Source organism: Bradyrhizobium sp. HKCCYLS1011 (assembly GCF_051167795.1).
Lineage (GTDB): Bacteria > Pseudomonadota > Alphaproteobacteria > Rhizobiales > Xanthobacteraceae > Bradyrhizobium.
On sequence record NZ_JBNPTT010000004.1, the window covers coordinates 342,408 to 397,408 of the forward strand.

56 protein-coding genes (2 of these 56 cut by a window edge) are annotated in these 55,001 nt (G+C 63.9%); 35 read left to right on the forward strand and 21 right to left on the reverse strand.

Translation table 11 applies throughout. The annotated features are described in order from the left end of the window. Nucleotides 1-628: the 5' end (the start) of an excinuclease ABC subunit UvrB gene (uvrB, locus tag ACQR1W_RS14595; RefSeq protein WP_434851418.1), read on the reverse strand. It extends 2,744 nt beyond the left edge of the window; the window shows 628 of its 3,372 coding nt (coding positions 1-628); its start codon is at nt 626-628; the stop codon falls past the left edge of the window. Between the two features lie 84 nt (nt 629-712). On the opposite strand from uvrB, the gene ACQR1W_RS14600 reads away from it, so the two are divergent. Then, complete coding sequence (locus ACQR1W_RS14600) at nt 713-2,692, forward strand: alkyl/aryl-sulfatase (RefSeq protein WP_434851419.1); 1,980 nt, start codon at nt 713-715, stop codon at nt 2,690-2,692. Nucleotides 2,693-2,747: 55 nt separating this feature from the next. Here ACQR1W_RS14600 and ACQR1W_RS14605 read toward each other — a convergent pair. From ACQR1W_RS14605 to ACQR1W_RS14620, 4 genes are all read right to left on the reverse strand, one after another. Next, a protein-coding gene (locus ACQR1W_RS14605) for an IS3 family transposase (protein ID WP_434851420.1) occupies nt 2,748-3,934 on the reverse strand; the annotation gives its coding sequence in 2 pieces (ribosomal slippage) (nt 2,748-3,682 and nt 3,682-3,934; 1,188 coding nt in all). 226 nt (nt 3,935-4,160) lie between these two features. Continuing rightward, nucleotides 4,161-4,343 carry a hypothetical protein gene (locus ACQR1W_RS14610; protein WP_035981394.1) on the reverse strand — a complete coding sequence of 61 codons (183 nt, stop codon included), beginning with the start codon at nt 4,341-4,343 and terminating at the stop codon, nt 4,161-4,163. A 69-nt stretch (nt 4,344-4,412) separates the two neighbouring features. Then, the gene (locus ACQR1W_RS14615; protein ID WP_008968905.1) at nt 4,413-4,625 is read right to left on the reverse strand and encodes a hypothetical protein; all 213 of its coding nucleotides are present in this window, start codon (nt 4,623-4,625) and stop codon (nt 4,413-4,415) included. 190 nt (nt 4,626-4,815) lie between these two features. Continuing rightward, complete coding sequence (locus ACQR1W_RS14620; protein WP_434851421.1) at nt 4,816-5,772, reverse strand: LysR substrate-binding domain-containing protein; 957 nt, start codon at nt 5,770-5,772, stop codon at nt 4,816-4,818. A 90-nt stretch (nt 5,773-5,862) separates the two neighbouring features. Between ACQR1W_RS14620 and ACQR1W_RS14625 the strand changes: the two genes are divergently transcribed. The 4 genes from ACQR1W_RS14625 (at nt 5,863) to ACQR1W_RS14640 (ending at nt 8,522) form a co-directional block, all read left to right on the forward strand. Further along, on the forward strand, nt 5,863-6,627 hold the full coding sequence (locus ACQR1W_RS14625; protein ID WP_434851422.1) for a TSUP family transporter: 765 nt from the start codon (nt 5,863-5,865) through the stop codon (nt 6,625-6,627). Between the two features lie 12 nt (nt 6,628-6,639). Continuing rightward, the gene (locus ACQR1W_RS14630) at nt 6,640-6,876 is read left to right on the forward strand and encodes a hypothetical protein (RefSeq protein WP_434851423.1); all 237 of its coding nucleotides are present in this window, start codon (nt 6,640-6,642) and stop codon (nt 6,874-6,876) included. A gap of 108 nt (nt 6,877-6,984) precedes the next feature. Then, a complete protein-coding gene (locus tag ACQR1W_RS14635; RefSeq protein WP_434851424.1) occupies nt 6,985-7,692 on the forward strand; it encodes a glutathione S-transferase N-terminal domain-containing protein in 708 nt (235 codons plus the stop codon). Nucleotides 7,693-7,826: 134 nt separating this feature from the next. Then, complete coding sequence (locus tag ACQR1W_RS14640; RefSeq protein WP_434851425.1) at nt 7,827-8,522, forward strand: glutathione S-transferase family protein; 696 nt, start codon at nt 7,827-7,829, stop codon at nt 8,520-8,522. 3 nt (nt 8,523-8,525) lie between these two features. On the opposite strand, the gene ACQR1W_RS14645 is transcribed toward ACQR1W_RS14640, so the two are convergent. Then, the gene (locus ACQR1W_RS14645; RefSeq protein WP_434851426.1) at nt 8,526-9,308 is read right to left on the reverse strand and encodes a crotonase/enoyl-CoA hydratase family protein; all 783 of its coding nucleotides are present in this window, start codon (nt 9,306-9,308) and stop codon (nt 8,526-8,528) included. 82 nt (nt 9,309-9,390) lie between these two features. On the opposite strand from ACQR1W_RS14645, the gene ACQR1W_RS14650 reads away from it, so the two are divergent. Further along, nucleotides 9,391-9,996: a TetR/AcrR family transcriptional regulator gene (locus ACQR1W_RS14650; RefSeq protein WP_434851427.1), complete on the forward strand. Its 606-nt coding sequence runs from the start codon at nt 9,391-9,393 to the stop codon at nt 9,994-9,996. On the opposite strand, the gene ACQR1W_RS14655 is transcribed toward ACQR1W_RS14650, so the two are convergent. From ACQR1W_RS14655 to ACQR1W_RS14670, 4 genes are all read right to left on the reverse strand, one after another. Continuing rightward, entirely contained in the window at nt 9,971-10,456 is a 486-nt protein-coding gene (locus tag ACQR1W_RS14655) for a hypothetical protein (RefSeq protein ID WP_434851428.1), read from the reverse strand. The two genes, ACQR1W_RS14650 and ACQR1W_RS14655, sit on opposite strands and share 26 nt — an antisense overlap. Then, nucleotides 10,453-11,055 (reverse strand): hypothetical protein, encoded by a 603-nt coding sequence (locus ACQR1W_RS14660; protein WP_434851429.1) that lies wholly within the window; start codon nt 11,053-11,055, stop codon nt 10,453-10,455. Before ACQR1W_RS14660 ends, ACQR1W_RS14655 begins: the two co-directional genes overlap by 4 nt. Nucleotides 11,056-11,227: 172 nt before the next feature. Then, a complete protein-coding gene (locus ACQR1W_RS14665; protein WP_434851430.1) occupies nt 11,228-11,935 on the reverse strand; it encodes an HAD family hydrolase in 708 nt (235 codons plus the stop codon). After that, on the reverse strand, nt 11,935-12,144 hold the full coding sequence (locus ACQR1W_RS14670; RefSeq protein ID WP_434851431.1) for a cysteine-rich CWC family protein: 210 nt from the start codon (nt 12,142-12,144) through the stop codon (nt 11,935-11,937). The genes ACQR1W_RS14665 and ACQR1W_RS14670 overlap by 1 nt, the downstream gene beginning before the upstream one ends. Before the next feature lie 166 nt (nt 12,145-12,310). Between ACQR1W_RS14670 and ACQR1W_RS14675 the strand changes: the two genes are divergently transcribed. The 3 genes from ACQR1W_RS14675 (at nt 12,311) to ACQR1W_RS14685 (ending at nt 15,559) form a co-directional block, all read left to right on the forward strand. Continuing rightward, entirely contained in the window at nt 12,311-13,891 is a 1,581-nt protein-coding gene (locus ACQR1W_RS14675) for a DUF1800 domain-containing protein (protein WP_434851844.1), read from the forward strand. Nucleotides 13,892-13,893: 2 nt separating this feature from the next. Then, complete coding sequence (locus ACQR1W_RS14680; protein ID WP_434851432.1) at nt 13,894-15,111, forward strand: DUF1501 domain-containing protein; 1,218 nt, start codon at nt 13,894-13,896, stop codon at nt 15,109-15,111. 127 nt (nt 15,112-15,238) lie between these two features. Beyond that, nucleotides 15,239-15,559: an antibiotic biosynthesis monooxygenase family protein gene (locus ACQR1W_RS14685; RefSeq protein ID WP_434851433.1), complete on the forward strand. Its 321-nt coding sequence runs from the start codon at nt 15,239-15,241 to the stop codon at nt 15,557-15,559. Between the two features lie 217 nt (nt 15,560-15,776). Here ACQR1W_RS14685 and ACQR1W_RS14690 read toward each other — a convergent pair whose 3' ends face one another. From ACQR1W_RS14690 to ACQR1W_RS14705, 4 genes are all read right to left on the reverse strand, one after another. Beyond that, a complete protein-coding gene (locus tag ACQR1W_RS14690; protein ID WP_434851434.1) occupies nt 15,777-16,238 on the reverse strand; it encodes a GNAT family N-acetyltransferase in 462 nt (153 codons plus the stop codon). 316 nt (nt 16,239-16,554) lie between these two features. After that, nucleotides 16,555-16,809, reverse strand: coding sequence for a hypothetical protein (locus ACQR1W_RS14695; RefSeq protein WP_434851435.1), 255 nt, complete (start codon nt 16,807-16,809; stop codon nt 16,555-16,557). Nucleotides 16,810-17,050: 241 nt separating this feature from the next. Continuing rightward, a complete protein-coding gene (locus ACQR1W_RS14700) occupies nt 17,051-17,704 on the reverse strand; it encodes a glutathione S-transferase family protein (protein WP_008968924.1) in 654 nt (217 codons plus the stop codon). 202 nt (nt 17,705-17,906) lie between these two features. Continuing rightward, a complete protein-coding gene (locus ACQR1W_RS14705) occupies nt 17,907-19,136 on the reverse strand; it encodes a glycosyltransferase family 87 protein (protein ID WP_434851436.1) in 1,230 nt (409 codons plus the stop codon). A gap of 189 nt (nt 19,137-19,325) precedes the next feature. Between ACQR1W_RS14705 and ACQR1W_RS14710 the strand changes: the two genes are divergently transcribed. The 4 genes from ACQR1W_RS14710 (at nt 19,326) to ACQR1W_RS14725 (ending at nt 24,171) form a co-directional block, all read left to right on the forward strand. Further along, a complete protein-coding gene (locus ACQR1W_RS14710; protein ID WP_434851437.1) occupies nt 19,326-20,528 on the forward strand; it encodes a pyridoxal phosphate-dependent aminotransferase in 1,203 nt (400 codons plus the stop codon). A 119-nt stretch (nt 20,529-20,647) separates the two neighbouring features. Further along, a complete protein-coding gene (locus tag ACQR1W_RS14715) occupies nt 20,648-21,235 on the forward strand; it encodes a DUF992 domain-containing protein (protein ID WP_434851438.1) in 588 nt (195 codons plus the stop codon). Nucleotides 21,236-21,482: 247 nt separating this feature from the next. Then, nucleotides 21,483-21,962, forward strand: coding sequence for a DUF992 domain-containing protein (locus ACQR1W_RS14720; protein ID WP_008968929.1), 480 nt, complete (start codon nt 21,483-21,485; stop codon nt 21,960-21,962). A 160-nt stretch (nt 21,963-22,122) separates the two neighbouring features. Continuing rightward, on the forward strand, nt 22,123-24,171 hold the full coding sequence (locus tag ACQR1W_RS14725) for an elongation factor G (RefSeq protein WP_434851439.1): 2,049 nt from the start codon (nt 22,123-22,125) through the stop codon (nt 24,169-24,171). 165 nt (nt 24,172-24,336) lie between these two features. Here ACQR1W_RS14725 and ACQR1W_RS14730 read toward each other — a convergent pair whose 3' ends face one another. Continuing rightward, complete coding sequence (locus ACQR1W_RS14730) at nt 24,337-24,963, reverse strand: hypothetical protein (RefSeq protein ID WP_434851440.1); 627 nt, start codon at nt 24,961-24,963, stop codon at nt 24,337-24,339. Nucleotides 24,964-25,160: 197 nt separating this feature from the next. On the opposite strand from ACQR1W_RS14730, the gene ACQR1W_RS14735 reads away from it, so the two are divergent. From ACQR1W_RS14735 to ACQR1W_RS14765, 7 genes are all read left to right on the forward strand, one after another. Further along, entirely contained in the window at nt 25,161-25,460 is a 300-nt protein-coding gene (locus tag ACQR1W_RS14735) for a helix-turn-helix domain-containing protein (protein ID WP_035981403.1), read from the forward strand. A gap of 100 nt (nt 25,461-25,560) precedes the next feature. Further along, nucleotides 25,561-27,321 carry a SulP family inorganic anion transporter gene (locus ACQR1W_RS14740; RefSeq protein WP_434851441.1) on the forward strand — a complete coding sequence of 587 codons (1,761 nt, stop codon included), beginning with the start codon at nt 25,561-25,563 and terminating at the stop codon, nt 27,319-27,321. 68 nt (nt 27,322-27,389) lie between these two features. After that, on the forward strand, nt 27,390-28,184 hold the full coding sequence (locus ACQR1W_RS14745; protein WP_434851442.1) for a hypothetical protein: 795 nt from the start codon (nt 27,390-27,392) through the stop codon (nt 28,182-28,184). Nucleotides 28,185-28,276: 92 nt separating this feature from the next. Further along, on the forward strand, nt 28,277-28,918 hold the full coding sequence (locus ACQR1W_RS14750; protein WP_434851443.1) for a YoaK family protein: 642 nt from the start codon (nt 28,277-28,279) through the stop codon (nt 28,916-28,918). 31 nt (nt 28,919-28,949) lie between these two features. After that, nucleotides 28,950-29,795: a shikimate dehydrogenase gene (locus tag ACQR1W_RS14755; protein WP_434851444.1), complete on the forward strand. Its 846-nt coding sequence runs from the start codon at nt 28,950-28,952 to the stop codon at nt 29,793-29,795. A 104-nt stretch (nt 29,796-29,899) separates the two neighbouring features. Beyond that, nucleotides 29,900-30,523, forward strand: coding sequence for a hypothetical protein (locus ACQR1W_RS14760; RefSeq protein ID WP_434851445.1), 624 nt, complete (start codon nt 29,900-29,902; stop codon nt 30,521-30,523). Between the two features lie 114 nt (nt 30,524-30,637). Then, nucleotides 30,638-31,255: a hypothetical protein gene (locus ACQR1W_RS14765; protein ID WP_008968937.1), complete on the forward strand. Its 618-nt coding sequence runs from the start codon at nt 30,638-30,640 to the stop codon at nt 31,253-31,255. Nucleotides 31,256-31,936: 681 nt separating this feature from the next. Here the strand turns inward: ACQR1W_RS14765 and ACQR1W_RS14770 are convergent. Together ACQR1W_RS14770 and ACQR1W_RS14775 are read right to left on the reverse strand one after the other, a co-directional pair. Further along, complete coding sequence (locus tag ACQR1W_RS14770) at nt 31,937-32,371, reverse strand: hypothetical protein (protein ID WP_434851446.1); 435 nt, start codon at nt 32,369-32,371, stop codon at nt 31,937-31,939. Between the two features lie 146 nt (nt 32,372-32,517). Further along, complete coding sequence (locus ACQR1W_RS14775; RefSeq protein WP_434851447.1) at nt 32,518-32,757, reverse strand: hypothetical protein; 240 nt, start codon at nt 32,755-32,757, stop codon at nt 32,518-32,520. Nucleotides 32,758-33,027: 270 nt separating this feature from the next. Here ACQR1W_RS14775 and ACQR1W_RS14780 point away from each other — a divergent pair, with 270 nt between their 5' ends. Then, nucleotides 33,028-33,642 carry a response regulator transcription factor gene (locus ACQR1W_RS14780; protein WP_434851448.1) on the forward strand — a complete coding sequence of 205 codons (615 nt, stop codon included), beginning with the start codon at nt 33,028-33,030 and terminating at the stop codon, nt 33,640-33,642. Next, nucleotides 33,643-35,277, forward strand: coding sequence for an ATP-binding protein (locus tag ACQR1W_RS14785; protein WP_434851449.1), 1,635 nt, complete (start codon nt 33,643-33,645; stop codon nt 35,275-35,277). A 311-nt stretch (nt 35,278-35,588) separates the two neighbouring features. Here the strand turns inward: ACQR1W_RS14785 and ACQR1W_RS14790 are convergent, their stop codons facing one another. Next, a complete protein-coding gene (locus tag ACQR1W_RS14790) occupies nt 35,589-36,725 on the reverse strand; it encodes an alpha-hydroxy acid oxidase (protein WP_434851450.1) in 1,137 nt (378 codons plus the stop codon). Between the two features lie 135 nt (nt 36,726-36,860). Here ACQR1W_RS14790 and ACQR1W_RS14795 point away from each other — a divergent pair, with 135 nt between their 5' ends. The 6 genes from ACQR1W_RS14795 to ACQR1W_RS14820 all read left to right on the forward strand — a co-directional run bounded on the left by ACQR1W_RS14795 (nt 36,861) and on the right by ACQR1W_RS14820 (nt 41,945). Further along, nucleotides 36,861-37,019, forward strand: coding sequence for a hypothetical protein (locus tag ACQR1W_RS14795; RefSeq protein WP_008968944.1), 159 nt, complete (start codon nt 36,861-36,863; stop codon nt 37,017-37,019). 201 nt (nt 37,020-37,220) lie between these two features. Then, on the forward strand, nt 37,221-38,570 hold the full coding sequence (gene glmM, locus ACQR1W_RS14800) for a phosphoglucosamine mutase (RefSeq protein WP_434851451.1): 1,350 nt from the start codon (nt 37,221-37,223) through the stop codon (nt 38,568-38,570). Nucleotides 38,571-38,912: 342 nt separating this feature from the next. After that, a complete protein-coding gene (locus tag ACQR1W_RS14805; protein ID WP_434851452.1) occupies nt 38,913-39,749 on the forward strand; it encodes an outer membrane protein in 837 nt (278 codons plus the stop codon). Between the two features lie 183 nt (nt 39,750-39,932). Continuing rightward, entirely contained in the window at nt 39,933-40,784 is an 852-nt protein-coding gene (locus ACQR1W_RS14810; RefSeq protein ID WP_434851453.1) for an outer membrane protein, read from the forward strand. Nucleotides 40,785-40,869: 85 nt separating this feature from the next. Continuing rightward, entirely contained in the window at nt 40,870-41,460 is a 591-nt protein-coding gene (locus tag ACQR1W_RS14815) for a glutathione S-transferase family protein (RefSeq protein WP_434851454.1), read from the forward strand. 17 nt (nt 41,461-41,477) lie between these two features. Further along, a complete protein-coding gene (locus ACQR1W_RS14820) occupies nt 41,478-41,945 on the forward strand; it encodes a GNAT family N-acetyltransferase (protein WP_434851455.1) in 468 nt (155 codons plus the stop codon). Nucleotides 41,946-41,952: 7 nt separating this feature from the next. On the opposite strand, the gene ACQR1W_RS14825 is transcribed toward ACQR1W_RS14820, so the two are convergent. Continuing rightward, entirely contained in the window at nt 41,953-42,798 is an 846-nt protein-coding gene (locus tag ACQR1W_RS14825) for an amidohydrolase family protein (protein WP_434851456.1), read from the reverse strand. Beyond that, a complete protein-coding gene (locus tag ACQR1W_RS14830) occupies nt 42,795-43,781 on the reverse strand; it encodes an aldo/keto reductase (protein ID WP_434851457.1) in 987 nt (328 codons plus the stop codon). The genes ACQR1W_RS14825 and ACQR1W_RS14830 overlap by 4 nt, the downstream gene beginning before the upstream one ends. Nucleotides 43,782-43,909: 128 nt before the next feature. Between ACQR1W_RS14830 and ACQR1W_RS14835 the strand changes: the two genes are divergently transcribed. The 4 genes from ACQR1W_RS14835 to ACQR1W_RS14850 all read left to right on the forward strand — a co-directional run bounded on the left by ACQR1W_RS14835 (nt 43,910) and on the right by ACQR1W_RS14850 (nt 49,374). Next, nucleotides 43,910-44,200, forward strand: coding sequence for a hypothetical protein (locus tag ACQR1W_RS14835; protein WP_008968952.1), 291 nt, complete (start codon nt 43,910-43,912; stop codon nt 44,198-44,200). A 140-nt stretch (nt 44,201-44,340) separates the two neighbouring features. Then, on the forward strand, nt 44,341-45,513 hold the full coding sequence (locus ACQR1W_RS14840; RefSeq protein ID WP_434851458.1) for a phosphoserine transaminase: 1,173 nt from the start codon (nt 44,341-44,343) through the stop codon (nt 45,511-45,513). Nucleotides 45,514-45,714: 201 nt separating this feature from the next. Further along, complete coding sequence (gene serA / locus ACQR1W_RS14845) at nt 45,715-47,304, forward strand: phosphoglycerate dehydrogenase (protein ID WP_434851459.1); 1,590 nt, start codon at nt 45,715-45,717, stop codon at nt 47,302-47,304. Between the two features lie 414 nt (nt 47,305-47,718). Beyond that, complete coding sequence (locus ACQR1W_RS14850; protein ID WP_434851460.1) at nt 47,719-49,374, forward strand: mucoidy inhibitor MuiA family protein; 1,656 nt, start codon at nt 47,719-47,721, stop codon at nt 49,372-49,374. Between the two features lie 99 nt (nt 49,375-49,473). Here the strand turns inward: ACQR1W_RS14850 and ACQR1W_RS14855 are convergent, their stop codons facing one another. Next, on the reverse strand, nt 49,474-49,695 hold the full coding sequence (locus ACQR1W_RS14855) for a ChaB family protein (RefSeq protein WP_434851461.1): 222 nt from the start codon (nt 49,693-49,695) through the stop codon (nt 49,474-49,476). 174 nt (nt 49,696-49,869) lie between these two features. On the opposite strand from ACQR1W_RS14855, the gene ftsH reads away from it, so the two are divergent. The 3 genes from ftsH to ACQR1W_RS14870 all read left to right on the forward strand — a co-directional run. Next, complete coding sequence (ftsH, locus tag ACQR1W_RS14860; RefSeq protein ID WP_434851462.1) at nt 49,870-51,708, forward strand: ATP-dependent zinc metalloprotease FtsH; 1,839 nt, start codon at nt 49,870-49,872, stop codon at nt 51,706-51,708. 317 nt (nt 51,709-52,025) lie between these two features. After that, entirely contained in the window at nt 52,026-53,711 is a 1,686-nt protein-coding gene (locus ACQR1W_RS14865) for a methyl-accepting chemotaxis protein (protein WP_434851463.1), read from the forward strand. A 185-nt stretch (nt 53,712-53,896) separates the two neighbouring features. Next, a protein-coding gene (locus ACQR1W_RS14870) for a methyl-accepting chemotaxis protein (protein ID WP_434851464.1) crosses the window boundary here: on the forward strand, nt 53,897-55,001 show its 5' portion. The gene runs 581 nt beyond the window's last position; the window shows 1,105 of its 1,686 coding nt (coding positions 1-1,105); it begins with the start codon at nt 53,897-53,899; its stop codon lies off the right edge, out of view.

Genomic DNA, 55,001 nt, shown 5'->3' on the forward strand with positions numbered 1-55,001 from the left:
CAGTGGGCAGCCCGAGCTGCCGCGCCAGCTCCGGATCGAGCGTGGGGATGGTGGCCGAGGTGCCGTAATTGGCCTGCGGGGCTTCGGCGAGGCCATGTTGATCGGTGCTCGCGTCGCTCCCGCCCTGATCCTCCTCCGCACGCGGGCGAGGGGACGCAAGTGGCGCGGCCTTCGTTTCAGAACTGATGGTAGTGCCCGGCTCTCGCGACTTCAGGCCCTCCCCCGCTTGCGGGTCGAGACGAGCTTCGCTCGCTTTGAGAGGGTTGGGTGGGGACAAGCTATGCGACGGATCGCTCTTTGAGGACGACCGCGCTCCCATCGGCTGCGGGTTCGGCCGCAGCGGCATCGCGGGCGGCTCGGCTGCGTCGCGCTTGGTGACTTCAGCGCTTTTGCCGCGCGTCGAGGCGCGGGCGCGGTGTGCGGCGGCTTCGCCGCCGGAGCGGCGGTCCCAGGAATTGTCCGGCGGCGGCTGCAATCCGGTCGAGGAGCCGATGCCGCTTTCGCCCCTGTTGATCGCGGGGTTCAGGAGCTCGGCGAGCGCCGGCCCGATCGGCTGAACGTCTGGCCGATGTGCTTTGGACTTGGGAGATTTCGCGGGTTTCTTGGGAGCGTCTGGATTCTTCGCCATGGCCGGAATATGGGACTGAAACGGCCGGCAGAAAAGAGCGAAGGCCGGCGTTTGCCGCGCCAGCCTGGAACACGGGGGAAACCGATGAGCGGAACGCGCAAGGCCTTGATCGCGGGAGCGGCGCTCGCCGCCGCGTTGGTGCATTGTCAGCAGCTGGCAGCACAGCAGGCCGCCGAGCCGGCGACACGCGCTGCCAACGAGGCCTTCGCGAAGGATCTGCCCTTGTCCGATCGCGCCGATTTCGAGGACGCCAAGCGCGGCTTCATCGCCACAGTGCCGGACGGCGTGATCGCCGGTCCGCGCGCGCCGGCGTTCGACACCCGGCCGTTCGCATTCCTGAACAGCGATCAGGTGCCGCCGACCGTCAATCCCAGCCTGTGGCGGCAGGCGCAGCTCAATGCCGTCAACGGCCTGTTCCAGGTGGCCGAGCGCGTCTACCAGGTGCGCGGGCTCGACATCTCCAACATGACCATCATCGAAGGCGACACCGGGCTGATCGTGATTGATACCTTGCTGTCGAACGAGACTGCGAAGGCCGCGCTCGAGCTCTATCTGAAACACCGTCCGGCCAAGCCGGTCGTCGCCGTGATCTACACACACAGTCACATCGACCATTTCGGCGGCGCCAAGGGCGTCATCACTGCTGATGATGCCGCCACCGGCAAGGTCAAGGTGATCGCGCCCGACGGCTTCATGGAGCATGCGGTGGCTGAGAACGTCATCGCGGGCACCGCGATGACCCGCCGCGCCCAATACATGTATGGCATCAACTTGCCGGTCGGCGAGCGCGGGCAGATCGATGTCGGGCTCGGCAAGGCTCTGTCGCGCGGCACGCCGTCGCTGGTCCAGCCCAACGACGTCATCAAGCAGGACTACGAGACGCGCACGGTCGACGGCGTCGAGATCGAATTCCATCTGGTGCCGGGCTCGGAGGCGCCGGCCGAGATGCTGCTGTATTTTCCGCAGTTCAAACTGCTCGACATGGCGGAAGACGCCACCCACAACATGCACAATCTCTACACGCTGCGCGGCGCCGAGATCCGCGACGGGAGGATCTGGTCGCGCTATATCGGCGACGCCATCGCACGCTATGGCGACCGCACCGACATCGTGATTGCGCAGCATCATTGGCCGATGTGGGGCAATGAGCGGATCACCGCCTTCCTGAAGCGGCACCGCGATCTCTACAAGTTCATCCACGACCAGTCGGTGCGGCTGCTCAATCACGGGCTGACGCCGACCGAGATCGCGGAGCGCTTGAGGCTGCCGGCGAGTCTCGCCGGCGACTGGTCGGCGCGCGGCTATTACGGCACGCTGAGCCACAATGCCAAAGCGGTCTATCAGTTCTATCTCGGCTGGTACGACGCCAATCCCGCCGACCTCGATCCGCTGCCGCGCGCCGAGGCTGCCAAGAAGACGATCGACTACATGGGAGGCGCGGACGCCGTGCTGGCGCGGGCGCGAGAGGATTTCAAGACCGGGCAATATCGCTGGGTCGCGAGCATCATGAGCCAGCTCGTCTTCGCCGATCCCGACAACAAGGCGGCACGCGCGCTCGGCGCCGACGCGCTGGAGCAACTCGGCTATCAGAGCGAGGCCGCGACCTGGCGCGACGCCTATCTCACCGGCGCGGCCGAGCTGCGCAGCGGTCCGCCGAAGCCGCAAGCTGCGGCTGCGAATGCCGAGCTGCTCAAGGGCGTCAGCATCGATCTCGCCTTCGATTTCCTCGGCGTGCGCCTCAACGCGGCCAAGGCCGAGGGCAAGCATATCGTCATCGACTGGACCTTCACCGATACCGGCGAGACGCAGGTGATGAATTTGGAGAATTCCGCGCTGACCCATCGCGCCGGTCCGCTCGACGACAAGGCCGATGCCGGCGTCAAGCTCAGCCGCGCCACCTTCAACGCGATCTCGGCCAAGCAGCGCACCATGCTCGCGGCTGTTACCAGCGGTGACGTTGTGCTGTCGGGCAATCCGCAGAAGCTGCAGGAGCTGTTTGCGATGTTCGACGAGTTCGCCGGCGGCTTCGAGATCGTCGAGCCGCGCAAGACCGCGGTGGAATAGGCTGATCTGACCGCGTCACCAGCGCCGTCATTCCAGGTGACCTGCCACTGAAGTTTCATCCAGCGGCGTTTAGAGTCCGAGTGGGTTTTACGCCGATTGGCGCGGGTGGAGCAACGGGCGAGCGGCGGAGCTGGTCGGGGTTGCGCAGCCGATCGCCCGTTGCGGTGAATGTGGCAGCGTAGGCCGCCGGGGTCTGGTATTTCAGCGAGGAGTGAGGCCGCTCGCCATTGTAGTCGGCGACCCATGCAGCAATCTTGCTCCGTGCCTCGGCGATGCCGAAGAAGAGCGTCTCGTTCAGCAGCTCGTCGCGCATCCTGCCGTTGAAGCTTTCGACGAAGGCGTTCTGGATCGGCTTGCCCGGTGCGATGAAGTGCCAGGCGATGCTGTTGTCCTGGCACCAAGCCAGCATCGCATTGCAGGTGAACTCGGTGCCGTTGTCGGACACAATTGATCCTGGCTTGCCGCGCCAGGCGACGATGGCCGTCAGCTCTCGTGCCACCCGCCGGCCTGAGATCGAGGTGTCCGGGATCGCGCCCAGACACTCCTTGGTGACATCATCGACGATGTTGAGGATGCGGAAGCGCCGACCGTTGGCGAACTGGTCGGAGACAAAGTCCAGCGACCAGCGCGCATTCGGTTTCGCTTCCACCGGGATCGGAGCCCGCATCCCGATAGCCTTTCGACGGGCGCGTCGCTTGCGCACCCTAAGCCCTTCTTCGCGGTACAGCCGATGGATACGGTTGATGCCGGATCGCTCGCCCTCCCGTCGCAGCAGGATGAACAGCCGACGATAGCCGAACCGCCGCCGTTCGTTGGCAAGCTCGCGCAGTCTGACCCGAAGCTCGGCGTCCGAGGGGCGACGAGACCGGTAGCGCACCGTCGTCCGATCCGCCCCGATGATTGAGCAGGCCCGCCGTTCCGACAGGCCGAGCTTGGCCTGCAGGTGCGCCGCTGCGGCGCGCTTGGCGGCAGGCCCTACCATTTTTTTGAAAGCAGCTCCCGCAGCGCCGCCGCATCGAGCATCTGCTCGGCCAGCAACTTCTTCAGCTTGGCATTCTCGTCCTCGAGCGCCTTGAGCCGCTTGGCCTCGGAGACGTCCATGCCGCCGAACTTGGCCTTCCAATTGTAGAGCGTCGCCTCCGAGATCCCGTGCTTGCGAGCCAGATCGGCCGTCTTCGCACCGGCCTCGTGCTCTTTCAAAACCGCGATGATCTGCTCTTCCGTGAACCGCTTCCGCTTCATCTGTCCGTCCTTCGTCAGGGCGGACTCTAAATCCTTCTGGAGGAAATTCTTAGGGGCAGGTCACAGGGCACACGATGCGACAGCATCGAACGATGGCGCGCAGTTGCGCACCTGAGAATCTCGAGAGTCCGGGTTCAGCCATCCGCGCAAAATGGCGTCGCCATTTTGTCGCGCGGAATAATGACGGTGAAGGAAGCCATGTCCCGCGCTTGTGGCGCAGTTAAGACTAATGCCGCGTCGGCGGCTCGATGATGTCGAGATGAACGCCCTGGCACGCCATGCATTGCAGCGCCCAGTATTCGGCGCCGCCGCGGCCGTTGATCACGCGCAGCACCGCAAGCTGCCCGTCGCACTCGGGACAACGAGAGCGGATCAAGGCACTCCAGTGCCGGATTTGAGGCTCGGCCATGATGGCGGTCCGCGTTTAGGAGGGGCTGGTCAAGATGCTGTCAGCCGACATGCGCCGGCGGTTCAATGGCTATCCCCACCGCTTTCGGAAGCGGTCGATATGGCTCTTCGCGTCGGCAACGGCCATTTCGACATCCGACCACGCGAAGCCAACTTCGAGACTCGGGAACGAAACTCCATTGATCACCACGGGGCTCATGTCCGTCCGGCGAATCCGCGCGTGCCACAGCCCGCGACCCGCCTCGAACGGTTCGATGGTGAAGTCCTCATACCTGTACGTCATCTAGCAGTCCTAAGTACCGGCAGTCCGAATGCCCTGCATTGTGCCGCGAATCGTCCCAGGGACGTCAGATCGAAAGCGGTACGCAACTCATAGGTGCCGATATCCTTCCAACCTGTCGCAGAACGTGTTGCGGCGGCCACGCGGCGCGAATCTTGGTCAACGGATCTCAGCATATTGCACCAGAACCTCATCATGGATTCGTAACACCATGTGTGAAGCGGTTCACAAGATCACGTCTTTTTTGTCGGCTGCCATCGCGCGCGTGCGAACTATCAGGTTGTGTTGCGGCCCCGCGCATGATCCAGCGGCGAAAAGCCGTAAAATCACGGTGCCCCGTCTGAAAGCTGCGATACACCAAATACCAACGCTCGCCTTTCGGGACGCTGAGCGCGAACGGCGCAACCAACCGGCCTGCGGCGAGGTCGTCATCGATATAGGGCCGGATGCCCATCGCGACGCCGAGCCCGTCGACTGCAGCCTGCAGCGCCTGGCCATAATATTCGAACACCGTGCCGCGCGCCGTGATCCGCGTGATGCCGGCCGCCTTCAACCAAAGCGGCCAGTCCTCGGCTGCGTGCGCGACGCGCAGCAGGCTCGGTCCCTTCAGATCGGCGGGCCGCTTCAATGACGCCGCGAGCCGCGGCGTGCACACCGGCAACAGGTCGGCGGCGAACAGCGGCTCCGCGACCAGGCCCGGCCAGGCGCCGTCGCCGAGCCTGATGCCGCAGCTCCAATCGTCGCCGAACGGCACTGCCGCGCCGCCGGTGGTGATGCGCACTTCGATGTCGGGCTCTTCCTTGCTGAAATCGGCAAGCCGGGGGATCAGCCATTTCATCGCGAAGGTCGGTCCGACGCCGAGCGTCAGCACGCGCCGGTTGGCCGGCGCCATCACTTGCGCGGTGAGGCTCGCCAGCGCATCAAAGATCGGTGTCAGGCCGGCCTGATAGGTGCGTCCTGCGGCGGTGAGCGCCAGGCGGTTGGCCTTGCGTTCGAACAGCACCACGCCGAGCCGCTGCTCGAGCAGGCTGACCATGCGGCTGATCGCGGCGGCCGAGACGTTGAGCTCGGCGCCCGCCGCGGCGAAGCTGCCGCTGCGCGCCGCCGCCTCGAATGCCTTGATGCCGTTGAGAAACAGAAGCCGCCGCATAGACCCCCAGAAAAGCTGATGGAGGGCAAGATAACTCAGTTTGCGCTGCAGGCAACATCAGGCAATTCATAGGTGCCGAGGAGAATCGACATGACGCCGATGCTGATTGCAGCGCTTGGATTGCTGATGGTTGGAACCGCCTTCCTCTCCGGCATCTTCGGCATGGTCGGCGGGCTGATCCTGATCGGCGTGCTGCTGGCGCTGATGCCGCTGCCCGCGGCCATGGTGCTGCACGCGATCACGCAGATGGCCTCGAACGGCTGGCGCGCGGTGCTGTGGCACCGGCATATCCGGTGGCGGCCGGTGTTCGTCTATCTCATCGGTTGTGCGCTGGCGCTCGGCACCTGGTCGCTGCTGCGTTACGTGCCGGACAAGCCGGCGGCGCTGCTGATGCTGGGCGCGACACCGTTCCTGGCGCGGATGATGCCGGCGAGCCTGAAGCCCGATCCGGACAGCATCTGGCAGGGCGCCTTCTACGGCTCGATCTGCATGGGGCTGATGCTGATGACCGGCGTCTCGGGCCCGCTGATGGATACGTTCTTTCTCGGCGCGCACTTTGACCGGCGATCGATCGTCGCGACCAAGGCGACGTGCCAGGTCGCGAGCCACCTCACCAAGCTGATCTATTTCGGCGGCATCATCGACCAGGCCGCGAGCCTCGATCCGGTGCTCGCGATCGTTGCGGTTACAGCCTCGATGCTCGGGACCAGCCTGGCCCGCCGCATCCTGGAGGCGATGAGCGACCAGCAGTTCCGGATCTGGGCCAACCGCCTGATCACGACGGTTGCGAGCTACTACATACTCTATGGCGGGTGGCTGCTGCTGTTTGCCCGCAGCACACTTGCCGCCAACTGAGGGAGAGCGAGCATGAGCGAAAGAGCCGATCCGCTGGTGCTGGACTTCGTCGAATGGATCGCGCGTGCACCGCGCAGTCACGCCGAGGTGGTCGCGACCTGGAAGACCTCGTGTCCGCGGCTGACCATCTGGGAGGATGCCGCCGAGTGCGGCTATGTCGCGCGCGAGACGATCGCAGGTTTCGGTCTCGTGGTCACGGTGACGGACGCGGGCGAGCAGCTGCTGCGCGAGCACGGCCGCTGTCCCTGAAGCGCGATCACATTTCTGCGGGCTCCGGTCAGGATATTGACTCGCGGACGCGTTCCGGCGAGCTTCATGCAAATGCATCTTTTGCATGAGCCACAGGGAAACGCGCCGATGATCGACCTGTATTACTGGACCACGCCGAACGGCCATAAGATCACGATGTTCCTGGAGGAGACCGGGCTGCCATACCGGATCGTCCCGATCAACATCGGCAAGGGCGAGCAGTTCGGCCACGACTTCCTCAGCGTGGCGCCGAACAATCGGATTCCGGCGCTGGTCGACCACGAGCCCAAGGGCGGCGGCAAGCCGATCTCGCTGTTCGAGTCCGGCGCGATGCTGCTGTATCTTGCCGAGAAGACAGGGCAGTTCCTGCCGGCCAACATCTATGGCCGCTACGATGTGATCCAGTGGACATTCTGGCAGATGGCGGGGCTCGGACCGATGGCCGGGCAGAACCATCACTTCCGCAACTACGCGCCGGACAAGATCCCTTATGCGATCGACCGCTATGTCAACGAGACCAACCGGCTCTATGGCGTGCTGAACAAGCGCCTGGCGGGGCGCGAATTCATCGCCGACGATTATTCGATCGCCGACATGGCCTGCTATCCGTGGGTGGTGCCTTACAAGAACCAGGGCCAGAACATCGACGACTTCCCGAACCTCAAGCGCTGGCTTGCTGATATCGAGGCGCGGCCGGCCACCCAGCGCGCCTATGCCAAGGCCAAGGAGGTCAATCCGAATTTCGGCCAGCCGACGATTCGCACCGAGGAGGAGCGCAAGATCCTGTTCGGTCAGACCGCCTCGGTGGTGCGGTAGACGTCCCACGTCTTCGCTGTCATCATCCGCGAAAGCGGATGATCCAGTAGGCGCTGCTGTTTCGATCAACAATGACCGTTCCGGCGTACTGGATGCCCCGCCTGCGCGGGGCATGACACAGGGGGTAAGCACGCATGTCTCTCAAGCTCTACGAACTCGTCGGCACCGACGCTACCCGGCCGTTCAGCCCGTATTGCTGGCGCATCCGCATGGCGCTGGCGCATAAGGGTCTTTCAGCGGAATCGATTCCGTGGCGCTTCACCGAGAAGGCCGCTATCGCGCCGCACGGCTCGGAGAAGGTGCCTGTCATGCTCGACCGCGACAGGACGGTGGTCGATTCCTGGGTGATCGCGAATTATCTGGAAGACACCTATCCGGAGCGGCCGTCGCTGTTCGGAGGCGACGGCGGCCGGGCGATGGCGCGGTTCATGAACTGGTGGGGCGATATCGCCATTGTCGGCGGCATCTTCCCGTTGATCATTGCCGACATCCCGAAGAATCTCGCCGCTGTCGATGCTGACTACTTCCGCAGCTCGCGCGAGGCACGGTTCGGCAAGTCGTTGGAAGAGGTGATGACGAACCGCGACCAGGCTGTGGTCAATTTCCGCAAATCGCTCGACCCGCTGCGGCTGACTTTGAAGTCGCAGGCTTTCATCGGCGGCAACGAGCCGAACTATGCCGACTACATCGTGTTCGGCGGCTTCCAATGGGCGCGCGTGGTCAGCCCATTCAAGCTGCTTGAGGAGGCCGATCCCGTCTACGCCTGGCGCGAGCGGTTGCTCGACGCGTTCGACGGGATGGCGCGGACTTCGCCGGGCCATCCGGTGTGACGCTCAGACATTCGGCGGCCGGCTCGCGCGCCACGCCGCCAATCCGTCCGTGAGAGCAGGGCTTCCGACCAGGCGCGCAAATTGCTCGCTCTCGACCTGAAGGCCCTCGCTGATCGCCATGTTTAGGCCGCGCGTCGCGGCGGTGATGATGGCAGCCACAGTATCAGGCGAATGTCGGATGATGCGTTGCGCAAGCTGGCGCGCTGCGGGCAGGAGCTCATGGTGCGGCACGACCGCATTGACGAGCCCGATCTCCAGCGCCCGTTGCGGCGAGAACGGATCGCCGGTCAGCAGCAGTTCAAGGCCCCGCTTGCGCCCGACCAGCCGCGGCAGCCGCTGGGTGCCGCCGAAGGTCGGCGGCATGCTGAGCCTGATCTCCGGCTTGGCGAATGAGGCACGCTCGCTGGCAATGGCGAGATGGGTGGCCTCGGTGACCTCGCAGCCGCCGCCATAGGCAAGACCGTTGACGGCGGCGATCACCGGCTTGGTGAAGGCCTCCAGCCGCGCCGTCATGGTCTGGCCGCGCCGCACGAAATCGCGGATCGCGGCGTCGCGGCCGGCGCGGACGCTCTCGGAGAATTCATGGATGTCGGCGCCCGCCGAAAAAGCGCGCTCGCCCGCACCGGTCAGGATCACGGCGCGCACCGCAGCGTCGGTTTCGATACGGTCGAGGGCCGCCATCAAGTCGCCGATCAAGGCGTAGTTCAGGGCGTTCAGACGCGCGGGAAGGTTCAGCGTGAGCAGCGCGATGTTGTCGGCGACATCGATCAGGATGTTATCGGGCATTCGGTTTCTCCAAGACACGTTGCCGCAAGCGTAGGAGAGCGCCGCCATTGTGTATATTCACTGGTCAGTATACATTGGCCCCATGGCTCGCTCCTCCGACCCGACCCGTGCGCGCATCATCCAGGCGGCAAGCGCGCTGTTCTACAGCGAGGGCATTCGCGCCGTGTCCGTCGACGCCGTCGCGGACAAGGCGGGATTGACCAAGAAGACGCTGTACTATCATTTCAGGAGCAAGGACGATCTGGTCGCGGCCTATCTCGCCGCGCGCGACCAGCCCAACCTGGCGCTGTTCAAGCGCTGGTTCGACGAAGCAGACGGCGGCCTACCGGACAAGTGTGCAGCCATCTTTGCCCATCTTGCGCGCTCGGTGCGGCATCCGAAATGGCGCGGCTGCGGCTTCCTGCGCACCACGGCCGAGCTCGCCAATCTGCCTGGGCATCCCGCGATCAAGATCGGCGCGGCGCACAAGAAGAAGTTCGAGAGTTGGCTGCGCGACACCTTCGAGGCCGAGGGTGTCAGCGAGCCGGGCGAGCTTGCCCGGCAGATGCTGCTGCTGCTCGACGGCGCCTTCGCCGTCGTCCTGCTGCATCGCGACGCCAGCTATATGGAGACGGCGGGTGCAGCGGCGCGCGCGCTTGTCTCGGCCGGGGTTGCGAGCCGCGCTAGGCGTCGCAGCCGCGCCCGTTGACGCGCTCGGCGTGAACGACGGTCGCCACCATCTTGCTGGCCATGCCGTCGAAGTCCGACGGCTTCAGATAGCCGGCAGCATAGGCCTCCTGCGTCAGCCGCTCGATCCGCCGGTCGTCCGCTGTCAGCCATTGCCTGGCGATATAGCCGGCTCCGGCGGGCCCATAGGTTTCGGGATAGCGCTCGCTCTGGTTCTGGCGGTGATAGTAGTACTCGTTCAGGCCGCTGATGAATTGCTTGCGGGCGTCGCCGCAGCGATCGCTCCAGGGACGGTCGAGCGCCGCCAGAGCGCCTTTCCGCTGCGACTCGCGGGCGTCCGCGATGTATTTCTCGTGCTCGTCGAAGTCGCGGTCGCCGATCGGGGTGAACGACTGCGGCGCGACCGAGGGGGCGGGTGCGAAGGCCCAGGCGGCAACTTGCCAGATCACCACCGCCCAGACGATGAACCAGAGACGATTCATCCGCGGGCCGCTCCCGTATGTTGTTGACGCGGCAGGCAGACCGGTGACTCGTCGAACCAGAGTCCGGGCCCGGCGAATTGCAGCACCTCTTCGCGCACGTCACCGGCAAAATCTGCCCTGACGACGCCCTTCTGATCGAAGGCTTCGAACAAGGCCTCCTTCACCCGCTGGTCAAGCGGGGTCGAGAAGGTGTCGGCGGCCTCTTTGATCTTCTTGTCACCGCAAAACATCCTCATGCTGGGCGAACAGCCCAGCTTGGCTTGATAGGCGCGCGCATAGGCGGTCAACGCGTCGACCAAATTCCGCTTCATGGTTTCATCGCAGGGCGACATCTTGTACGCGGTGGCCGCCTGCAGCGCATCGAGACGCAACGCATCGAGCTTCGGGTTCTTGTCGCTCTGCGACGTATGCTGAGCGACCCAGGCTTTGCGTTCGAACTCCTCGGCGTCTTTGCCACCGAAGCTCTTGTCCACCAACGCAGGCAGCTCCGCCACGATGTGAGGGCTAGGGGTGTAAATCGGAAAGCCGCGAACAACCCAGCTGACACCGACGAAGGCCGTGACAAAGGCCATAACAACAAAAGCAATGAAACGGATCATGAGAAACGCTCACGTGGAAATCCCGGCGTGGGTACCAGCGTCATATTAATTCATGCCAAATATTTGCGCCTGACGCGCGACAAAGAACGTAAACGAAGTCTAACGATTTCATATCGTCTGTGGGCAGACGCGACGTCTCGTTGTTGGATAGCATGAGATTGTGCCGATGAAATCACTCAGCACCGGGTTCGCCGCTACGGCGCGGGCTGCGTAGAACGCCATTCGCGGCGAGCAGATCGATCGTCGCTTCGAGGTCCGGCAGGACGGCCGCGCAGCACTGCCGTGTTTCCTCGGTTGGCTGCACGATGTCGGGGACCATCAGCGTGATCGCGCCGGCGGCGTGGGCTGCGGCGACACCGGGATTGGAATCCTCCACTGCGACGCAGGCTTGCGCCGGCGTGCCGAGCCGCGCGGCGGCCAACAGATAGAGATCGGGATGCGGCTTGCCGCGGCTCACATCGTCGCGGGTCAGGATCGCATCGAAGCGGCCATCGATCCCGGCGGCTGCGAGATGTTGTGCCGCCGTGCGACGCGACGATGAGGTGACGATCGCCCTCGGCAGGCCGGCCGCCTCGATTGCATCGAGCAGCGCGAGCGCGCCGGGCTTCAGCCGCATTCCCGCGGCAAGCGTGGCGGCCGTGTTGGCTGCGAACAGCCGGTTCACCTCGGCGATCGGGAAGTCGGGGCCGAAATGCGCGCGCATCATCTTCTGGCACTCTGGGCCGGGAATGCCGATCATCGTGTGACAAAGCGCGGCGACACCATCGGTGTAGCCCAGGGCGCTGAACGCCGCGATCGAGCTTTCGAGATAGACGCGCTCGGTGTCGATCAGCGTTCCGTCCATGTCGAGCAGGACAGCCTTGATATGCCAGCGCGCCATCAACGTGCCGCCGTGATCGCTGCGAACGCGTGCAGGCAGTCGCGGCACAGGCAGTCCTGAAAGGCGGACTCTTGCCCCTCGGACGGCAGCGGCAGGCGAACGGTTTCCTCGAAGCACCAGCAGGCGCCACTGGGGTCGCAGGTGAATTCCGTTCCGCATCGGGCGCAGGCGAGACGGCGGGCGCTAACGCTTTCTAAACGATTTGTCACGATCGGAACCGCGCTTCGAGCGCCCTTTTCATGTGAGGTTCAGGTTGCTGCGACGTATAGTGGCGCTCTGCATTGCTCCTCGCAATGATGAATTGCGTGGCATCGGCAAATCAGCCGTGCATGAGAACGGTGCATGAGGGTGCACGAGATTGTGTAGGTGATGACGATGGCCCGTGATCCGCAAGCTGCCCTCGTTGCGCTCAACCGTTTCGGCCTCGGTGCGCGCGGCGGCGCATCAGGTGATTTCACCAGCGCCGCCTCCGATCCACGCGGCTTCGTCAAATCGGAGCTCGGCCGCGCCAGCGGCGCGCTGCTGGAGGCGCCCGGCTTGCAGTCGACGCAAGCCTTGGCGGAGGCGGTCTTCGCCTATCAGGACGAGGTGAAGCGTGCCCGCGAGATGGCGAAATCCGCCGCGCCCGCGGCTGATGCGGTTGGACCTCAGTCAAGTCCGACGGCAGCGTCGCCGCAGCAACGCGGCCTTTCTCTCAATAAGGTGGCGAACAACATCGGAAATGTTGCGCCGGAGACGAAGCCGGCCGACGGCAATATGAGCATGGCGCCCGAAGCGGCGCAGTCCAATGCGGGAATGCAGCCCAATGCGGCCAAGCCCGCACCGCAGCCCCAGCAGCCGCTCAACGTGATCCAAAAAACCTATCGCGCAGAAGCCTTGGCGCGGCTGCAGCGTGCGGTGCTGGCCGATTGCGGCTTCACCGAGCGGCTGGTGGCGTTCTGGTCGAACCATTTCTGCATCTCCGCCAATAAGGGCGAATTGGCGCGGATCTGGGCCGGCGCCTTCGAGCGCGAGGCGATCCGCCCGCATGTGTTCGGGCGCTTCGCGGACATGGTGAAGGCGGTCGAGCAGCATCCGGCGATGCTGTTCTTCCTCGACAATCAGCAATCGCTGGGGCCGGACTCGCGGGCCGGGCAGAACCGCAAGCGCGGGCTGAACGAGAACCTCGCGCGCGAGATCATGGAGCTGCATACGCTCGGCGTCGGCGGCGGCTACACCCAGGAGGACGTCACCACGCTCGCGCGCATCATCACCGGGTGGACCTTCGCCGGCCGGCAGGGCAAGCTTGGGGCGCCGGGCGAGTTCGTGTTCAACGCCAATGCGCATCAGCCGGGACCGCAGACATTGCTCGGCAAGGTGTACCAGGACGATGGCCTGGCGCAGGGCGAAGCCGCGCTTGCCGATATCGCGCACCACCCTTCGACTGCAAAATTCATTGCAACCAAATTCGTGCGTCATTTCATCGCCGATGATCCGCCGCCGGCCCTGGTGGCGCGGCTCGAGACCGTATTCAAGAGGACTGACGGCGATCTGAAGGCCCTCACGCTGGCGCTGATCGATTCCGACGAAGCCTGGTCGGCGCCGCTCACCAAGATGCGCAATCCTTATGAGTTCGTGGTCGCCAGCGGGCGGCTTCTGGCGCGCGTGCCGGAGGATCCCGGTCCTTATCTCGGTGCGCTCAACGCCTTGGGCCAGCCCTTGTGGACGCCGGCCGGACCGAACGGCTTTCCCGACACCAACGCCGCCTGGGCGGCGCCGGAGGGCCTGAAGCTCCGGCTCGACATCGCCGCGCAGCTCAGCTCGAAGGTCGGCAACACCATCGATGCGCGCGAGCTGCTGGAGCTGGTCGCCGCGGACGCGGCGTCCAGCGAAACCCGTCGCACCATTGAACGCGCGGAATCCCGCCAGCAGGCGCTGGCACTGTTGTTGATGTCGCCGGAATTCCAGAGGAGGTGAGGATGGAACTGATCAGGACGCCGCTGGTCACGTCACGCCGCCAGCTGCTGCTCGCCGGCGCTTCCTTCGCGGCCTGGGCCTACCTGCCGCGATTCGCGCGCGCCGCAGAACAGCGCGATCCGCGCCTCGTCGTCGTGATCCTGCGCGGCGCGCTCGATGGTCTCGCCACCGTGGCGCCAACAAGTGATCCCGATTATGCCGGCCTGCACGGTGCGATCGCATTGAGCGCAGATGGACCACATCCCGCCGTCATGCTCGACTCGTTCTTCGCGCTGCATCCGTCGATGCCGGAATTCGCCCGCATGTATCAGAGCAAGCATGCGACGGTCGTGCATGCGGTCGCGACACCCTATCGCGATCGTTCGCATTTCGACGGGCAGGACGTGCTGGAAAGCGGCTTTGCCGGGCCCGGCCGCGTGCAGTCCGGCTGGCTCAACCGCGCGGTCGAAGCGTTGCCACGCGGCGAGCGCGTGGCGAGCGCGCTCGCGGTGGGACCGACCACGCCGCTGGTGTTGCGCGGGGCCGCGCCGACCGTAGGCTGGGCGCCGGTGACGTTGCCTCAGGCGGACGATGACACGGCGATGCGGCTGGTCGATCTCTACACCCATCGCGATCCGGCGCTGGCGAGCGCGCTGTCGCAAGGCCTGCAGCTGGAAAAGGTCGCGCGCGGTGACGACATGAAGGTCAAGCCCGGCGGCAACGCGGCCACAGCCATGCGCCAGGTAGCGCGCGGTGCGGCGAAGTTGATGGCCGCAGATGATGGGCCGCGCATTGCAGCGCTCGCCTTCGATGGCTGGGACACCCACGCCAACGAAGGTGGTGCAGTCGGCCGGCTTGCGGGCCTGCTCTCGGGGCTCGACGGCGCCCTGGCCGAATTTGAAAGCGGATTGGGTGCGCATTGGCGCGACACCGTCGTGGTGGTCGCGACAGAATTCGGCCGCACAGCGAAAATCAACGGCACTGAGGGCACCGACCATGGCACCGGCACCATCGCACTGCTTGCCGGCGGCGCGGTGAACGGCGGCCGCGTGATTGCGGATTGGCCAGGCCTGAAGCCGACGAGCCTCTACCAGGCGCGTGACCTCGCGCCGACCACCGATCTGCGCGCCGTGCTGAAGGGCGTGCTGGCCGATCATCTCGGCATCGGCGAGCACGCGCTGGCGACGTCCGTGTTTCCAGACAGCGCCGTCGTGAAGCCGATGAAGGGGCTCGTGGCCTAAATCCGCCGATCGTCGTATCAGCGCTGGAGCCTGCTCAAAAGATCGCTACGGTGATCCTTGCGGGCGCGCGCCATCGCAAAATCTGCTACTCCAGATCAGCGGCTATCATCGGATGCAGGAGATCAGCATGTTCATCGCCATGAATCGTTTTCGTGTCGCCAAGGGCTCGGAGGCCGCCTTCGAGCAAGTCTGGGCGTCGCGCGACAGCCATCTCGAGAGGGTGCCGGGTTTCGTGGAGTTTCATCTGTTGAAGGGCCCCGAGGCCGAAGACCACACGCTCTATGCCTCGCATACGATCTGGGCGAGCCGCTCAGCCTTCGAGGACTGGACCAAGTCGGAAGCCTTCCGCGCCGCGCACAAGGGCGCCGGCGACAACAAAGTGATGTATCTCGGCCCGCCGCAATTCGAAGGCTTCGAGGTGCGGCAAACGGTGGGCGGGAAAAAGTAGGACGTTACTGCGCACTGCGCTCAATGGCGTCCATAAACTCGCGCAACAATAGTAGCTTACAAAAAAAGTGCGGCCCCGGTCAGACGCGGCGACTGACGGGACCGCTGGCGCATGATCTGTGACGGGGGGCTGATCAAACGCCGGGTGACGCTAGCGTTGCCGTGTTACGCCGTCGTGACAGTTGGATGATTGAATCAGTAAGGTTCGCTGCGTGCCGTTACAGCGCCTTGCGGTAGACGATGAAGCCCGAACGCTCCGCCACCTTGTCATAGAGAGCCTGCGCGACGGCATTGGTCTCGTGGGTCTGCCAGTAGACGCGCGGCGATCCGGCACGTCGGGCCGCGTCATAGACCGCCTCGATCAGAGCCCGGCCCGCGCCCTTGCCGCGCGCGGCATCCGCCGTGAACAGATCGTTCAAGTAGCAAAGCGGCGCGATCGTCGTGGTGGTGCGGTGAAACAGATAATGCGCAAGTCCAAGCAATTCGCCATCACTTTCGGCAACGACCGCATGGACAGGCTCATAGGCATCGAAGAAGCGCGACCACGTGATGGCAGTCACTTCCGGCGCCAGTGCGGTGGCGCCGCTACGTCCATAAAATGCGTTGTATCCATCCCACAACGGCAGCCACCGCTGGTAGTCCTCGCGCGTGACAGCGCGGATCGTGAGCATCTCGGACATCGTCAGTTCGCATCACCCTACGTGAACACGAACCTTCGATACGCGGCACAGCCGGTAAGATCAATCCGGCTCGGATGAGGGTTGCAGAGGCGGCTCAGCGGCGCGGACTTGAACCACCGGGCCATCGCTGAGCGGCCAGAGCGAGAGCTCGCCGCGCCGTTCGATGGCGATGACGAGGGAAGCCGCCAACAGGATCGCAAGAGCCAGTGTGACGGCAACAATTACGACAGTTGATTTCATCGCCATGAGCTGCGCGCGAGACGATCATCGCCTTTTGTCGCGAAAACCGCGATGGGTTGTCATAATGGCTTTGAAACTACGTCGGAACGAACAGGCTGGCTTTGATCGAGAGGACGGCGATGGTGACGCTGACGCAGAGCGACAGCGTGCCGACCGCGATGATTGCGACCACCATGTTGGTGAGATGCGACGACAGCGTGAGTGTCGTCTCGCCGTGGAAGCCGCCGTCGGACAGGTTCGGGCCAGAGCCAGGCCGCCGCGACATTCGCGACGGGTGGTTGCCGGGAAGACTCGCAAGCCTAACGAGCGTGGCGCAACGCGACCGAACCATGAACCGGAATCCCTTACACGGACATGCGCGAGCGAATCACCCGCAGAAGTAAATTCTAAGGGAATGCCCGGCAGGATTGCGGCGGCGCGGGGTGAAAAAAGGCAAAACCGGGGCAATGCAGGAGCTTGTTCCCGCTAATCGCGATTTTTTACCCGCTATTTTTCTTTTTGCTCGAGCGGGAGCGCAAGGTTCCGGAGCCCGCATCCGCTGAGGTGGCGCAGGGGGCGCGAACGCCCGGTCACTAGTCGTAGTCGGCGGCGATGCCGGCGCTGTCGACCAGGTCGGCCGGCTGCCACTCCATGGTGACGAAGCCGGGCGTCTGCTCCACCCGCCGCAGCCAGGAACGCACCCGCGGAAACGTCGACAGGTCATAGTCGCAGCGATCCGCGACATGCGTATAACCATAGAGCGCGATGTCGGCGACCGTGAGCTGGCCGGCGGCAAAGTAGTCGTTGCTCTTGAGGTGGTTCTCCATCACCTGCAGCGCCGCATAGCCGCGCTCCATCCAGTCCTCCAGCGCGTGCGTCTGCAGGTCGCGGCCGCCCTTCACCAGCAGGAGCCAGAAATAGGCCGCGCCGATATTCGGCTCGAGCGCATGCTGCTCGAAGAACATCCATTGCAGCGCTTCCGCGCGCTCGATGCGCGACTCCGGCACCAGCGGCGTGCCGCCCGCCACATACCAGAGGATCGCATTGGACTCCGCAATGTGGCGCCCGTCGCCGACCTCGAGCAGCGGCACCTGGCCGCTGGGATTCATGGCAAGGAAATCGGGCGTGCGGCTTTCGCCTCGCAGAATGTCGATCTCGATTGCATGATAGGGTGCGTTCAGAAGCGCCAGCGCAAGGCGGACCTTGTAGCTGTTGCCCGAGCGCTGCATCGAATAGAGCTTGTACATTCGGCCGTTTCGGTTTGAGCTCCACGCGCGCGATACCCACGCGCACGATACCTAAGCAGGATAGCAAATCGTCCTGCAATGCGGCCAGACAATGATGCGGTTGGCGGCGCGCTGCAAGAGCCGGGGGCTGGAAAAAGTCGAAAACCACTGCCGCACTGCAGCGGCGAGCAACAACTTACGTACAAAGCGTGTCGAATTAAGATCACGCTTGCGCGATATGCGCCGGCACACCGATCTCGCTCGCGCGATCAAGCGACGCGCGCCGCAGGGTGAGAGCGAATAGCATCAGCATCACGATCAGTCCGAGCGGAACTGTGGTGAGCCCGGCGACGCTGCGCGACAGCAGCGGCACGATCCAGGCACAGGCGAGCAGACTGATCTCATAGTCGCGGAAGCCGTGCGCAAGCCCGTGGCGTACGAAGAAGACGATCGCAACAGCGAGGACGACGAGATCGTAATCGAGCACGTAAGGCGTCGCCAGCAGGCTGGCGGTGGCCAGCGCCGAGGCCTTCAGCTCGAACGCAGCATCGCTGTGCCAGAGCCACGCCACGCCCGCGGCGAGCAGGAGCGCAAGTGTTGTCTGCACGACATAGGCGGTGTGGATATCAGCGCCCCAACGTCGTGCGGCGGAGAACGCCGATTGGATCTTCTCCCAGCCGGTGCCGCCTTGTTCGAGCACGACGGTCTGGGTGAAATTCATCGACTGGAAGAAGGCATGCCAGACTTCGCGGCCGAGCGCGAGGTAGCTGATCGCGACCAGGGCTGCGACGGTGGCGGCAGCGGCCGCGATGGTGGACCAGCGCGAGCCCGCGACCAGCGCGAGCGGGATCAGCACGCCGAATTGCGGCTTGTAGGCGAGCAGGCCGATCAGGACACCGGCCAGCCAGGGCCTGCACTCCAAGGTGAGCATCGCGCCGCCGAGCAGCGCCGCGGTGAAGAACGCGTTCTGGCCATGACCGATATTGACGAACGTGGCCGGAAAGGCGGCGGCGACAAGCAGAGTCTCGGGGCGCGGCAGGATCGCCCGCATCACAGCGAGATAGGCAGCGAGACTGGCAAAGACCCACAGCGCAAGCCCGCCGGCATAGGGCAGCAGCGCCGTGACGGCGGCAATGGCGAAGAAGAACGGCGGATAGTGCCAGCCGAAGAATGGTACGTCGCGGCCGTCGAAGACGGCCTTCTCCGCCGCGTGCTGCAGCGGCGGGTCATAGGCATCGGCCGCGTGACCCTGAAGGGTCAGCACCCCTGCCGCATAGACGTTGGAGAAATCGGTACCGATCGGCTTGCCGTTGCGGTCGACCAGGTGGTCGGATAGCGCAATCCAGCCTATGACGGCCACCACCGTGAAGCTCAGGAGCATCACGCTGTAGCTCTTGATGCGGGCGGCCGTCAGCCAGTCGCCGGTTCGCAAGGCGCGAAGGATCTCGTTCATTTTGGCCGGCAAATCCGAATAATGTTGCGCGGCAGCGTAACCGGCCGGCTTTAACGTTCCCTAAACTGTTGGCAGGGTTGCGCCAACGTTCTTGCGATGCAGCGCGGCACGCCGTACGATGCACTGTTTCCCCAACATGACGCGTCGTGGCCGGACAACGACCCATGACGCCTGCTCAAGGAGCTGATGATGCCTTTTCTCGCCGCTGCGCTCGACCGTGTGAAGCCGTCCGCGACCATCGCGGTCACGGACAAAGCGCGCGTCCTCAAAGCGGCGGGCCGCAACGTCATCGGCCTTGGCGCTGGCGAGCCGGATTTCGACACGCCCGACAATATCAAGCAGGCGGCGATCAAGGCGATCCAGGACGGCAAGACCAAGTACACCGCGGTCGACGGCATTCCTGAGCTGAAAGAGGCGATCATCGCCAAGTTCCAGCGTGAGAACGGGCTGTCCTACAAGCCGAACCAGGTGATCGTCGGGGTCGGCGGCAAGCAGGTGCTCTACAACGCGCTGATGGCGACCATCAATCCGGGCGACGAGGTGATCGTGCCGGCGCCTTATTGGGTCAGCTATCCCGAGATGGTCGCGCTCGCCGGCGGCGAGCCGGTGTCGGTGGTCTGCACCGCCGAGCACGGCTTCAAGCTGCAGCCGCAAGCCCTGGAGAAGGCGATCACGCCGAAGACGAAGTGGCTGATCCTCAACTCGCCGTCGAACCCGACCGGCGCGGCCTATAGCAAGGCCGAGCTGAAGGCGCTCACCGACGTGCTGGTCAGGCATCCGCATGTCTGGATCATGACCGACGACATGTACGAGCACCTGGTCTATGACGAGTTCGTCTTCACAACGCCAGCGCAGATCGAGCCGAGCCTGCTCGACCGCACGCTGACGGTGAACGGCGTCTCGAAATCCTATTGCATGACCGGCTGGCGCATCGGCTATGCTGGCGGGCCTGCACAGCTGATCAAGGCGATGGCGACCATCCAGTCGCAGTCGACCTCCAATCCGTGTTCGATCGCGCAATGGGCCGCAGTCGAAGCCTTGAACGGTCCGCAGGACTTCATTCCGAAGAACAACAAGATCTTCAAGGAGCGGCGCGATCTCGTGGTCTCGATGCTCAATCAGGCCAGCGGCATCGAATGCCCGCGCCCCGAGGGTGCGTTCTACGTCTATCCGTCTTGCGCCGGCACGATCGGCAAGACCGCGCCGTCCGGCAAGGTGATCGAGAACGACGAGGCGTTCGTGACGGAGCTGTTGGAAGCGGAAGGCGTTGCGGTCGTGCACGGCTCAGCGTTCGGCCTTGGTCCGGCCTTCCGCATCTCCTACGCGACCAAGACCTCCGATCTCGAAGATGCCTGCAAGCGTATCCAGCGCTTCTGCGGCAATTTGAGGTAGTCGGGCAACAGACTCCTCGAATCCAAAAAGGTCAATTTCCGCTCGGGAAAGCGCCATGTTTTCAACATGGCGCTTTCTTTGTGTCTCATTGCAAGTTTGTAGCGTCTGCGGAGATCGCGTTGAAGCGCCTTGTCCTGTTGCAGATCATGTTGCTGGCGGTATTCGCGCCGCGCGCCGATACCCACGAAATCAGGGGCAATGAGATCAGGGCCCATGAGATCACGGCCCGTGAGATCGCGGTCAACGAGATCAGGCCGATGCGCGCCGGCATCCTCGAATGCGAGGGCCGCGGGGCTGCGGGCTTTTTCGTGACCTCGTCGGCGCGCCTGCGTTGCATGTTTCGCAGCCACGGCCATCGCCCAGAGCGGTATGCCGCGAAACTGCGCCGCTTCGGCCTTGACCTCGGCGTCACCGCGCACACCAGGCTCGCCTGGGTCGTGAATGCACCAATCAACGAGTTCGGTCGCAGCGAGTTGCGCGGACGTTATGGCGGGTTCACAGCCAACGGCTCGGCCGGTGTTGGCTTCGGCGGCAATTTTCTCTTCGGCGGATCGGATCGCGCCGCCGCGCTGCAGCCGATCAGCCTGCAGGGCCAGACTGGCCTCAACGTCGCCGCCGGCGTCGCCGAGGTCGAGCTGTTGCCGGTGCTGCCACTGCATCGCAGTCCGAGCCATCCGTCTTCCTATTTCGCACGACTCTATCGTTGAGGACTCAGCAGAGTGCATGAACAACGGTTCAGGAAAACCTGTTATCAATGGTGATGTCCTGCCCTTGGCCAACACTTAGTCCGCGCGCGCGTTCATCGTTCATGTTTCCTGATTGTTATTTGCAGCAATATGCCAGCGGGCTTCTGGCAGGAGGCGTTTCGTTGTGCCATAGATGTGACGTCCGCTGATCGCGCGTCCTGATCATCGGGTCTGCATCACATCTTTCATTTCATCCGGAGTTTTGTTCATGCGCTCGTCTCTCCTTGCGGGGCTCACAGCCATCGTCATGGCCGGCAGTTGCGTCGCCGCCAACGCGCAGCAGATGGATCGCGTCCGCGTCGGTGTGCTGGAATGCCGCGGCGGCGCGAGCATTGGATTTATCGTGGGCTCGGTGACCCATCTCGGCTGCGTGCTGCGCGCCGACGGCGTGCCGGAGGACCGCTACATCGCCACCATCCGGAAAGTCGGCGTCGATCTCGGCATCACCGAGGAATCGACCCTCGCCTGGGTGGTCTATGCGCCGGTTGCCCGGCTCGGAATCGGCGATCTCTCCGGTGACTATGCCGGTGCGCAGGGCTCCGCGGCCGTCGGCGTCGGCCTCGGCGGCAACGTGCTGATCGGCGGCTCCGCCAATTCGATCGCGCTGCAGCCGCTCAGTGTGCAGGGGCAGGTCGGACTCGCCGTGTCTGCCGGCCTCGAAAGCCTGGAACTGCGTCCGGGACGTTAATCTTCCTCTCATTGTGAACATGACCTCTCCCCAGGTAGGGAGGGGTCGCGCTCTCTGCATTGCAGCGACGTTTTCCAGCTTGCCAAAGCAGCAGCACAGGCAGAGCATGGACGATCGCCGACCCAATCAAGGGCCGAGCTCCACATCGAGGAGACGGCGAATGGGACAAGACGTCAGAAGTCCCCGCGGTCCACGGTGCATCGCACTGGTGGGCCCTTTTCAAAGCGGTAAAACCACCCTGTTAGAGGCGATCCTGGCGCGGACGGGCGCAATCCCGCGCGTCGGCAGCGTCGATGCCGGCACCTCCGTCGGCGATGCCAGCCCTGAAGCGCGCCATCACAAGATGAGCACCGCGCTGACGGTCGCGACCGCGACGTTCATGGGCGACAGCTACACCTTCCTCGACTGCCCGGGCTCGATCGAATTCGCGCATGACATGCGCGCTGCGCTGCCGGCGGTGGACGCTGCGATCGTGGTCTGCGAGGCGGACGAGAAGAAGCTGCCGCAGTTGCAGATCATCCTGCGTGAGTTGGAAGAGCTCGGCATTCCGCGTTTCCTGTTCCTGAACAAGATCGATCGCGCCAATGCGCGGATCCGGGAGACGCTGGCGACGTTGCAGCCGGCCTCGCGCGTCCCGCTGGTGTTGCGGCAGATTCCGATCTGGAACGGCGAGCTGATCGAAGGTTTCGTTGATCTCGCGCTGGAGCGCGCCTTCGTCTATCGCGAGCACAAGGCCTCCGAGGTGATTGCGCTCGAGGGCGGCGATCTCGATCGCGAGAAAGAGGCGCGCTTCTCGATGCTCGAGAAGCTCGCCGACCATGACGACGCGCTGATGGAGCAGCTGCTCGAGGACATCCAGCCGCCGCGCGACGCCGTGTTCGACGATCTCGCCCGCGAGCTGCGCGAGGGCCAGATCTGCCCGGTGCTGCTCGGCTCGGCGCTGCGCGAGAACGGTGTGCTGCGGCTTTTGAAGGCGCTGCGGCATGAGGCGCCCGGGGTTGCCGAGACCGCCAAGCGTCTCGGCATCAAGGAGACGAAGGAGGCGCTTGGCTATGTTTTCAAGACGCTGCATCTGCAGCATGGCGGCAAGCTGTCGCTGACGCGGCTGCTCGCCGGTCATCTCGACGACGGCGCGACCTTGCATGCGGCCGCCGGCGAGGCTGCGCGGGTCTCCGGCATTCTGGCCGCCAATGGCAGCTATGACAGCAAGCGTGCGGCGGCCGAGGCCGGCGACACCGTGGCCTTGTGCAAGCTCGACTCGGTCAAGACCGGCGACACTGTCGCAACCGGCAAGACCGCGCCTGCGGCGCTCGCCAAGGTCGAGCCGTGTTCGCCGGTGCTGGCGATGTCGATCGCTGCGGTCGACCGCAAGGACGATGTCAAGCTCGGCCAGGCGCTACTTCGCCTCAACGAAGAGGATCCGTCGCTTTCGATGGTGCAGAACCAGCGCACTCATGACACGGTGCTGTGGGGGCAGGGCGAGATGCACTTGCGGGTCGCACTCGAACGTCTGCGCGATCGGTTCGGCGTCAATGTGAAATCGCATGCGCCAGGGATCGGCTATCAGGAGACGATCCGCAAAGCCATCACCCAGCGCGGCCGGCACAAGAAGCAGTCCGGCGGCCACGGCCAGTTCGGCGACGTCGTGCTCGACATCCAGCCGCTGCCGCGCGGCGAGGGCTTCAAGTTCGCGGAGTCCGTGGTTGGCGGCGCGGTGCCGCGCAACTACATCCCGGCGGTGGAGGAGGGTGTCGTCGATGGGCTCACGCGCGGGCCGCTCGGCTTCCCCGTGATCGATGTCGCGGTCACCCTGACCGACGGCTCCTATCACAGCGTCGATTCGTCGGATCTTGCGTTCCGCACGGCGGCGCGGGTCGGGATCGCCGAGGCGCTGCCGCAGTGCGCGCCGGTGCTGCTCGAGCCGATCTACACGGTCGAGATCGTCTGCCCGACCGATGCGACCGCCAAGATCAATGCGATCCTGTCGGCGCGGCGTGGTCAGATCCTGTCGTTCGACACCCGCGACGGCTGGTCGGGCTGGGATTGCGTGCGGGCGATGATGCCGGAAGCGGAGATCGGCGAGCTCATCGTCGAACTGCGCTCGGCCACGGCCGGCGCCGGCAGCTTCACCCGCCAATTCGACCACATGGCCGAGGTGACGGGCCGCGCCGCCGAGCACATCATCGCCGCGCATCGCGACGCGGCGTGAGCGGTTTGGCCACGCCTTGAAGATGAAAATATGGTCTGGCATCCTTGCCGGACCATATTCTTCCTCTTTCAATCTACCCCTCAGCATTGTCGCCCGTGCGTGATATGCCGAGCCGCCGGCTGATCTCATCACTACGACGTGTAGTGGAAGGTTCGAACTCGCGCTTCAGTCGCCTTGGCTTGCTTTGGTCGAGACAGAAACGAGGCTCCAATTGAAACCGCCGGTTCGGGCTATCTTGCCGGGTTCCTCCGGCCACTGTCGTATCGTCCACTTCAACGCGGGAGACCACCAAAGTGTGGTCGTATAGGCTAACCGGCCCTGCCAGTAGTAGGTTTTCCGAATGTTGAAGGCCCAATACATGCCTGCAGGTACGACGGCCAATCCGAACTCGACCACCTCATATTTGATCTCGCTATACTCCCAAGGTGACCCGTACTTGCTGACGCTTTCCGAATAACCGGTGCGAAGCGGCCAGATGTTCGCGATGAGTTGCTTCTGGGCGAGGTCCTCGTCGCGGAGATGCGGGCCGACGCCGCCATACCAATCATAGACGCCTTGAGCGTCTGATCTGATCCGGCAATTGAGTTGGTCTCGTTCGATCGCGACCATTCGGTTCGGACGATTCGTATTCCAAGCCGGAACATCGTACGTAAAAACGGTGCCAGGATCGGGGCAGCCGAACTCCGCGACGGGCGCAAGCGAAGACGGAAACGGAACGAAGAATGCGTCCTGGCTGGTGGATCCGGCGAGCGCGACTCCGAGGCAGATGAGGAAAAGTGCCAGCGCTTTCATGCCGTCTCATCCAAGCAAGACCCGCGACATCGTTTGGGTGTATCGGTGGAAAGTTACCGCCCCTTCCGAAACATGCGGACAATATTATTGGTCAATGCGGTGGCCCATTCACTTGCAAGACAGTTGTCAGATGATTTATTTTACATCATTGTCTTGATCTCATGCATCAATTATGGTGTATGTCACGTGAGGCCATCGTGATCACGTCGTTCCAGATGCGGGCAGCGCGGGCGCTGCTCGGGATAGATCAGAAAGCTTTGGCCGAACTGGCTGGCGTGTCCTTGCCGACGATCCAGCGGATGGAAGCCTCGACGGGCAATGTCCGCGGCGTCGTGGATACGCTGACCAAGGTCATCGACGCGTTCAATCGTGCGGGCGTGGATCTGATTGGCGAGCATGCGCGCAGCGACGATGGCGGGCGCGGGGTTCGCCTGAGGGAGCCGGGGCCGCCCCGCCGCGTGGGCCGTCACATCGAGACTGAGCGCGACGCATCATAGGCTCGTTGCGCGGCACGATGGGCTGTTGTCTCGTCGTGTCCAAGGGCATCCGTCGCGCCACGTGCTGGGCGCCGTACGGTGTCGTGGGAGCATTGCGGACATGGATATCGCCAGCGAGCGCGGGACGCGGAGCCGGGTTGGGGCGCATGAGCCGACCTTCGCCGAACTCTATGCGCCAAAATTGCTCACCGTGCTGCGCGAGGGCTATGGCGTCGCCGACCTGCGCGCGGACGCGCTCTCCGGCCTGACCGTCGCGATCGTCGCGCTTCCTCTGTCGATGGCGATCGCGATCGCCTCCGGCGTGTCGCCGGGCCGTGGGCTCTACACCGCGGTGGTCGGCGGCTTCCTGGTGTCGCTGCTCGGCGGCAGCCGTTTCCAGATCGGCGGTCCGGCCGGCGCGTTCATCGTGCTGGTGGCCCACACCGTTGATGTCCATGGTCTCGACGGCGTCATCCTCGCGACCATCATGTCCGGCATGATGCTGGTGATCGCCGGCTACCTGCGGCTCGGCACCTACATCAAGTTCATCCCCTATCCGGTAACGGTCGGCTTCACCGCCGGCATTGCGGTGATCATCTTCGCAAGCCAGCTCAAGGATCTGTTCGGCATCACGCTGATGGCCAAGGAGCCGGGCGAACTGATCCCCAAGCTCGTCGCGCTGGCGCATGGCGCGCCGAGCGCCAATGGCTCTGCGGTCCTGCTCGCGGCCTCGGCGATCCTGATCATCGTCGGGTTGAAGCGGTTGCGGCCGACCTGGCCCGGCATCCTGATGGCGGTGGCGGTCGCCGCCGCCATCACCTGGGCCTTCGATCTGCCGGTCGAAACCATCGGTACGCGTTTCGGTGGCATTCCGCGCGAACTGCCGCTGCCGGCTCTGCCGGCGTTTTCGCTCGCCAAGGTGCAGGCCGTGTTCCCGGACGCCATTGCGTTTACGCTGCTGGGCGCGATCGAGTCGCTGCTGTCGGCCGTGGTCGCCGACGGCATGACCGGCCGGCGTCATCGCTCCAATTGCGAATTGGTGGCGCAGGGCTTCGCCAATGTCGGCTCGGCGCTGTTCGGCGGCATCTGCGTCACCGGAACCATCGCACGCACCGCGACCAATGTACGTGCCGGCGCCCGCGGGCCCGTCTCGGGCATGCTCCACTCGGTGTTCCTGCTCGCGTTCATGCTGATCGCGGCGCCGCTTGCGAGCTACATCCCGCTATCCGCACTGGCCGCGGTGCTGGTCGTGGTGGCCTGGAACATGGCCGAGAAGCAGGAATTCGTCACGCTGCTGCGCTCCTCATGGGGCGATGCCGTCGTGCTGCTCGCGACCTTCCTGCTCACCATCTTCCGCGACCTCACCGAGGGCATCCTGGTCGGCTTCGCGCTCGGCGCGGTCCTCTTCATTCACCGCATGGCGGAAATGACCGGGGTCGAGGACGGCACCCCGCTCGTCGCCGAAGATCGCCCGGATTTCGACGATGCGCGTGTGCCCTACAATCCCAAGCTCGGCGCCGACAAGGACGTGCTGATCTACCGCATCACCGGCGCCTTCTTCTTTGGCGCGGCTTCGACGGTCGGCAGCGTGCTCGATTCCATTGCCGACCGCCGCAAGGCCTTTGTGGTCGATTTTTCCGCCGTACCGTTCCTGGATTCGACCGCCGCCAATGCCATGAGCCGGGTGGCCGCGAAAGCCAAACGCCAGCGCATCAGGCTCTTCATCACCGGCGCTTCGCCCACCGTGCGCCGCGCGCTGCTGATGCATGGCGTGCGCCCACCGATGGCGCGTTACCGTGAAAGCATTGAGCGGGCGGTCGCCGACATCAAGAGCGGCGAAGCGGCCCAAGACATCGCGGCCGAGGCGCTGGCCGCGAGCTGAGACGTTCAAGCGCTTTGAATTTTCCCCAGCCTTCGTCCAGACTATGCGTCGCGGCTTCGGTGCACAGCATGGACCAGCTTGATCTGGCGCGAAGGATGAAACGGCTGACGGCTTGGCTGGATACACAGCTCCAGCCGGACGGCCTTGCCGGCAGGCGCTTCCAGGGCCTCCCGTTCGGGGACGCCTATCTCACGATTGATCCTGAACATCAGGCGCCCAACGCCTCCGGTAACCTCAACCGTGTTCACCTCTGCGGCGCGGAACCCGGCATGAGTGCCGACGGCGTCCAGCACCTGATCGAGTTCTTCGCCGAGCGCGGTGTGCAGCGGTTCTTTGTCTGGCTCAGCCCGGGACCCGATATGGACGAGGCAAGAAGCCTGCTCGGCGCGTTCGGCTTCTTGCGCAATCCATGGACCGGCTATCCCACACTCATCCGCGAAGGTCGGGAACCCGTGCAGGCCGAGACCGATCTGGACGTTCGCGAGGTCGGCCCGACTGAGATCGCCGTCTATCGCGAGCAATTGGGGCCAACGCTCTGGCCGACTTACGCGGCGTCCGCCGGGAAGGACGGCTTCTTCCACTATATGGCGTTCGATGGCCACCGGCCGGTCGCGATCGGAGTGCTCTGCCTGTTCGAGGACATTGGCTACTTCGCAATGGCAGCGACCGTAGAGAGTGACCGCAGGCGCGGCGCACAGCAGGCGCTGATTGCGAGGCGCGTAGCACAGGCCGAGCGCCTCGGCTGCCAGGTCCTGGTTTCCGAGACGCTGCACATGCTCGAGCATTCCTACCGCAATCTGCAACGCGCGGGGTTCGTGGAGGCCTATGACAAGGAGGTTTACGAGTGGCGTGCACGAAGCTAGGAGTCCGAGGCCAGCATTCGCATTCCCGCCCGCGAGCACCTCTTGCGAGCCTTGGCACCGAAGGGCCGCTAGCGCCGGGACTCTAGCTGAGCATGCTTGATTCACCCCGCAACCTCTTCCTCGCCCTCGCGTTGAGCGCGCTCGCAGGCTTCGTCGACGGCATCGGCTTTCTGCATCTCGGCGGCCTGTTCGTCTCCTTCATGAGCGGCAACTCGACCCGCATGGGTGTCAGCCTTGCCGAGGCGCATTGGGGGGACGCGGCCTATGCGGCCGGCCTGATCGGCCTGTTCGTGGCGGGCGCCGCCCTTGGCAGCCTGATCATGCGCCTTCGCAGCGCCTATTCGCAGGTGCAGCTGTTGATGGTCGAAGGTGGGCTTTTGACCGCGGCGTTGTTGTGCCACCTGATGGGCCTGCCGCAGAGCGCAGTGGCCGGCATCGTGCTGGCGATGGGGCTGGAGAACGCGGCATTCCGGATCCGGGGTGGCGGGGGACTGGGCTTGACGTATGTGACCGGCGCGCTGGTCAAGGTCGGCCAGCAGCTTGCGGCCGCGCTAACCGGCGGACCCTGGTTCGGCTGGGTTCCCAACGTCCTGCTCTGGGCCGCACTGGTGACAGGTTCGGCCGTCGGCGCCTGGACCTATCTCCGGATCAACCTGATGGCTATCGGGGTTGCCGCCGGATTTGCGTTCCTGCTCGCTGTGTTCGTGGCCGCAACCGTCACGCGCAAGCATTGACTCAACGGCCCGCTTGGCCGATGTCACGGCTATGACCGCCGCTCCCAAGCCCCGCGCCGCCTGCCTGATCGGCTGGCCGGCGGCCCATTCGCGCTCGCCGCTGATCCACCATCACTGGCTGCATAAGCTTGGCATTGCCGGCGGCTACTCGATCGAAGCCGTCCCGCCGGAGGAACTGGCCGACTTCATCACGCATCTTGCGAGGCATGGCTTCATCGGCGCCAATGTCACGATCCCGCACAAGGAGCGTGTGCTCGCATTGACCGAGCCCGATGACCGCGCCCGCGCGGTCGGCGCTGCCAACACGCTTTGGTACGACGGCGATGGCGTGCTGCGTGCGACCAACACCGACGTCGAGGGCTTCGTCGACAATCTCGATGCCGCCGTGCCCGGTTGGGATCGCACCGACGAGGCGCTGGTGCTGGGCTCGGGCGGGGCCGCCCGCGCGGTCGTATTCGGGCTGCTGGAGCGCGGCATCGGCCGCGTTCATGTCGTCAACCGCACCTTGGCGCGGGCGCAAGGCCTCGCCGATCAGTTCGGCGCGCGCGTGGTGCCGGCCGGGTGGGACAGCGTCGGCGCGCTGCTGCCGCGTGCCGGCCTGTTCGTCAACACCACCTCGCTCGGCATGCACGGCCAGCCGCCGCTCGCATTGGACGTCGGTGCGCTACCGGAACAATGCGTAGTCGCCGACCTCGTCTATGTGCCGCTCGAGACGGAATTGCTGGCATCCGCGCAGGCGAGGGGCCTGCGCACAGTCGACGGCCTCGGCATGCTGCTGCACCAGGCGGTGCGCGGGTTCGAACTGTGGTTCGGCGAGCGCCCGCAAGTGACTGGGGAACTGCGAGCGTTGGTCGAAGCCGATCTCACAAGGGCTTGAGGACGGAATAAGCCCGGCGACGAGGCGTATTACTCCTCGTCACCCGTACGATTTCGTGCGGGACCTGGATGAGAGTTCATCCTTGGTAAGCTCCGGAGCCTATCATGTCTGTTCGTTCTGCCTTGATCCGTCCTCTTGTCGTACTCGCAATGGTTGCGGCGCCGTCTATGCTCGCAATTGCGCAACAGGCGCCGGTGCCGACGCGGGTGCGCGGCACCATCGAAAGCGTCGATGGCAACGTGATCACGGTGAAGTCGCGCAGCGGCGAGGACGTCAAGCTGCATATGACCCCCGATCTGCGCGTCGTCGGCGTGGTCAAGGCGCAGCTTTCAGACGTGAAGGTCGGCTCCTTCATCGGCGCCACCACGGTGCCGGGGCCGGACGGCGCGCCTAAGGCAGTCGAGGTGCATATCTTTCCGGAGGACATGCGCGGCACCGGCGAGGGCTCTCGGCCATACGATCTCAAGCCGAATTCCAGCATGACCAATGCGACAGTGTCAGAAAGCGTCGTCTCTAATGACGGCCACACGCTCATGGTCAAGTACAAGGGCGGCGAGAAGAAGGTCGATGTGACACCGGATACGCCGGTCGTGACGTTCGTGCCCGCCGACAAGTCCGAGCTGAAGGCTGGCGCCAAGGTGATCGCCTTCATGAAGCAGTTGGCGGACGGCTCGTTCGAGACCAGCCGCGTCAGCGTCGGCCGCGACGGCATCACCCCGCCGATGTAACAGACGCCGCTTCGGTACGTAGTTCCCCACGATCCGCCGCGCCCCCGTCACAGGAATAGCCTTCCAGCGGCGGGGTTCGCAGGGGTTGATCGTTCAGCATCGGTAGGAGAGGTTATGTCAAAACTATTGTCCTTGAAGTCGGGCCTTGCGGCGCTTGCACTCGGTCTCGTCTCCACGCTTGCGCTCGCTCAGCAGCCAACGACCGTCCGCATTCGCGGCCAGATCGAGGCGGTCGATGGTCCCGTGCTCACCATCAAGACCCGCGAGGGCAGCGATGTGAAGGTCAAGATGACCGACAACGTCGCGGTGTTTGGCGTGGTCAAGACCGCGCTGTCCGAGATCAAGGAGGGGTCCTATATCGGCGTGACCGGCATGCCGCAGCCGGACGGCACCCAGAAGGCCATCGCGGTGCATATCTTCCCGGAGAACCAGCGGGGCGCTGCGGAAGGTTTCCGGCCCTGGGATCTGCGGGCAAATTCGACCATGACCAACGCGACCGTCGCGCAGACCGTCAAGGGCACTGACGGTCAGAATATCCTGGTCAGGTACAAGGACGGCGAGAAGAAGGTCGTGGTGCCACCGGACACGCCTGTGGTCACCTTCGTCGCCGGCGACAAGTCGGAAGTGAAACCCGGAGCGCAGATCATCATCTTCGGCGCCACCAAGAAGGACGACATGCTGGAGGCGAACCGTGTCAATGTCGGCCGCGATGGCATCACCCCGCCGATGTGACGGCAAACTTGTTATGCCGCTGCAATGCGGGCCACAACAACAGTGTCGTCCCTGCGAAAGCAGGGACCCATACTCCCAGGCTGCGAAGTTATGCGAGCTAGTCAGCTAAATGGGATCACTCAAGTCCACTCCGGATTGTTGCGTTCGATCAACTCGATTTTCTAGTCGCGCTTCCGCCGCCTGAGCTGCGTTTCGCGCGTGGCAGCACAAAACGAAGGTTCAACCGAACCTGCACGTCTCACAGGGATTCGAATCGGCGTTATTCTCCTGTCGGAGCGCGCTGATCCAGCCGCAAGCCGTCGCATCCGCGACAGCTGGGACATGACTCCTGCACCCGTTCGATTGCCGAGCGGCGCAGACTCGCGGGGTCCAACTCGCCGTCGGCCGCCAGGTTCAAGATCTTCTCGGCGAGGCATGCCAAGAATGATGGAGTCCGCTGTGGACCGGGCACCGTTCGGGCAGCGTCTCGTAGGACATCCCGTAAGATGGTGCAACGATCGGCTCGAGGCTGATTGAGCATGACGGGGGACATGACGCTACTCCGCGAAATCCACAATTCCTGTCGTGGAAACAGTTGTCGTGTCGGCTCCCTCGCCAGCAAATCGTCGACAGGGAGAGGCGATTTGGTGTCGCGGGCGGAAAGTCGATTTTCCGCTTCGCGCCACTCGGTTTCGCTCGTGATCAGGTCACGCAGCGGCCGGGCTGCAGACTCCTGGCAATCTCGGTCAGGATGCTCACGCTCGGCTCGCAGGCGATCGGGCGCTCGGCGTCCCGCCGCTTGATCCCCTCAGACTTGATCACGGGTCGGGATGATGAAGCTGCTGTGCCCGTTGTGTTGCGCACGGCTTCTGCCGGAGCCGGCGCCGCCGGAATACGGAGGACAAACGACGTATCGGTAAACTGAGAAAGATGAGCCGAGATGGTCTTAGTCTGCCCGATGGCGGGCAGAGCCGGTGCACGGTCCGCCTTGGCGGACCGGTTGACCGAGTTGGCTGTGGTTGAAGCTGCGCTGGACAGCCCCACGGTCAAATCGTGCTCTGGAGCAAACTGCACCGCTGCGACGCTCAGTGCTGCTGCAATCGCACTAAGAATAACTAGCTTGCTGGTATCTGGCATGGCCACCGTTCCCTCGCCCTGCTAGCGACTTCAAAAAAAGGCCGTCGAAACTTGCCGTTCGACGGCCTTTACGGTTCGCGTGTGATGTGGGGACAACCGTGGGGGCGGTTTGGGTCATCACACCGACCGAAGATGGCAACTAAGGTCTAGGACAGGTCCACCTTCATGTCCTCAACGCGCCTCAGTGTCTTGGGCAGATTGCTCTTGGGCAGCTTCGCGAACTCTTTCGCGAGCAGCTCGAGCAGCACTCTTCGCCTGCTCAGGTTCGCTTCGGTTGCCAGCCGTGCCTTGTAGAGCTCAATGTTCTGAGCAGTGACAAAGGTCGCGAGCGCATCAGCATTCGAACTGTCATCAGGCTGCGCATTTGGAGGATTGACCGCCTTCATGAGCCCTCCTCGAACCTTTCAAAAGTGCGGCGCCGGTTTGCGGCCTGGGCACTTGACCATTGGCAAAAAATCTAGCGGTGGGCGCATCGGCGAGTAACTCGGGGATTCGCGAGCTAGTAAACCTACGGGATCGAGCGGTATCCGGCGCGCCGAAACCCGTCCGGCCTGGAATGTTCACGGCGTTGTTCGGAATCAGGGAGTTGATCCTGATCAAATTGGGGGGTGGCGCGGCTGCTATCAGGCTTGCTGGCTGATGCTAGGGAAAGCGCTGTGCCTGGCAAATCCGTGATCCATGTTGTCGAAGATGATCGAGCGATGCGCGAGTCTCTGCTCGATCTGCTTGAGGATGCCGGCTACAAGGTTCGTGCCTACAATAGAGCTGAGGAACTGTTGGCGCGAGGCGCGGCGCTGGAGCCCGGTTGCATCGTCAGCGACGTCCGCATGCCGGGCGTGGATGGTCTTACCCTCCTGCGCAAGCTTCGGGCTGCTGGCCCGAAGCTACCGCTTATGCTGATCACCGGCCATGGCGACGTCTCCATGGCCGTGGCGGCAATGAAGCTGGGGGCTGTCGATTTTCTGGAAAAGCCGTTTGAAGCTGATGCGTTGCTGGCTGCGATTGATGCGGCTCTGCGTCCCGAGCAGAGCGATATCGGGGCAGTTGACGCCGACATGGCGCGCCGTAGCCTCCAGAAATTGACGCCACGAGAAGACGAGGTCTTCAAGCGTCTGGTGGCTGGAAAAGCGAATAAGGAGATCGCAATCGAACTTGGCATCAGCCCGCGCACCGTGGAATTCCACCGGGCGCACATCATGGAAAAGCTGGCGGCGAAAGCGCTGCCAGATCTCGTCCGTCTGTGGCTCTCAAGCAGACTCTCGCAACTTTAGATGAGCGACCAGGCTGCTTCGAAAGCTGCGTGCGGCGGTGCCCCCCTTAACCGGCCGTCGGCCGACGAGGCCTTCGGCGACGAGATCGGACTCATCAATCTCCAGCCGACAGCCAGTCAAAATCGAATCGCGCTCGGGGCAGTCGTGCTTCTGTTCTTCACCGTGGTGACCGTTGCTCCCTTCGCATCGGTGACGCTGCCGATCTTTGCCGCCTTCATACCGTTCCTGAACGCCACGATTCTCGTCACTGATCTGATCACGGCGATTCTGTTGTTCGCCCAGTTCTCGATCTCCCGATCACGCGCGCTTCTGGTGCTTGCGGGCGGCTATCTTTTCACGGCGCTCATTGTCATTCCCCATGCGCTGACTTTTCCGGGGGCTTTTTCTCCGACAGGCTTCCTTGGCGCGGGTATCCAGACCACGGCTTGGCTTTATATCTTCTGGCATTTTGGCTTCCCAGCGGCTCTCTCGGCCTATGCCTTGCTGAAACACGAGCCGTCCGGAATTCGCGGCTCGATCCGGTCTGCTATCGGCCGATGCGTGGCGGTCACGGTTGCAATCGTATCGGCACTGACGGGAATCGCAATTGGGGCAGATCCGTATTTGCCGCGCCTTTTCTCAAGCGCAACGGCTCTTACGACGCTAGGTACGTTCGTCCCGTCAGTTGACTTGCTGGTTTGTGTGCTCTCGCTCGTGTTGTTGTGGGTCCGCCGGCGATCTATTCTCGATCTCTGGTTGATGGTGGTAATTTGCGCGATGATCGGCGAACTGGCTCTGACGGTGGTCCGCTTTAGCCTTGGATTTTACGTCAGCCGCATGCTGTCAATTGCCACCTCGACCATCGTGCTCGTTATCCTGCTTGCGGAGACGACAGGGCTGTACACGCGTCTTGCTCGCGCAAACGCGATGTTGCGACGCGAACGCGACAACAAGTTGATGAACTTGGAAGTGGCAGTTGCGTCGATCTCGCACGAGGTCAAACAGCCCTTGGCTGCCATCGTAATGAGAGGAAGCACCGCTTTGCGATTTTTGGGCTATACCCCGCCGGATGTCGAAAAGGCGCGGTCGGCCCTCAATAATATCGTCACCGAAGGACGCCGAGCGAGTGAGATATTCGATAACATTCGCGACCTGTTCCGGAAGTCCAGTCGCCAGTGGACGGCGATCGATATGAACGAAATCATATCGAACATCCTGGAGAGTCTGCATGTCGAACTGGCAGACCACCGCATTGAAGTGCAGACCGCACTTCAACCGGAACTCCCGCCCGTCTGGGGCCATCGCGGGCAATTGCAGGACGTCCTACTCAACCTCATTCGCAACGCGATCGAGGCCATGGAAGCAGGCGAAGGTAAACTACGGCTCTTGCGATTGACGACCGAAACGCGGCCAAACGATGGGATTGGCATCAAGGTAACGGACACCGGACCCGGCATCGATCCGGAGAGGCTCGACACGATCTTCGATGCCTTCGTGACAACCAAATCCCAGGGAATGGGGTTGGGACTGGCTATCTGTCGAATGATCGTGGAGCGCCATGGCGGGCAACTGTTGGCGTCGTCCGGAGAACGCGGCGGCGCGCAGTTCGAAATCATTCTGCCGATCGAACTGGGTCCCGATGCCTCTGCGAATTGACGACCGGCCTGGCCTGATGCCGCTTTCGTCATCCAGCGCGCCTCAGAGCAGCGCGTCAAACCGTAGATCTACCAGCTAGCAATCTACCGAGCTACGCAGCGAGGCTCGACCCGGTAGTTCTCTTGCATACTCGAAGTGATTGTAGGCTGGTACGTGGAGCTGATGCACCGCAACCTCGCCGACATAAGAGGCCGCCGAATTTCGGTTCGGCGGCCTCATTTTTGTCGCGGCGCGCCATGACCGGCACCACCTGGCTTTCGCGCAGCTTGCTGCAATCAGACTGTGGCTTCGCGTAAGCGCGTCCGCGCGCCCTAATTGGCCAGCACGTGTCGGTCGATCTCCGCGATGGTATTGATCCCGCACAGCCCCATGGTGGTGTTGAGCTCATTCCGGATGATGTCGATCGCTTTCGCAACGCCCGCTTGTCCGGCGGCGCCGAGGCCATAGGCGTAGGCGCGGCCGATCATGCAGGATTTCGCGCCGAGCGCGAGCGCGCGCATCACGTCCTGGCCGGAGCGGATGCCGCCGTCGAACATGATCTCGATCCTGTCGCCGACGGCGTCCACGATGCCGGGGAGCACGTGGATGGAGGACGGCGCGCCGTCGAGCTGACGGCCGCCATGGTTCGACACCACCAACGCCTGCGCGCCGGTGTCTGCTGCGAGCTTGGCGTCCTCGACGTCGTGAATGCCCTTCAGGATCAGTTTGCCCGGCCAGATCGTGCGGATCCAGTCGATGTCCTTCCAATTCAGGCTGGTGTCGAACTGCGCCGCGGTCCAGGCCGAGAGCTTGGTGAGATCCTCGGTGTTCTTCACGTGACCGGCGATGTTGCCGAAGGTGCGGCGCTTGCCCTGCAGGACGCCGGACACCCAGGCCGGCTTGGTCGCGAAATCGAACAGTTTCGACAGCGACCATTCCGGCGGCACGCTCATGCCGTTCTTGATGTCCTGATGGCGCTGGCCGATCACCTGCAGGTCGACGGTCAGGCACAGCGCGCTGCATTTGGCCGCGATCGCGCGTTCGATCAGCGCCTTGATGAAGCCGCGGTCCTTCATGACATAGAGCTGAAACCAGAAGGGCTTCTGCACGCTGCCTGCGATGTCCTCGATCGAGCAGATCGACATCGTGCTCTGCGTGAACGGGATGCCGGCGGCCTGCGCGGCGCGGCAGGCATGGATCTCGCCGTCGCCATGCTGCATGCCCAACAGCCCGACGGGGGCAAGGATGATCGGCAGCGTGGATGGCTCGCCCAGGATCGTGGTCGACAGGTCGCGCTTGGAGACGTCGACCAGGATGCGCTGCCGGAACTTGAGCTTCTGCAGGTCCTCGCGATTGGCGCGCAGGGTCTCCTCGGCATAGGAGCCGCGATCGGCATAGTCGAAGAAGGCCTTGGGCACGCGGCGCTTGTGCAACTCGCGCAGATCCTCGATGCAGGTGATGTGCTTCATCGCTATTTGCCTCCCGGTCCCCGTCTTGCTTTTGGCCCGCGGGGTGTCATCTAGCATCTTTGCGGCAGCTGCCAAATCGAACTTGGAACTGGTGTGGGGGCCGAGGCGTCAACACAAGCGGAGAGAAGGCCAGCCATGAGCACGAAGCCGAAAGACCGTGATGCCAAGGAAAAGGCGCGGCTCGAGGAAGAGCTGGAGGAGGGACTGGAAGAAACCTTCCCGGCTTCGGACCCCGTGAGCGCGGCGCAGCCGGCGCCGTCTCGCGACAAAGGCGGTAGAGGGCGACGCCAATAAAGCGCTACTTCCTTCGATAAACATCAGTGTTAACAATGGTTTGACCGCAATGCGGAAATTTTGCGGTAATGATTCATCATATTTTTTGAAGCCATCTTAGCAGTAACGCGATTATAACCCCGCGGCTGGCCGGTGATTGGAACGGATCGACTGATTCGCGACCCCGGTACGGGAATCCAGGGGGCTGTTGCTGGGGGTTTTATGAGCCGTAACTATTTCGGGACGGATGGGATACGTGGCCGCGCCAACGGCCTGATCACGCCGGAACTCGCGCTCAAGGTTGGCCAGGCCGCGGGTCTTCTGTTTCAGCGGGGCGACCATCGCCATCGCGTCGTGATCGGCAAGGATACCCGCCTGTCCGGCTACATGATCGAATACGCCATGGTGGCGGGCTTCACCTCGGTCGGTATGGACGTGCTTCTGGTCGGTCCGATGCCGACGCCGGCGGTGGCGATGCTCACCAAGTCGATGCGCGCCGATCTCGGCGTCATGATCTCGGCCTCGCACAATCTGTTCGAGGACAACGGAATCAAGCTGTTCGGGCCGCAGGGCTTCAAGCTCTCCGATGAGGTCGAAAAGCAGATCGAGCAGCTGCTCGACGAGTCGCTCGACAAGAAGCTGGCGCAGAGCGCGAGCCTTGGGCGCGCCCGCCGTATCGATGGCGTGCATGACCGCTACATCGAATTCGCCAAGCGCACGCTGCCGCGCGACATCTCGCTCGATGGCCTGCGCGTCGTCGTCGATTGCGCCAACGGCGCCGCCTACAAGGTGGTGCCGGAAGCGTTGTGGGAATTGGGCGCCGACGTCATCGCGATCGGTGTCGAGCCCGACGGCTTCAACATCAACAAGGAATGCGGCTCGACCTCGCCGGAGGCGCTGTGCCGCAAGGTGCGGGAGATGCGCGCCGATATCGGTATCGCGCTCGACGGCGATGCCGATCGCGTCATCCTGGTCGATGAGCGCGGCCACCTCGTCGACGGCGATCAGCTGCTTGCGGTGATCGCGCAGAGCTGGAAGGAAGACGGCCGGCTGGCGCGGCCCGGCATCGTCGCCACCGTGATGTCCAATCTCGGCCTGGAGCGCTTCCTGCAGGGGCAGGGGCTGGAGCTGGTGCGCACGCCGGTCGGCGACCGATACGTGCTCGAGCGCATGCTGGCCGGCGGCTACAATCTCGGCGGCGAACAGTCCGGCCATATCATCCTGTCGGACTACGCGACCACCGGTGACGGCTTCGTCGCGGCCCTGCAGGTGCTGGCCACGGTGCAGAAGCTGCGCAGGCCGGTCTCCGAAGTCTGCCATCGCTTCGATCCGCTGCCACAGATCCTCAAGAACGTGCGCTATCGCAGCGGCAAGCCGCTCGACGACGCCGAGGTGAAAGCTGCGATCGACAGCGGCCAGAAGCGGCTCAACGGCCACGGCCGGCTGCTGGTGCGCTCCTCCGGCACCGAGCCCGTGATCCGGGTCATGGGCGAGGGTGACGACCGCATCCTAGTCGAAGAGGTCGTCGACAACATTGTCGATGCGCTCGGCCACGCCGCCGCAGCGGCGTAAGCTGTTAGTTCGTTTCTGCTTCGCGACGTCTCGGGCCGGTCGTCATTGAGTTGACGGCCGGCTCAACTGTCTTCGAACATTGTTAGTTCGTGCTGAAATCCGGTTCGCGTGTACTCATCAGAACGCGCAGGCGCAAGTTCGCCGCTTGGTTCGTCAATACATTGTTAGGAAATGTTGCTGAGGGCGTGAGCCGCGCCCGTTCATGATCTGGCACGGTAAGCAGATATCAACCTTAATTATTAGGGTTAAGCGCCGCTTAAGCAATTGCTGCCATCGTAAGGCCGTCAGTTTTGATGTGGGGCCCGGATTTCGGCCGCCTCACCGGCCAAAGGGACGTAGGCAATGCGTAGCGTTAAGTCTTTGATCGCCGCAGGAGCGGCCTCACTGTTTTCCACACTGGCCTTTGCAGCCGACATGCCGATTGCGCCTCCGCCGGTTTACGCGCCGCCGCCGGCCGACTTCGGCGGTTGGTACCTGCGCGGCGAAATCGGCTTCAGCAATCAGCGGACAAGTAACGTTCATTACACCCGGGAGTCGGCCTATACGCCGATGACGTCGTTCAGCCAGACCACGGCCTTCGACACCGCCGGCATCTTCGGCGTCGGCGTCGGCTACCGCTTCAACAACTGGTTCCGTGCCGACGTCACCGGGCAGTACCGCGGCAATTCGAACTTCAAGGGGACGGACCGTTTCACCGCGACTGCATTCGGTACGCCTTATTCCGGCATCGACAATTACAGCGCCAGCAAATCCGAATGGTTGGTTCTGGCCAACGCCTATGTCGATCTCGGCACCTGGTGGTGCATCACTCCCTTCATCGGCGCCGGCGTTGGCGGCGCGCGCGTGACCATCTCGAACTTCACCGATACCGGCATCAACAGCTTCACGGGCGTTCCGAGCTTCGCCAGCGCACCGAGCGCCTCGAAGTGGAATTTCGCCTGGGCGGCCCATGCGGGTGTCGCCTATCAGGTCAGTCCCAACCTCGTGCTCGAGCTTGCCTACAGCTACGTCGACATGGGGGAAGGGCGGACCGGAATCCTGACGGCCTACGACGGAACGACGACGGGCAACTATTACAAGTTCAAGGACATTACCTCGCACGACCTGAAGCTCGGCGTGCGCTGGAATTTCGACAATCCGCCGCCGCCTCCGATGATGCCCATCGTCCGCAAGGGCTGAGCAGGGCCCCAACTCATGACCTCCTCGCGGCGCGGGTCCTCCCGCGCCGTTTGCGTTTGCCCGCTCGATCGTGACGGCTCCGGGGCTGAAAGATTTGCAGCCCGGCAGCTTTGGACACGAATGATTAAGGTTAACGCGCGATGATCGGACTCAGAGTTCAGGTGTCTGATTTGGAGCGTTGCAATGCGTAGCCTTGTGTTGGCGGGTGTGATGTGCGGCCTGGTTTCCGCTGCTGCCCATGCCGCCGATCTGCCTGACCTGCCCATTCTGCGGGGCAGCGTCACCGACGGCCTCACCACCTCCACGACCAATTGGGAAGGCTTCTATGTCGGTGCTCAGGGCGGCTACGGCTCGTCGGACGAGAGTTTCAGCGGCAGCAATCAGACGATGACGGCCGCTCTGCTCGCCAACACTGCCATAGAAAGCGCCTATGGCGTGTCGCAGTGGCCACTCCCCTTCGGAAAGACGACGGCGCAAACCAGTGCCTATGGAGCCTTCGCAGGATATAACTCTCAGTGGGATGACGTCGTCCTCGGCGTTGAAATGAGCTATATGCACGGCTCCTTCGGTGGTACCGCGTCCGCGAGCATGTCGCGTTCATTTAGCTCTCCCGTGAACGGCTTCTATCATGCCGTCACGTCGACCGCGACGTCGTCCATATCGATCTCCGACATGGCCACTATTCGCGGTCGGGCCGGCTACGCTATGGGCAGCTTCCTGCCCTACGCATTCTTCGGGCTGGCACTGGGAAAAGCCGATACCACCCGGACCGTGTCCGTCGACGACAATTATGCCACGACCTACGCCGTTGCGGTCTCGCCCTGCAACAGCGCAACGCCGCCGTTCTGCGCGTCACTGAGCGCAGCCGAAGGCCAGCATAATCGCCTCATCTACGGCTATTCCGCCGGTCTTGGTGTCGATGTCAATCTGGTCGCCGGACTGTTTGCCCGCTTTGAATATGAATACGTCCGCTTCACCACCAGCGTCGATACCAATATCAACACGGTGCGCGCCGGTCTCGGCTATAAGTTCTGAAACTTTCTCGGGCCTGCTGATCGCTTCCGGCGGTTGACACCATCGTGCTCACCTGCTGCTCTGTGATTTATCACGGGGCGGCGACATGAAAATCTACGGCGATCGCATATCGGGCAATTGTCTCAAGGTGAAATGGGTGTGCGATCAGCTCGCGCTGCCCTATGATTGGGTCGATGTCGACGTGGTGAAGGGCGAGACCCGCACCGCCGATTTCCTCGCGCTCAATCCCTGGGGACAAGTGCCCACCGTCGTGTTCGACGACGGCCGCACGCTCGCGCAATCCAACGCCATCATCCGCTACCTGGCGCGCGACAGCCGCTTCATTCCCGCGAATGCCTTTGCAGCCGCGCAAATGGATTCCTGGCTGTTCTGGGAGCAGTACAGCCACGAGCCCTATATCGCGGTGGCGCGATTCCAGGTGGCCTATCTCGGCAAATCTGTCGACGCGCTCGATCCCAATCTCGTCACGCGCGGCTATCGCGCGCTCGATCACATGGAGCGTCAACTCGAAGCCGCGCGCTTCCTGGTCGGCGAGGCGCTCTCGCTCGCCGATGTCGCGCTGCTGGCGTACACGCGGATGGCGCATCAGGGCGGCTTCGATCTTGCCCGCTATAGCGCGATCCGGCGCTGGATCGGCGATGCGGAAGCTGCGCTCGGCCTCGCCCCGGTCAGTTGATATCATCAGGACGGTTCATGCCAGAGACACCCGCCATCACGATCCGCAATGCGTGCCGCGACGACGTCGCCGCCATCGTCGCGATGCTGGCCGACGACCATCTCGGCCGCGCGCGCGAACGGATCGAGGATCCGCTGCCGGCCGTGTATTTTGCCGCGTTCGAAGCGATCGTTCGTGATCCCAATCTCACGCTTGTCGTTGCGGAGGAGGCGGGCCGGGTGGTCGGTTGCCTGCAGCTCTGCATCTTGCCCGGCCTGAGCTCGCAAGGCGCCTCACGCGCATTGGTCGAGGATGTCCGCGTCGCGTCCGACCAGCGCAGCCGTGGCATTGGCGAACAGCTGTTGCAATGGGCGGTCGGACAGGCCCGCGAACGGCGGTGCAAGCTGATCGAGCTGCTCACCCATCACAGCCGCGTCGATGCCCAGCGCTTTTATGAGCGGCTCGGCTTTGAGCGCAGCCATGTCGGCATGACGATCCGGTTTTGAGGCCGGGCTAGACCGGCAGCCGATACGCCGTCTTGGCATTCTCGCCGAATGCCTTGTCACGAAAGTGCGGACCGAGCTTTGCCAGACATCGCTCCAGTGCGCGCTTGATGGCGCCATAGTCGCCCGCGAGCAGGCAGACCGGCCAGTCCGAGCCGAACATCAGCCTGTCCTCGCCGAAGCAGCGCGCGGCATGCGCGACGGAGGGATACAGCCGGTCGGCGTCCCAATCGTCCCACACGGCTTCGGTCGCCAGACCCGAAACCTTGCACCAGACATTGCCGCAGGCGGCAAGCTCGGCGAGCCGGTCCGCCCAGGACTGATCGAAGCCGGTTGCGATCGGCGGCTTGGCGCAATGGTCGAGCACGAAGCGGCCATGCGGGAAGGCGCGCGCGGTCGCGATCGCCGCCGGCAGCTCGCGGGTGCGGACCAGAAAGTCATAAGTCACGTCGCGCGCAACGACGGTCGCAAGCCCGCGCTGTACGTCGCCGCGCGAGAGCCAATCAGGATCAATCTCGTCATGCACCTGGTGGCGGATGCCGATCAGCTTGGCCCCGCCGGGCAGGGTGCGCAGCCGGTCAATTGTCTCGCCGACGCCGGGGTCGGTCAGATCGACCCAGCCGACCACGCCGGCGACGAAAGGCGTCGCGTCGGCGATGTTTAAAAATTCCTCAGTCTCCGCGAGCGCGGAGCGGGTCTGCACGAGAATGCTGGCATCGATTCCGTTCTTGCTCAGCAGCGGCGCCAGATCGGCGGGACCGAAGGCGCGGCGGATCGGCGCCAACGCCTCGCCCTGCATCCACGGATAGTCGGCGCTTGCAGGATCCCAGAAGTGCTGGTGGGCATCGATGATCATGGAAGATCTCCCGGCAGCGGCGCCTGCGGGTCAACCAGGTTGCGTGCGCGCAACTCCCGCCAGAAGGCCGATGGCACCAGCTTCCCCGCCATCGCTATGTTTTCGGCCGCCTCGTCAGCCGTGCGCGCGCCTTGCAACGCCACCGTGACCGCCGGATGCGCAAGACAGAATTGGATAGCCGCAGCCTTCAGCGCGGTGCCGTGTTGCTTGCACAGGTCATCGAGCTCACGTGCGCGTGCAACGAGGGCGGCATCGGCGTCTTCGTAGTTGAACTTTGCCGCGCCGTAGGCGTCGGCCAGGATGCCGCTGTTGTAGATGCCGCCGAGAATGATGCCGATGTTCTGGGCCCGGCAGATCGGGAACAGCTCAGCCAATGCGCCCTGGTCGAGCAAGGTATAGCGGCCGGCCAGCAGGAAGCAGTCGACCGGCACCCGCTCGGCAAAGCGCGCCAGCATCTCCGACTGGTTCATGCCGGCGCCGATCGCCTTGACCGAACCATCCTCACGCAGCCGCTGCAGCGCGCGGAACGCGCCGTCGACAGCATCGGCAAAATGCTCGTCGGGATCGTGCACCAGCAGGATATCGATGCGATCGAGACCAAGCCGCGCGAGGCTCTCGTCGACCGAGCGCATCACGCCGTCATAGCTGAAATCGAATTGCGGCCGCAGGTCCGGCACGCCCTTGTAGTGGTCGTCTTCCACCGAAGCGGAACCGGCCGCTCGCAGCAGCCGGCCGACTTTGGTCGAGACCACATAGCTGTCCCGCGGCTGCGTGCGCAGGAAGCGCCCGAGCCGCTGTTCGGCGAGGCCGAAGCCGTAGAGCGGCGCCGTGTCGAAATAGCGGACGCCGAGCGACCATGCGCGCGCGATCGTCGCTTCTGCATCATCATCGCTGACCGCTGTGAACAGCCCGCCCAATGGGGCGGTGCCAAGACCGAGTTGGGTGAGTTCGAGACCGCTCCTCCCGAGACGGACGCGTTCCATTGCTGTATCCTTTTTGTTGGCGCGTGCCCGCGCATGTGGCTGCCCCGCCGCATTGTGCATGATCGTCATTGACGAGACAATGAAGTCGGTTTGTGCGGCACGGCACAGGGATGAGGGGAGGAGGTGCGATGTCGGCGATCAACCCGCTCACGGCGCTCGGCGTCGTGCTTGCGACCGCGGCGACGGATGCGGTCTATGTGATGTTCACCTCGGCCGTGGTGGCGCGGCGGCGTGTCTCCGCGGCCACCTGGAGCTCGATCTGGTACATGCTCTCCTCCTTCGCGGTGATCAGCTACACCGAGAACTGGGTCTATGTCGGCTTCGCCGCGATCGGTTCGTGGATCGGCGCTTATGCGTCGATGACATTTCTGCATCGTCCGCCGGCGGGACAGGCGCCGCTCGGCGCGGCGCCGGAGTAGCGAACGCCGCAAGCGGCCACATCCGCGTGAGCGATCTCGCGCCGCGCGCGAACTTCCTTGACGCTGCAGCGCGTTTCCTTTAGTCACGACGGCGGGACACCTCCCCCCAACGGGAGGCTTACTATCTGGAAGGGTAGATCATGACTGCAGCGAAGCCCGCTCAGCGGCCGGTCGTGCCGCATTTTTCTTCCGGCCCCTGCGCCAAGCGCCCCGGCTGGACCCCCGAAAATCTCAAGGATGCGGCGCTCGGCCGTTCCCATCGCGCCAAGATCGGTAAGGCCAAGCTGAAGCAGGCCATCGAGTTGACCCGCGAGGTGCTCGAAGTGCCGGCCGACTACAAGATCGGCATCGTGCCGGCCTCCGACACCGGCGCAGTCGAAATGGCGCTATGGTCGCTGCTCGGCGCGCGAGCTGTCACCACCATCGCCTGGGAATCCTTCGGCGAAGGCTGGGTCAGCGACATCGTCAAGGAGCTGAAGCTCAAGGATGTCACCAAGCTGCACGCGGCTTACGGCGAGATTCCGGATCTCTCCAAGGTCGACCCTGCGACCGATATCATCTTCACCTGGAACGGCACCACCTCGGGCGTGCGCGTGCCGAATGCCGACTGGATCAGCGCTGACCGCGCCGGCCTGACGATCTGCGACGCCACCTCTGCGGCGTTCGCGCAGCCGCTCGACTGGCCGAAGCTCGACGTCGTCACCTTCTCCTGGCAGAAGGCGCTCGGCGGCGAGGCGGCGCATGGCATGCTGATCCTCAGCCCCCGCGCGGTGGAGCGGCTCGAGACCTACAAGCCCGCCTGGCCGCTGCCGAAGATCTTCCGCCTCACCAAGGGCGGCAAGCTCAATGCCGGCATCTTCGAGGGCGAGACTATCAACACGCCGTCGATGCTCTGCGTCGAGGACTATCTGGACGCGCTGAACTGGGGCAAGTCAGTCGGCGGCCTGAAGGCCCTGATCGCGCGCGCCGATGCCAACACCAAGGTGCTCGCCGACTGGAAGGCGCGGACGCCTTGGATCGATTTCCTCGCCAAGGACCCGGCAATCCGCTCCAACACCTCGGTGTGCCTGAAGGTGATCGACCCCGCCATCACCTCGCTGTCGGCCGATGCCCAGGCCGAGTTCGCGAAGAAGCTGGTGGCGCTGGTCGAGAAGGAGAACGCCGGTTTCGACTTCGCTCATTATCGCGACGCGCCGGCAGGCCTGCGCATCTGGTGCGGCGCCACGGTGGAGGCGAAGGATGTCGAGCTGCTGACGCAGTGGATCGACTGGGCCTTCACTGAGGCCAAGGCGGCGCTGCCGAAGGCGGCTTGATAGTTAGCTGACGGGCTTTCGCCGCGTGCAAATACGTAGGGTGGGCAAAGCGGAGCGTGCCCACCATCTTGATACCGCATTGTCTCACGGTGGGCACGGCGCGTAGCGCCTTTGCCCACCCTACGGTTTCGATAGCTTTCACCCCATTACGGCGCTGAGGCGCCGCCCTCCTGTCAACGGGAGGTGTGAAGGAACATCGTCATGTCCAAACCCAAGGTTCTCATTTCCGACGCACTCTCTCCGGCCGCCGTGCAGATCTTCAGGGATCGCGGCGTCGAGGTCGACTTCCAGCCCAATCTCGGCAAGGACAAGGACAAGCTCGCCGACATCATCGGCGACTATGACGGGCTTGCCATCCGCTCCGCCACCAAAGCCACTGCAAAGATCATCGAGCGCGCCAAGCGGCTGAAGGTGATCGGGCGCGCCGGCATCGGGGTCGACAATGTCGAGATCCCGGCTGCCACGGCCAAGGGCATCATCGTGATGAACACGCCGTTCGGCAATTCGATCACGACCGCCGAACATGCGATCACCATGATGCTGTCACTGGCGCGCGAGATTCCGCAGGCCGACGCCTCGACCCAGGCCGGCAAGTGGGAAAAGAACCGCTTCATGGGCGTCGAGATCACCGGCAAGACCTTAGGGGTGATTGGCTGCGGCAATATCGGCTCGATCGTCTGCAACCGCGCCCAGGGCCTGCACATGAAGGTGATCGGTTTCGATCCGTTCCTGACCGAGGAGCGGGCCGTTGATCTCGGCGTCGAGAAGGTCGACCTCGACGAGCTGTTGAAGCGCGCCGACTTCATCACCCTGCATACGCCGCTCACCGACAAGACCCGCAACATCATCGATGCCGCAGCCATCGCCAAGATGAAGCAGGGCGTGCGCATCATCAATTGCGCGCGCGGCGGCCTTGTCGACGAGGCGGCGCTGCTCGATGCGCTCAACACCAAGCATGTCGCGGGTGCGGCGCTGGACGTGTTCGCCGAGGAGCCGGCGACCAGCAATCCGCTGTTCGGCCATGCCAATGTGATCTGCACGCCGCATCTCGGCGCCTCGACGACGGAGGCGCAGGAGAACGTGGCGCTGCAGATCGCCGAGCAGATGTCGGACTATCTGCTCACCGGCGCGATCTCGAACGCGATCAATTTCCCCTCGATCACGGCCGAAGAGGCGCCGAAGCTGAAGCCGTTCATTGCGCTCGCCGAAAAGCTCGGCTCGTTCGCAGGCCAGCTCACCGAGAGCAGCATCCACAAGGTCCAGATCACCTATGAGGGCCACGTCGCCGAGATGAAGACCAAGGCGCTGACCTCGGCGGTGCTGGCCGGCCTGCTGCGGCCGATGCTCGGCGAAGTCAATGTCGTCTCGGCGCCTGTCGTCGCCAAGGAGCGCGGCATGGTGGTCGACGAGATCCTGCGCGCCGGTCTGAGCGACTACGAAAGCCTGATCACGGTCACCCTCACCACCGAGCATCAGCAGCGCGCGGTCTCCGGCACGGTCTATGCCGACGGCAAGCCGCGGCTGGTCGACATCAAGGGCATCCGCGTCGACGCCGAATTCGGCAAGTCGATGATCTATGTGACCAACGAGGACAAGCCCGGCTTCATCGGCCGCTTCGCAAGCCTCTTGGGCGACGCGAAGATCAACATCGCAACCTTCCATCTCGGCCGCGTGGCCGCTGGCGGCGACGCGATCGCGCTGGTCGAAGTCGACGGCGCGGTACCGAAGGAGTTGCTCGCGCAGATCCAGGCGTTGCCGCAGGTCAAGCAGGCCAAGGCGCTGGCATTCTGATCGAGTGCCGATTGGCGCCATAGGTACACTCGATCGCCGCCTCTTACCTCTCCCGGCTTGCGGGGGCGCGAGGAGCTTCGCTCGCGCTGAAAGGTCGGATTGCATCGTCAGATGCAATCCGGGTGAGGGGGTACAGATCTGGCCACTTGCAGCGATCGCGCGTCTGCTCCTCACCCCAACCCTCTCAGCGCGAGCGAAGCTCGTCGCGGCCCCGTAAGAACGGGGAGAGGAAGCACACTGCAATCGCCGCGCGATTGTCTAAGTCGTTCTCACCGAAGCAATGATTTTGGGCGGCGTATATTGCACTTCAGGAAAGGCCGTCCGCGATTGAACCCGCATCTGTCTCACCGCGTCTAAGGCCGGATGGGGACTGGCTGACCAGTCCCGGAGGGCGCTGGGATGCGGAGAGACAGCATGACATTGCGAACGAAATGCCTGATGACATCGGGTCTTGTTCTCGTCACATTCACAGCTGCAGCGCCGGGCCGCGCCGCGGGGATGGAAGCGACATCGACAGTCGAGGCCGTCACCGTCTATCCCGACGGCGCCAGCGTCACCCGGCTCATCACGCTCGATCTGCCGGCCGGGGAGAGCGCGCTGATTGCGAAGGATTTTCCGCTTGGGCTCGACGCATCCTCGCTGCGTGTCGAAGGCGAGGCCAACACAAAGCTCGTGATCGGGTCGGTCGACACCAAGCCGCCGCGGCCGGAGCCATCGGTCAATTTGCCGGAGATCGACAAACAGATCGAGGCGCTCCGGGATCAACGCGCCGATCTCGATGGCGCAATCGCAGCCGCCACGGCGCGGCGCAAATTCGCCGAGCGTTTTGCGGACAAAGCGCCGGCAGGCCTCGGCGAGAAGGGGGAAGCTCGTCCGATTTCCGAATGGCGTGGCGCCTTTGCGGCGGTCGCGGAGGAGGTCGCCCAGGCGGACACGGCAATCCGGGATGCCGAGCGCAAGCAGCGCGACATCGATCGCGAGATCGCGAAGCTCGACGGCGAGCGCACCGCCAAGCCGCCGCGCAAGCTCGAGGTCCGCATCGACCTGTCGGCTGAGGCGGCGACGAAAGCCACCCTGCACGTGACCTATGCCGTTCGCAACGCGCGTTGGGTCCCGATTTACGATGCGCGGCTCGACACCTCGGCCCGGGATCGCAAGCCGACGCTGGAGCTGATCCGTCGCGCCGAGATCCTGCAGACCACGGGCGAGGATTGGTCCGATGTCGTAATGTCGGTCTCGACGGTGCGGACTGCACGCGGCGGCAACGCGCCCGAGCTCAGGACCTTGCTCGCACAGTATCCGTTACCGCCTGCGCCGATGCCGCAGGCCAACATGATGATGGACGCCGCCAAACCTCGTGCGCTCGCGGCGGCCCCGGCCTCGGAAGCGCGCGCCAAGCGCGCAGAGGAGCAAGAGGCCGCGGTTGAAATCAGCGCCTTCCAGACTGCGTTCCGGATTCCCGGGCGCGTCACCGTTGGCGCCAATGACGGCGCCAAGAGCCTGCGCATCTCCACCGCCACGATCACGCCTGAACTGATCATTCGCTCGGCGCCGGTGCTGGACGCGGCCGCCTATCTGGAAGCGAGCTTTGCGCAGACTGACGACGCGCCGCTGCTCCCCGGCAAGGTCTCGATCTATCGCGACGGCATGTTCGTCGGTACCGGCAAGATGGCCGCGACCGACAAGGATGAGACGGTGCGGCTTGGCTTCGGTGCCGACGACAAGGTCAAGGTGGAACGTGCGGTGCTCAAGCGCAACGAGGGCTCGGCCGGTTTGATCGTGACCACGGCGAAGACCGACGAGCGTGCCTTCAAGACGACCGTTCGCAACGGCCATGATTTCCCGGTCAAGGTCGCGATTCAGGACCAGCTGCCGGTCAGCGAGAACGAGGACATTCAGATCGAGATGCTGCCCTCGACCACGCCGCCGACCACGACCAATGTGCGCGACCGGCGAGGCGTGCTGGAATGGATGATCGACGCCAAGCCGGGCGCGGTGAAGGAGATTTCGTTTGCCTGGCGGGCGCGCTGGCCGAAGGACAAGACCATCGTGATGACGCCGTCGGGTTAGCGAGCGCACCGCCCGCGATACGCGAGCTCCCAAAAGGAAGCTGTAGGGTGGGCAAAGCGAAAGCGTGCCCACCAACAATCGGCGTTGCTCTATCGCCGCTCAATCGTAGGCCCGCGGCAGCCACGCCTCTCCCACCTTCTCATATTTGTGCTTCACTGCCGCCCAGGCGACCCGATGAGCGATGCGCTCGCGCTGCAGTGGCCCGCGTGCGGCATATTGCGTCCATGCATGATTGAAGGCCGCGCGATAGATTTCGAGCGCGTGCAACGGCAGATGCGCCCGCACCGGCGGCGGAAGGTCATCGATATCGGCATAGGGCACGATCGAGCCTCTCGACCTTCGTATTGCATGACCAAATGAAAGCACGGTGATCAAGGACCGGGCTTGATCCATGACAAATGCGGGCGGCCACGGTTTGTTAAGCGGTCAAATTGGAAAGGCTGTGCTTTCCTCGCGTTATGACAGCATGGCCCGACCCGACGAAAGAGGTCTTACATGGAATCCGATCCGTCCTCCCGCAAGCAGGCCTTTGCCATCGGCTACGTCGTCCTGGCCGGCTTCGGCATGCTGCTCATGCAATGGCTGCTGACCACCTACAACACGGTCGAGACCATCCCGTACAGCCAATTCGAGCAACTGATCGACCAGGGCAAGATCTCGGAGGTCGCGGTCGCCCAGGACACGATCCAGGGCAAGTTCAAGGACAAGCAGTCGGACGGCAAGACCGCCTTCATCACAGCGCGGGTGGACCCGCAGCTCGCCGAGAAGCTCGCGGCCAAGGGCGTCACGGTCACCGGCGTGCCGGCCGGCGGCTTCATCCAGACGCTGCTGTCCTGGGTGGTCCCGGCCTTGATGTTTTATCTGATCTGGGTGTTCCTCGGCCGCCGCGTCATGGACAAGCAGGGGTTCGGCGGCCTGATGTCGATCGGTAAGTCGCGGGCGAAGGTCTATGTCGAGACCGACACCAAGGTGACCTTTGCCGATGTCGCAGGTGTTGAGGAGGCGAAATTCGAGTTGCAGGAGGTGGTGCAATTCCTCAAGGACCCGAAGGCGTATGGCCGTCTCGGCGCGCATGTGCCGAAGGGCATTCTGCTGGTCGGCCCGCCCGGCACCGGCAAGACCCTGCTGGCGCGGGCCGTCGCGGGCGAGGCGGGCGTTGCGTTTTTCTCGATCTCCGGCTCCGAGTTCGTCGAGATGTTCGTCGGCGTCGGTGCAGCGCGTGTGCGCGATCTGTTCGAGCAGGCGCGGAAGGCCGCGCCCTGCATCATCTTCATCGACGAGCTCGATGCGCTTGGCCGCAGCCGCAGCGCCGGCGGCTCGTTCGGTGGTTATGACGAGAAGGAGCAGACGCTCAATCAGCTCTTGGCCGAGCTCGACGGCTTCGATCCGAGTTCGGGCGTGATCCTGCTCGCCGCGACCAACCGGCCGGAGATCCTCGATCCCGCGCTGCTGCGCGCCGGCCGCTTCGACCGCCAGGTGTTGGTCGATCGTCCTGACAAAAGCGGGCGGCTCGCGATCCTCAAGGTGCACGTCCGCAAGATCCAGATGGCGGCGAATGTCGATCTGGACAAGGTTGCCAGTCTGACGGCCGGCTTCACCGGCGCCGACATTGCCAACCTGATCAACGAGGCCGCCATTGCCGCCACGCGTCGCAAGGGCCACGACGTCACGTTCGAGGATTTCACGGTGGCGATCGAGCGCATGGTGGCCGGCATCGAGAAGAAGAGCCGGGTGCTGAGCCCGGCCGAGCGGCGTCGCGTCGCCTATCACGAGATGGGCCATGCGCTGGTTGCGGCCAATCTCGCCGGTGTCGATCCCGTGCAGAAGGTTTCGATCATTCCGCGCGGCGTCGGCGCGCTTGGCTATACGATGCAGCGGCCGACGGAAGATCGCTTTCTGTTGTCCGTGAGCGAGCTGAAGAACCGCATCGCAGTCCTGATGGGCGGCCGCGTTTCGGAGCAGCTGATCTTCGATGGCGACGTCTCGACCGGTGCCGCCGACGACCTGCAGCGCGCCACCGAGATCGCGATCGAGATGGTGACGAAATACGGCATGGACAAAACGGTCGGGCAGCGCACCTATGCGCCGCGCCCGCAGGCGTCGTTTCTGCAGGCGCAGGATCAGGTGGTGAGCGCCGCCGAAGAGACCGGACGCGAGATCGATCTTGCGGTGCGCGGTCTGGTCGCGGAGGGCGATGCGCGGGCGCGCACTATTCTGGAGGGCCACCGCCAGGATCTCGAACGAGGCGTCGGCCTCCTGATCGCCAAGGAGACGCTGACGGCAGACGAGTTTCCGCCGCTGCGGCCGATCGCCGAGCAGAAGCTGTCAGCGTGACGTGGTCATTGTGGCAGCCTCGGCAATCCGCGAGCCGGATGTCGCAATGCGTCGATGCACTGCGATGATTGCATGGGCGAGGCTTGCGCCCGCTTCCGCGCGGCGGAAATTTTCGTGACCGCGAAGCGGCGCTGCCTCGAAAGCTCCATTCTTCGATCGATCTAAGAGCGTAACTATCAGCCGCTGTTATCTCAGCGTGCATCGATCGCGCGCGCACCCCCGCATTTCTACCGACTCCGGCGTACAGCAACCGCTAAGGAAGCGTACCTAAGTTGAGAGCAATTGCATCGAACTTGCATCAATTTCGGAGGAGCGCCGTGCTGCTGAACAATATGAAGATCGCCCCCAAGCTTGCCATCGTGGTCGGTGTCGCACTGCTGGGGCTCGGAGCGGCCGGCACGCTTGCGAGCCATTTGATCGAAGGCGAGATGCTGAACGCACGCATCGATCAGGCCAAGGCCATCGTCGAGACCGCGCGCAACATGGCAGCGGGCCTCTGGAAGGAGGTCGAGGCCGGCAAGATGACAAAGGAAGCCGCGCTCGCCGAGTTCAGTCGTCGCGCCAATTCCATGACCTATGACAAGGGCAGCGGCTACCTGTTCGGGACGAACTACGAAGGTATCACGGTGCTTGCACCGGATCCCAAGCAGGTCGGCACCAATCGCATGGACGTGGTGACCAACGGCCGAAAGCTGTCGCAAGAGCTGATGGATGGCGTGAAGGCCAATGGCGAAATTCTTCTGACGTATGAGTATGTCCGTCCCGGACAGGAGACCCTGAGCCGCAAGATCGGCTACGCGGTCGCGGTTCCCGGCTTCAACATGTACCTCGGCACCGGCAGCTACATTGATGACATCGATGCCAAGTTGCGACCGTTGAAGTGGCTGTTGGGCCTGTCGATCCTGGGCATTGCCGTGGTCGCGGGCGGCGTCGCTTGGATGATCGGCCGCAGCATCAGCCGTCCGCTCAACCAGCTGGGCGAGCGCATGCGCGAGCTCGCCGACGGCAGGCTCGACGGCGAGATCCCGGGCCTCGGCCGCGGCGACGAGGTCGGGGCGATGGCGGAAACCGTACAGATTTTCAAGGACAACGCGCTGCGCATGCGCGAACTGGAGCAAGCCGAAGCAGCCACCCAGCAGCGCACCGCCGCCGAGCGCCGTGCAGCGATGGAAAGCCTGGCGACCGAATTCGAGCGCAGCGTGAACGGCATCGTGCGCTCGGTTGCCATGGCCGCCCAGGGCATGCAGGGCACGGCGCAGTCCATGACGACGACCGCAAGCGACGCGACGGCGCGGGCCTCGACTGTCAGTGCAGCCTCGCAGGGCGCCACCGACAAGGTCGGCACGGTGGCCGCCGCCGCCGAGGAACTGTCGAGCTCGGTTGCCGAAATCTCCCGCCAGGTGACCCGCTCGAGCGAGGTCGCGAGCAAGGCGGTCAGCGACGCCGAGCGCACCAACGCCACCGTGCAGGCGCTCTCGACCGGAGCCGAGAAGATCGGCGAGGTGATCGGCCTGATCAACAGCATCGCGGCGCAGACCAACCTGCTGGCCCTCAACGCGACCATCGAGGCGGCTCGCGCCGGAGAAGCGGGCAAAGGCTTTGCCGTGGTCGCCTCCGAGGTCAAGGCGCTGGCCAATCAGACCGCCAAGGCGACGGAAGAGATCTCGGCCCAGGTCGCGGCGATGCAGACCTCGACCGGCGACGCGGTCTCGGCGATCAGCGGCATCACCCAGACGATCGCGCAGATGAGCGAGATCACGAATTCGATCTCGAGCTCGATCGCCCAGCAGGGCGATGCGACCCGTGAGATCGCGCGCAACATCCAATCGGTGGCGGCGGGCTCGAACGAGATCAGTGCCCATATCGGCGGCGTGAGCCAGGCCGCGGTGGCGACCGGCAAGGCAGCGTCCGAGGTGCTCACCAATGCGCGGGAGCTCGAGAACCAGTCCGGCGCGCTGCGCCAAGCCGTTGACGGGTTCCTGGCCAAGGTGCGTGCGGCCTGATTGATGATTGCAATCATTGCGGGAGTTCACAGCTCCTGCAATTTTTGTTCGGAGCAAATTTGTGCCGGGGCGATGAGAGCCCGGCCATTCGTAAGGAGGTGCTAAAGGGTTTCCGTTTACCTTCACGGCAGGTCTGAATCGGGTCGTCATGCCCGTCCTCGCGTCCTTCCTTCTGGAGTGTCCCCGTGAAGCTGAACAACATGAAGATCGCCCCCAAGCTCGCCATCGTCGTGGGGATCGCGCTGATCGGCCTCTGTCTTGCCGGGACGCTCTCCGCCTATCTGATGCAGCGGGAGATGCTGAACTCCAAGATCGAGCAGATCCATGCCGTGATCGACGTCGCCCGTAGCATGGCCGCGGGCCTGCAGAAGGAGGTCGAGGCGGGGCGGATGACCAAGGAGGCGGCGCTCGCCGAGTTCGGCAGGCGGGGCAACTCGATGCGCTACGACAATGGCGACGGCTACCTGTTCGGGGCAGACATGGACGGGGTGCAGATCCTGGTGCCGGATCCGAAGCAGATCGGCGTCAACCGTCTGAACACCTCCACCAACGGCCGTTTCATCGCCCGTGAATGGCGCGACAATGTCGCGGCCAAGGGCGAGCACCTGATGTATTTCGACTACATGAAGCCGGGCACGACCCAGCCGATTCCAAAGGTGGCCTATGCGGCCGCAATTCCCTTCTTCAACATGTATGTCGGCACCGGCGTCTATATCGATGACATCGAAGCGCGCATGTGGCCGCTGAAATGGCTGCTGGGCGCTGCCGTCCTCGGCATCGCGACGATCGCCGGCGGCATTGCCTGGATGATCGGCCGCAGCATCAGCGGTCCATTGAACCTGCTCGGCACTCGGATGCGGGAAATCGCCGACGGCCGGCTTGACGGCGAGATCCCCGGCCTCAGCCGCGGCGATGAAGTCGGCGCGATGGCCGCCACGGTGCAGATCTTCAAGGACAATGCGCTGCGCATGCGCGAGCTCGAGCAGGCTGAAGCGGTCACCCAGCAGCGCACCGCCGCCGAGCGCCGTGCCGCGATGGAGAATCTGGCGGCCGAGTTCGAGCGCAGCGTCAACGGCATCGTGCGCTCGGTCGCCGCGGCCGCTCAGGGCATGCAGGGCACGGCGCAATCGATGACCGCCACCGCAAGCGAAGCCAGCGCGCGGGCCTCGACGGTGAGCACGGCATCACAGAGCGCGACCAGCAATGTCGGCACGGTGGCCGCGGCCGCCGAAGAGCTGTCGGGCTCGGTCGCAGAAATCTCCCGCCAGGTGACGCGCTCCAGCGAGATCG

What these genes read in the sequence shown, in the direction of transcription:
- ACQR1W_RS14655 (WP_434851428.1), bottom strand. Translation starts at nt 10,456, where the DNA reads ATGAATCGTCTCTGGTTCATCGTCTGGGCGGTGGTGATCTGGCAAGTT.
- ACQR1W_RS14645 (WP_434851426.1), bottom strand. Translation starts at nt 9,308, where the DNA reads ATGCCCGATAACATCCTGATCGATGTCGCCGACAACATCGCGCTGCTC.
- ACQR1W_RS14640 (WP_434851425.1), top strand. Translation starts at nt 7,827, where the DNA reads ATGTCTCTCAAGCTCTACGAACTCGTCGGCACCGACGCTACCCGGCCG.
- ACQR1W_RS14710 (WP_434851437.1), top strand. Translation starts at nt 19,326, where the DNA reads ATGCCTTTTCTCGCCGCTGCGCTCGACCGTGTGAAGCCGTCCGCGACC.
- ACQR1W_RS14680 (WP_434851432.1), top strand. Translation starts at nt 13,894, where the DNA reads ATGGAACTGATCAGGACGCCGCTGGTCACGTCACGCCGCCAGCTGCTG.
- ACQR1W_RS14685 (WP_434851433.1), top strand. Translation starts at nt 15,239, where the DNA reads ATGTTCATCGCCATGAATCGTTTTCGTGTCGCCAAGGGCTCGGAGGCC.
- glmM (WP_434851451.1), top strand. Translation starts at nt 37,221, where the DNA reads ATGAGCCGTAACTATTTCGGGACGGATGGGATACGTGGCCGCGCCAAC.
- ACQR1W_RS14785 (WP_434851449.1), top strand. Translation starts at nt 33,643, where the DNA reads ATGAGCGACCAGGCTGCTTCGAAAGCTGCGTGCGGCGGTGCCCCCCTT.
- ACQR1W_RS14660 (WP_434851429.1), bottom strand. Translation starts at nt 11,055, where the DNA reads ATGATCCGTTTCATTGCTTTTGTTGTTATGGCCTTTGTCACGGCCTTC.
- ACQR1W_RS14790 (WP_434851450.1), bottom strand. Translation starts at nt 36,725, where the DNA reads ATGAAGCACATCACCTGCATCGAGGATCTGCGCGAGTTGCACAAGCGC.
- ACQR1W_RS14825 (WP_434851456.1), bottom strand. Translation starts at nt 42,798, where the DNA reads ATGATCATCGATGCCCACCAGCACTTCTGGGATCCTGCAAGCGCCGAC.
- ACQR1W_RS14675 (WP_434851844.1), top strand. Translation starts at nt 12,311, where the DNA reads ATGGCCCGTGATCCGCAAGCTGCCCTCGTTGCGCTCAACCGTTTCGGC.
- ACQR1W_RS14810 (WP_434851453.1), top strand. Translation starts at nt 39,933, where the DNA reads ATGCGTAGCCTTGTGTTGGCGGGTGTGATGTGCGGCCTGGTTTCCGCT.
- ACQR1W_RS14815 (WP_434851454.1), top strand. Translation starts at nt 40,870, where the DNA reads ATGAAAATCTACGGCGATCGCATATCGGGCAATTGTCTCAAGGTGAAA.
- ACQR1W_RS14775 (WP_434851447.1), bottom strand. Translation starts at nt 32,757, where the DNA reads ATGAAGGCGGTCAATCCTCCAAATGCGCAGCCTGATGACAGTTCGAAT.
- ACQR1W_RS14795 (WP_008968944.1), top strand. Translation starts at nt 36,861, where the DNA reads ATGAGCACGAAGCCGAAAGACCGTGATGCCAAGGAAAAGGCGCGGCTC.
- ACQR1W_RS14740 (WP_434851441.1), top strand. Translation starts at nt 25,561, where the DNA reads ATGGATATCGCCAGCGAGCGCGGGACGCGGAGCCGGGTTGGGGCGCAT.
- ftsH (WP_434851462.1), top strand. Translation starts at nt 49,870, where the DNA reads ATGGAATCCGATCCGTCCTCCCGCAAGCAGGCCTTTGCCATCGGCTAC.
- serA (WP_434851459.1), top strand. Translation starts at nt 45,715, where the DNA reads ATGTCCAAACCCAAGGTTCTCATTTCCGACGCACTCTCTCCGGCCGCC.
- ACQR1W_RS14755 (WP_434851444.1), top strand. Translation starts at nt 28,950, where the DNA reads ATGACCGCCGCTCCCAAGCCCCGCGCCGCCTGCCTGATCGGCTGGCCG.
- ACQR1W_RS14700 (WP_008968924.1), bottom strand. Translation starts at nt 17,704, where the DNA reads ATGTACAAGCTCTATTCGATGCAGCGCTCGGGCAACAGCTACAAGGTC.
- ACQR1W_RS14630 (WP_434851423.1), top strand. Translation starts at nt 6,640, where the DNA reads ATGAGCGAAAGAGCCGATCCGCTGGTGCTGGACTTCGTCGAATGGATC.
- ACQR1W_RS14765 (WP_008968937.1), top strand. Translation starts at nt 30,638, where the DNA reads ATGTCAAAACTATTGTCCTTGAAGTCGGGCCTTGCGGCGCTTGCACTC.
- ACQR1W_RS14830 (WP_434851457.1), bottom strand. Translation starts at nt 43,781, where the DNA reads ATGGAACGCGTCCGTCTCGGGAGGAGCGGTCTCGAACTCACCCAACTC.
- ACQR1W_RS14805 (WP_434851452.1), top strand. Translation starts at nt 38,913, where the DNA reads ATGCGTAGCGTTAAGTCTTTGATCGCCGCAGGAGCGGCCTCACTGTTT.
- ACQR1W_RS14690 (WP_434851434.1), bottom strand. Translation starts at nt 16,238, where the DNA reads ATGTCCGAGATGCTCACGATCCGCGCTGTCACGCGCGAGGACTACCAG.
- ACQR1W_RS14840 (WP_434851458.1), top strand. Translation starts at nt 44,341, where the DNA reads ATGACTGCAGCGAAGCCCGCTCAGCGGCCGGTCGTGCCGCATTTTTCT.
- ACQR1W_RS14625 (WP_434851422.1), top strand. Translation starts at nt 5,863, where the DNA reads ATGACGCCGATGCTGATTGCAGCGCTTGGATTGCTGATGGTTGGAACC.
- ACQR1W_RS14835 (WP_008968952.1), top strand. Translation starts at nt 43,910, where the DNA reads ATGTCGGCGATCAACCCGCTCACGGCGCTCGGCGTCGTGCTTGCGACC.
- ACQR1W_RS14620 (WP_434851421.1), bottom strand. Translation starts at nt 5,772, where the DNA reads ATGCGGCGGCTTCTGTTTCTCAACGGCATCAAGGCATTCGAGGCGGCG.
- ACQR1W_RS14770 (WP_434851446.1), bottom strand. Translation starts at nt 32,371, where the DNA reads ATGCCAGATACCAGCAAGCTAGTTATTCTTAGTGCGATTGCAGCAGCA.
- ACQR1W_RS14725 (WP_434851439.1), top strand. Translation starts at nt 22,123, where the DNA reads ATGGGACAAGACGTCAGAAGTCCCCGCGGTCCACGGTGCATCGCACTG.
- ACQR1W_RS14610 (WP_035981394.1), bottom strand. Translation starts at nt 4,343, where the DNA reads ATGGCCGAGCCTCAAATCCGGCACTGGAGTGCCTTGATCCGCTCTCGT.
- ACQR1W_RS14615 (WP_008968905.1), bottom strand. Translation starts at nt 4,625, where the DNA reads ATGACGTACAGGTATGAGGACTTCACCATCGAACCGTTCGAGGCGGGT.
- ACQR1W_RS14600 (WP_434851419.1), top strand. Translation starts at nt 713, where the DNA reads ATGAGCGGAACGCGCAAGGCCTTGATCGCGGGAGCGGCGCTCGCCGCC.
- ACQR1W_RS14695 (WP_434851435.1), bottom strand. Translation starts at nt 16,809, where the DNA reads ATGGTTCGGTCGCGTTGCGCCACGCTCGTTAGGCTTGCGAGTCTTCCC.
- ACQR1W_RS14730 (WP_434851440.1), bottom strand. Translation starts at nt 24,963, where the DNA reads ATGAAAGCGCTGGCACTTTTCCTCATCTGCCTCGGAGTCGCGCTCGCC.
- ACQR1W_RS14750 (WP_434851443.1), top strand. Translation starts at nt 28,277, where the DNA reads ATGCTTGATTCACCCCGCAACCTCTTCCTCGCCCTCGCGTTGAGCGCG.
- ACQR1W_RS14760 (WP_434851445.1), top strand. Translation starts at nt 29,900, where the DNA reads ATGTCTGTTCGTTCTGCCTTGATCCGTCCTCTTGTCGTACTCGCAATG.
- ACQR1W_RS14820 (WP_434851455.1), top strand. Translation starts at nt 41,478, where the DNA reads ATGCCAGAGACACCCGCCATCACGATCCGCAATGCGTGCCGCGACGAC.
- ACQR1W_RS14745 (WP_434851442.1), top strand. Translation starts at nt 27,390, where the DNA reads ATGGACCAGCTTGATCTGGCGCGAAGGATGAAACGGCTGACGGCTTGG.
- ACQR1W_RS14635 (WP_434851424.1), top strand. Translation starts at nt 6,985, where the DNA reads ATGATCGACCTGTATTACTGGACCACGCCGAACGGCCATAAGATCACG.
- ACQR1W_RS14650 (WP_434851427.1), top strand. Translation starts at nt 9,391, where the DNA reads ATGGCTCGCTCCTCCGACCCGACCCGTGCGCGCATCATCCAGGCGGCA.
- ACQR1W_RS14850 (WP_434851460.1), top strand. Translation starts at nt 47,719, where the DNA reads ATGACATTGCGAACGAAATGCCTGATGACATCGGGTCTTGTTCTCGTC.
- ACQR1W_RS14705 (WP_434851436.1), bottom strand. Translation starts at nt 19,136, where the DNA reads ATGAACGAGATCCTTCGCGCCTTGCGAACCGGCGACTGGCTGACGGCC.
- ACQR1W_RS14720 (WP_008968929.1), top strand. Translation starts at nt 21,483, where the DNA reads ATGCGCTCGTCTCTCCTTGCGGGGCTCACAGCCATCGTCATGGCCGGC.
- ACQR1W_RS14665 (WP_434851430.1), bottom strand. Translation starts at nt 11,935, where the DNA reads ATGGCGCGCTGGCATATCAAGGCTGTCCTGCTCGACATGGACGGAACG.